Source organism: uncultured Paraglaciecola sp., assembly GCF_913020055.1.
Taxonomy (GTDB): Bacteria; Pseudomonadota; Gammaproteobacteria; order Enterobacterales; family Alteromonadaceae; genus Paraglaciecola.
The window spans coordinates 1-40,946 of sequence record NZ_CAJWCF010000034.1 but is presented as its reverse complement, the minus strand read 5'-3'; the positions used below and the strand labels follow the sequence as shown (position 1 = coordinate 40,946).

General features: G+C 39.5%; 42 protein-coding genes and 1 pseudogene. 17 read left to right on the top strand and 26 right to left on the bottom strand.

Features of this window, described 5'->3' with window-relative positions; translation table 11 throughout:
• Positions 1-353: 353 nt before the first annotated feature.
• A complete protein-coding gene (locus QZ488_RS09410; RefSeq protein ID WP_293747932.1) occupies positions 354-1,043 on the bottom strand; it encodes a PEP-CTERM sorting domain-containing protein in 690 nt (229 codons plus the stop codon).
• A 552-nt stretch (positions 1,044-1,595) separates the two neighbouring features.
• Between QZ488_RS09410 and QZ488_RS09405 the strand changes: the two are divergent.
• Together QZ488_RS09405 and QZ488_RS09400 are read left to right on the top strand one after the other, a co-directional pair.
• Positions 1,596-1,847, top strand: a pseudogene (locus QZ488_RS09405) (endonuclease III); the annotation flags it as partial.
• An 8-nt stretch (positions 1,848-1,855) separates the two neighbouring features.
• Positions 1,856-2,050, top strand: a complete 195-nt coding sequence (locus QZ488_RS09400; protein WP_293747930.1) for a YwbE family protein — start codon at positions 1,856-1,858, stop codon at positions 2,048-2,050.
• A gap of 11 nt (positions 2,051-2,061) precedes the next feature.
• Here the strand turns inward: QZ488_RS09400 and QZ488_RS09395 are convergent, their stop codons facing one another.
• The 9 genes from QZ488_RS09395 to QZ488_RS09355 all read right to left on the bottom strand — a co-directional run bounded on the left by QZ488_RS09395 (position 2,062) and on the right by QZ488_RS09355 (position 11,780).
• Complete coding sequence (locus tag QZ488_RS09395) at positions 2,062-2,541, bottom strand: type IV pilin protein (RefSeq protein ID WP_293747928.1); 480 nt, start codon at positions 2,539-2,541, stop codon at positions 2,062-2,064.
• Positions 2,538-6,620, bottom strand: a complete 4,083-nt coding sequence (locus QZ488_RS09390) for a PilC/PilY family type IV pilus protein (protein ID WP_293747926.1) — start codon at positions 6,618-6,620, stop codon at positions 2,538-2,540. Before QZ488_RS09390 ends, QZ488_RS09395 begins: the two co-directional genes overlap by 4 nt.
• Positions 6,621-6,631: 11 nt before the next feature.
• On the bottom strand, positions 6,632-7,213 hold the full coding sequence (locus QZ488_RS09385) for a PilX N-terminal domain-containing pilus assembly protein (protein ID WP_293747924.1): 582 nt from the start codon (positions 7,211-7,213) through the stop codon (positions 6,632-6,634).
• On the bottom strand, positions 7,210-8,067 hold the full coding sequence (locus QZ488_RS09380) for a PilW family protein (protein WP_293747922.1): 858 nt from the start codon (positions 8,065-8,067) through the stop codon (positions 7,210-7,212). Before QZ488_RS09380 ends, QZ488_RS09385 begins: the two co-directional genes overlap by 4 nt.
• A complete protein-coding gene (locus QZ488_RS09375) occupies positions 8,064-8,696 on the bottom strand; it encodes a prepilin-type N-terminal cleavage/methylation domain-containing protein (protein ID WP_293747920.1) in 633 nt (210 codons plus the stop codon). The genes QZ488_RS09380 and QZ488_RS09375 overlap by 4 nt, the downstream gene beginning before the upstream one ends.
• Before the next feature lie 238 nt (positions 8,697-8,934).
• The gene (locus QZ488_RS09370; protein ID WP_293747918.1) at positions 8,935-9,504 is read right to left on the bottom strand and encodes a prepilin-type N-terminal cleavage/methylation domain-containing protein; all 570 of its coding nucleotides are present in this window, start codon (positions 9,502-9,504) and stop codon (positions 8,935-8,937) included.
• Between the two features lie 14 nt (positions 9,505-9,518).
• Positions 9,519-10,646: a hypothetical protein gene (locus QZ488_RS09365; RefSeq protein ID WP_293747916.1), complete on the bottom strand. Its 1,128-nt coding sequence runs from the start codon at positions 10,644-10,646 to the stop codon at positions 9,519-9,521.
• The gene (locus tag QZ488_RS09360; RefSeq protein ID WP_293747914.1) at positions 10,639-11,268 is read right to left on the bottom strand and encodes a prepilin peptidase dependent protein B; all 630 of its coding nucleotides are present in this window, start codon (positions 11,266-11,268) and stop codon (positions 10,639-10,641) included. The genes QZ488_RS09365 and QZ488_RS09360 overlap by 8 nt, the downstream gene beginning before the upstream one ends.
• Positions 11,262-11,780: a GspH/FimT family pseudopilin gene (locus QZ488_RS09355; RefSeq protein WP_293747912.1), complete on the bottom strand. Its 519-nt coding sequence runs from the start codon at positions 11,778-11,780 to the stop codon at positions 11,262-11,264. The genes QZ488_RS09360 and QZ488_RS09355 overlap by 7 nt, the downstream gene beginning before the upstream one ends.
• A 103-nt stretch (positions 11,781-11,883) precedes the next feature.
• Between QZ488_RS09355 and QZ488_RS09350 the strand changes: the two genes are divergently transcribed.
• The gene (locus QZ488_RS09350; protein WP_293747910.1) at positions 11,884-12,300 is read left to right on the top strand and encodes a type IV pilin protein; all 417 of its coding nucleotides are present in this window, start codon (positions 11,884-11,886) and stop codon (positions 12,298-12,300) included.
• Positions 12,301-12,497: 197 nt separating this feature from the next.
• Here QZ488_RS09350 and ispH read toward each other — a convergent pair whose 3' ends face one another.
• The 6 genes from ispH to murJ form a co-directional block, all read right to left on the bottom strand.
• A complete protein-coding gene (gene ispH / locus QZ488_RS09345; RefSeq protein WP_293747908.1) occupies positions 12,498-13,442 on the bottom strand; it encodes a 4-hydroxy-3-methylbut-2-enyl diphosphate reductase in 945 nt (314 codons plus the stop codon).
• A gap of 20 nt (positions 13,443-13,462) precedes the next feature.
• Positions 13,463-13,909, bottom strand: a complete 447-nt coding sequence (fkpB, locus tag QZ488_RS09340) for an FKBP-type peptidyl-prolyl cis-trans isomerase (protein WP_293747906.1) — start codon at positions 13,907-13,909, stop codon at positions 13,463-13,465.
• A complete protein-coding gene (gene lspA / locus QZ488_RS09335; protein WP_293747904.1) occupies positions 13,902-14,396 on the bottom strand; it encodes a signal peptidase II in 495 nt (164 codons plus the stop codon). The genes fkpB and lspA overlap by 8 nt, the downstream gene beginning before the upstream one ends.
• On the bottom strand, positions 14,389-17,205 hold the full coding sequence (gene ileS / locus QZ488_RS09330) for an isoleucine--tRNA ligase (protein ID WP_293747902.1): 2,817 nt from the start codon (positions 17,203-17,205) through the stop codon (positions 14,389-14,391). Before ileS ends, lspA begins: the two co-directional genes overlap by 8 nt.
• Positions 17,206-17,246: 41 nt before the next feature.
• On the bottom strand, positions 17,247-18,173 hold the full coding sequence (gene ribF, locus QZ488_RS09325; protein WP_293747900.1) for a bifunctional riboflavin kinase/FAD synthetase: 927 nt from the start codon (positions 18,171-18,173) through the stop codon (positions 17,247-17,249).
• Between the two features lie 144 nt (positions 18,174-18,317).
• Positions 18,318-19,889 carry a murein biosynthesis integral membrane protein MurJ gene (gene murJ, locus QZ488_RS09320; protein WP_293747898.1) on the bottom strand — a complete coding sequence of 524 codons (1,572 nt, stop codon included), beginning with the start codon at positions 19,887-19,889 and terminating at the stop codon, positions 18,318-18,320.
• A 234-nt stretch (positions 19,890-20,123) separates the two neighbouring features.
• On the opposite strand from murJ, the gene rpsT reads away from it, so the two are divergent.
• On the top strand, positions 20,124-20,387 hold the full coding sequence (gene rpsT / locus QZ488_RS09315) for a 30S ribosomal protein S20 (RefSeq protein WP_293747896.1): 264 nt from the start codon (positions 20,124-20,126) through the stop codon (positions 20,385-20,387).
• A gap of 59 nt (positions 20,388-20,446) precedes the next feature.
• On the opposite strand, the gene QZ488_RS09310 is transcribed toward rpsT, so the two are convergent.
• From QZ488_RS09310 to QZ488_RS09300, 3 genes are read right to left on the bottom strand one after another with little or no spacing between them, the layout of a single operon-like run.
• The gene (locus QZ488_RS09310; RefSeq protein ID WP_293747894.1) at positions 20,447-20,893 is read right to left on the bottom strand and encodes a flavodoxin domain-containing protein; all 447 of its coding nucleotides are present in this window, start codon (positions 20,891-20,893) and stop codon (positions 20,447-20,449) included.
• Between the two features lie 39 nt (positions 20,894-20,932).
• Complete coding sequence (gene truC / locus QZ488_RS09305) at positions 20,933-21,679, bottom strand: tRNA pseudouridine(65) synthase TruC (protein ID WP_293747892.1); 747 nt, start codon at positions 21,677-21,679, stop codon at positions 20,933-20,935.
• A 1-nt stretch (position 21,680) separates the two neighbouring features.
• Complete coding sequence (locus tag QZ488_RS09300; RefSeq protein WP_293747890.1) at positions 21,681-21,938, bottom strand: YqcC family protein; 258 nt, start codon at positions 21,936-21,938, stop codon at positions 21,681-21,683.
• A 137-nt stretch (positions 21,939-22,075) separates the two neighbouring features.
• Here QZ488_RS09300 and QZ488_RS09295 point away from each other — a divergent pair, with 137 nt between their 5' ends.
• Together QZ488_RS09295 and QZ488_RS09290 are read left to right on the top strand one after the other, a co-directional pair.
• Positions 22,076-23,101, top strand: coding sequence for a DUF3549 family protein (locus QZ488_RS09295; RefSeq protein ID WP_293747888.1), 1,026 nt, complete (start codon positions 22,076-22,078; stop codon positions 23,099-23,101).
• Complete coding sequence (locus QZ488_RS09290) at positions 23,098-23,403, top strand: DUF3301 domain-containing protein (protein ID WP_293747886.1); 306 nt, start codon at positions 23,098-23,100, stop codon at positions 23,401-23,403. Before QZ488_RS09295 ends, QZ488_RS09290 begins: the two co-directional genes overlap by 4 nt.
• Positions 23,404-23,471: 68 nt before the next feature.
• Here QZ488_RS09290 and QZ488_RS09285 read toward each other — a convergent pair whose 3' ends face one another.
• From QZ488_RS09285 to QZ488_RS09275, 3 genes are all read right to left on the bottom strand, one after another.
• Positions 23,472-23,633 (bottom strand): hypothetical protein, encoded by a 162-nt coding sequence (locus tag QZ488_RS09285; protein WP_293747884.1) that lies wholly within the window; start codon positions 23,631-23,633, stop codon positions 23,472-23,474.
• 526 nt (positions 23,634-24,159) lie between these two features.
• Positions 24,160-24,810: a GNAT family N-acetyltransferase gene (locus QZ488_RS09280; protein ID WP_293747882.1), complete on the bottom strand. Its 651-nt coding sequence runs from the start codon at positions 24,808-24,810 to the stop codon at positions 24,160-24,162.
• A 165-nt stretch (positions 24,811-24,975) separates the two neighbouring features.
• A complete protein-coding gene (locus QZ488_RS09275; RefSeq protein ID WP_293747880.1) occupies positions 24,976-25,344 on the bottom strand; it encodes a DUF3192 domain-containing protein in 369 nt (122 codons plus the stop codon).
• 196 nt (positions 25,345-25,540) lie between these two features.
• Here QZ488_RS09275 and QZ488_RS09270 point away from each other — a divergent pair, with 196 nt between their 5' ends.
• Positions 25,541-25,837 carry a hypothetical protein gene (locus QZ488_RS09270; protein WP_293747878.1) on the top strand — a complete coding sequence of 99 codons (297 nt, stop codon included), beginning with the start codon at positions 25,541-25,543 and terminating at the stop codon, positions 25,835-25,837.
• Here the strand turns inward: QZ488_RS09270 and syd are convergent.
• Entirely contained in the window at positions 25,834-26,391 is a 558-nt protein-coding gene (syd, locus tag QZ488_RS09265) for a SecY-interacting protein (RefSeq protein WP_293747876.1), read from the bottom strand. The two genes, QZ488_RS09270 and syd, sit on opposite strands and share 4 nt — an antisense overlap.
• A gap of 137 nt (positions 26,392-26,528) precedes the next feature.
• Here syd and queF point away from each other — a divergent pair, with 137 nt between their 5' ends.
• The 5 genes from queF to QZ488_RS09240 all read left to right on the top strand — a co-directional run bounded on the left by queF (position 26,529) and on the right by QZ488_RS09240 (position 31,612).
• Positions 26,529-27,368 (top strand): NADPH-dependent 7-cyano-7-deazaguanine reductase QueF, encoded by an 840-nt coding sequence (gene queF / locus QZ488_RS09260; protein ID WP_293747874.1) that lies wholly within the window; start codon positions 26,529-26,531, stop codon positions 27,366-27,368.
• Between the two features lie 44 nt (positions 27,369-27,412).
• Positions 27,413-28,771 (top strand): nucleotide 5'-monophosphate nucleosidase PpnN, encoded by a 1,359-nt coding sequence (gene ppnN, locus QZ488_RS09255; protein ID WP_293747872.1) that lies wholly within the window; start codon positions 27,413-27,415, stop codon positions 28,769-28,771.
• A gap of 110 nt (positions 28,772-28,881) precedes the next feature.
• Positions 28,882-29,256 carry a DUF3192 domain-containing protein gene (locus QZ488_RS09250; protein WP_293747870.1) on the top strand — a complete coding sequence of 125 codons (375 nt, stop codon included), beginning with the start codon at positions 28,882-28,884 and terminating at the stop codon, positions 29,254-29,256.
• Positions 29,257-29,347: 91 nt separating this feature from the next.
• Positions 29,348-31,150, top strand: a complete 1,803-nt coding sequence (locus QZ488_RS09245) for an HDOD domain-containing protein (RefSeq protein ID WP_293747868.1) — start codon at positions 29,348-29,350, stop codon at positions 31,148-31,150.
• Between the two features lie 159 nt (positions 31,151-31,309).
• On the top strand, positions 31,310-31,612 hold the full coding sequence (locus QZ488_RS09240; protein ID WP_293747866.1) for a helix-hairpin-helix domain-containing protein: 303 nt from the start codon (positions 31,310-31,312) through the stop codon (positions 31,610-31,612).
• 51 nt (positions 31,613-31,663) lie between these two features.
• On the opposite strand, the gene galU is transcribed toward QZ488_RS09240, so the two are convergent.
• Both galU and QZ488_RS09230 read right to left on the bottom strand, forming a co-directional pair.
• Positions 31,664-32,557 (bottom strand): UTP--glucose-1-phosphate uridylyltransferase GalU, encoded by an 894-nt coding sequence (galU, locus tag QZ488_RS09235; protein WP_293747864.1) that lies wholly within the window; start codon positions 32,555-32,557, stop codon positions 31,664-31,666.
• 1 nt (position 32,558) lies between these two features.
• Entirely contained in the window at positions 32,559-33,899 is a 1,341-nt protein-coding gene (locus QZ488_RS09230) for a UDP-glucose/GDP-mannose dehydrogenase family protein (protein ID WP_293747862.1), read from the bottom strand.
• A gap of 361 nt (positions 33,900-34,260) precedes the next feature.
• On the opposite strand from QZ488_RS09230, the gene QZ488_RS09225 reads away from it, so the two are divergent.
• The 4 genes from QZ488_RS09225 (at position 34,261) to QZ488_RS09210 (ending at position 38,350) form a co-directional block, all read left to right on the top strand.
• On the top strand, positions 34,261-34,692 hold the full coding sequence (locus QZ488_RS09225) for a hypothetical protein (protein ID WP_293747860.1): 432 nt from the start codon (positions 34,261-34,263) through the stop codon (positions 34,690-34,692).
• An 86-nt stretch (positions 34,693-34,778) separates the two neighbouring features.
• Positions 34,779-35,465: a YjbF family lipoprotein gene (locus tag QZ488_RS09220; protein WP_293747858.1), complete on the top strand. Its 687-nt coding sequence runs from the start codon at positions 34,779-34,781 to the stop codon at positions 35,463-35,465.
• Between the two features lie 78 nt (positions 35,466-35,543).
• Positions 35,544-36,224, top strand: a complete 681-nt coding sequence (locus QZ488_RS09215) for a capsule biosynthesis GfcC family protein (RefSeq protein WP_293747856.1) — start codon at positions 35,544-35,546, stop codon at positions 36,222-36,224.
• A 29-nt stretch (positions 36,225-36,253) separates the two neighbouring features.
• The gene (locus tag QZ488_RS09210; RefSeq protein WP_293747854.1) at positions 36,254-38,350 is read left to right on the top strand and encodes a YjbH domain-containing protein; all 2,097 of its coding nucleotides are present in this window, start codon (positions 36,254-36,256) and stop codon (positions 38,348-38,350) included.
• Positions 38,351-38,725: 375 nt separating this feature from the next.
• Here the strand turns inward: QZ488_RS09210 and wecA are convergent, their stop codons facing one another.
• Positions 38,726-39,775 (bottom strand): UDP-N-acetylglucosamine--undecaprenyl-phosphate N-acetylglucosaminephosphotransferase, encoded by a 1,050-nt coding sequence (gene wecA, locus QZ488_RS09205; protein ID WP_293747852.1) that lies wholly within the window; start codon positions 39,773-39,775, stop codon positions 38,726-38,728.
• Positions 39,776-40,136: 361 nt separating this feature from the next.
• Here wecA and QZ488_RS09200 point away from each other — a divergent pair.
• On the top strand, positions 40,137-40,946 hold an 810-nt coding region (locus tag QZ488_RS09200; RefSeq protein WP_293747850.1), incomplete at its 3' end, for a Wzz/FepE/Etk N-terminal domain-containing protein.

Genomic DNA, 40,946 nt, shown 5'->3' with positions numbered 1-40,946 from the left:
TGATGAGAAACTGCCTCACTACTTTGCCATTACGTTTTTAGTTTGGGAAGGGAGGCGACCATTCCATTAGCCTGTCGAATAACCTGACTGGCAAAAATGCCACCAAAGCGGTCGTTAAAGTAATCTTATAGGTATGACTTCTTAGTGCTAAACTCGGTCGTTCAGACTACTCAAACCAAGTTGCAATCATGGGCTGCTGTGCCACCATTGCGGTCATAGAGATTTTAAATCAAAGCGAATATTTTCAGACTTTTACCACTAAATATGGCTAATTTTAATTGTTAAGGCACCAGAAACAAAAGAACACCAATCATTACAATTGATGTTCTTAGAGCCAAATATTAGAAACATAATTAAGCTTGTTTCTTAAATCTACGTGCAGTTAAACCCATCATGCCTAGTGCAAAAATAGCAAGAGTAGTTGGTTCTGGAACTTCTGTAGTGTATTTAAAGTTAGCAGCACCAAAATGATAAGGTTGTGTGCTTAAAGCGTTTCCGGCTGTAGTAGGAAGGGTTCCGAAAGCACCACTCCATCTAGCACTTCCTGTTGCTGGAGCTGTTAATCCTATTGTGTTATAACCGACATCTAATGGGTTTCCAGTAAAATATGTATTAAAATTGAGATCAGTAGTATCGAATCCATAGGCCGCTACGCTATACACCGTATTGGCGTCCAACTTAATTGATTGATCCAAGTCCAACCAAGCGTAGTTACTTTCGATACCTGAGCCTATAGATCTTGTCCCTGTAGCAGCAATAGTTGTACTGTATAGCAGCTTTCCAGACGATACATCGAACAACTCCCAATACAATTCACCAAATGTTCCATTACCTAAATGATCAAATGCTCCAACACTATTTATCCATATATCTTGATTTACGGTAAAATCATCTCCTAGCTGTCCTGTATAAGATTGGTTACCAGAAACAGGCGTTACATCTTGTTGATTAAGACTAGTAACTAACATAAGGCCTGCATTAGCAAAACAACTTGTAGCCAATATTAGACTAGCTAAAATTGTTTTTAAAATTTTTATTTTCATTTGATATTCCTTTTTAATCCCTTTTCATAACAGTTGGTAGGTAATCATTAAAATAGTAATTATTAATCATAATACTTTAACATAACAAAAATCATGCCAAAAAATAAAAACCCTTTAATTTCAACCTGTTGTACTTTTTTTCAGGATTAACAAAATCATTCTGTAAAAAAAACTGACAATAAATGACTTGTCACCAGTTGGTTTTATTGAGTTATTTAAGGTTTTATGAATTTACATAAGCTTTGAGCAAAAGTGGATTAAGATAGCATAATTTATAAGGTTTAGCATATAAATGCCTTAAGTTTTCGGCAGTTGTGATAGCCCACAAAACAAGCCTTTATGTTGATAAATGAGTAGAACATATCTTACTTGATTTAGTTATCAACAGCTAAAATGGAGAGGCGGCTTTGAGCTTAAACCCACACCACAAATGAGCAAGATATTTCAGTTAGTATTGCCGTAAATATGAGCAAGGATGAACAAAAGCTAAGGTCGGCTATGGCTAAATAGCAGACCGAAAAATTGAGTCAGCCACAATGTCTACTTTAATTATCTTTTGGCTGGCCGACAATAGCCGTAGACACTCATATTTTTAGAGTCTCAAACAGAACTAAACTAGCCATGGGCAAAAACGTTGATCTGGTAGAACAAAAGCTGTTAAAAGTGGTACCTGCGGAATTTAAAGTCGATGTACACCATTGGTTAATTTTGCATGGTAGATATACTTGTATTGCCAGAAAGCCAAGATGTGGCTCGTGTATTATTGAAGATTTATGTGAATTTAAAGATAAGACTGAAGATTAGGGGTGATTATGGAAGGTACAAAACGAGCAAATATTAAAATCGGTGCCCAAGTGTCTATCGTACTTAAACAAGATCAAAGAACGGGTGATTTAACGGTCGGTGTGGTCGAAAAAATCCTCACCAATTCACCCAATCATCCCCATGGTATCAAAGTAAGATTAGACAGCGGTGAAGTTGGAAGAGTTAAACACATTCATCAGTAAAAAATGATGGTCTAACAACTCCAACAAAACTCAGTGGTGCTATAGGTGCCATTATTGTTCGCATCCCATGCCCTTCTCCCATCACTATAAAAGGCAACGTTACCGTCTCCTGCTTGAGGTATGCCGGTTACAGGCTTAGCCTCAATAAGATAAGCACTGCCACTAGCCTCACTAATAAACAAATCATATTTACGCTTAGCGTAAAGCTCTGCAGATGGCGAATGTTGATGAAAAATGGCAGGTTTTCCTGTATCGGCCGCCGAATCAGCCGCCGCTTTATAACTAAAACTTGCGGCTTTATGTCGCTCCATAGCCGCCGCTAGGCTCATCAAATCAGCTTGGGCAGCACCTCGATTGGTGCTAACAATAAACCCTTGATAAGTCGGATAAGCGATACTGGTAAGAATGCCAATGATTGCAACAGCTACCATTAATTCAATTAATGAAAACCCTTTCTGTCTTATACGTTGTTCATTGTTAGTTATTTTCATGGTCTCTCTGTCTCTGTTTTCCAACTGCTTTTTTGCACCCGTTCAAAATAGCTGTGAATATTTTCAGCTAAACACTCAAAAGCTGAACCACAGGCAACCTTGTTGCCGTCTTCATCAACATCGATGACAGTCGACGCACACTCAGTACCCAAACAAATAATAGGCTTTATAATATCTTCAATCAAAATTTTAGTATCTGGCGCGATACCCGTTTGTTTTAATTGTGCATAACGATCCTCATGCAATTGTGTACCATCATCATTTAGGTCTGTTACAGAGTTACCGTTAATTAATTCCACTAGATACGCGCGACTGTTTCCAGTTGGTGGTGCACACTCACTATCACTAGCCGTTGCAGGCAAATAGGTAGTAAATATTACTTGGTAATCCAAGATCAGTGGAGAGGCAAGTACCTTTTCCCCCCCGGTATTGAGACTAATGTACCAGCCTTGTGAATCTGCAAATTGCTCTATTGCCAATTCTTGTGCTGCTGAATTTGGAGAAGTCAGTAAATGGTCAGTCGCATCATACAAATCAGTTAACACTAAGGGACTGCTAGGAATACCAAAATTTCCGTCTGCATCAATTGCAAATACACCTTCATCCTTAATCATATAGAACTGGTCATTAATAGCTGTATTTAATGGATGTGCTCGGAACCCAGAACCCAGTACTACAGCATAGTAGTGATCGCTACCCAAGCTAATCTCAGATATATCCGGACCATAATAGAACCGGCGGTTATCTGCTTCAATATCGCCGCCAAAATTAGCAAGAAGGCCACCAGATACTAAATCCACTACCGACTCGCCATTGTGAATATCCAATCTAAACAATTGACCGCCCATATCAGCCACATACATATGGTCTGCAAACCCATCATTTTCACGATCAATGACTGAAATTCTAGCCGGAATACTGTATCCCATATCAGGTAGGATTAAGTCAGCGTCAGCGCTACTAGCCGACCAAATTAATTCGCCAGTGTCAGCATCGACAATAAACACTGAGTTACCAATAGTATCAGTACTTCTTAACAATTTACTGTCTTGATCTTCGTCATAACCACCACCAAATATCAGCACATTTTTACTGGCAGCGCCTACTCTAATTTTTGTCACTGTAGGCTTAGACCAAGTTTGTCCCAAATTGGCAAAATCTCCAGAACCGCCATCAATTTTAAACATCAATCTAGGATTGGTTTTATTGGTAATATCAAACGCATAATAGTTATTACCTCCGCGGCGCATACCAACATACAAATAAATATTACTACCCACTGTCCTAAGCACCATGTCTCCATCTAATCCGTAAATATGGGAAAAAGTAGAAGAGTCGAGGTATAAATCATATAAATTATCCATTAGATCTTTTGGCATAATCGCAAAATTTTCTTCACCCGTTGATGGATCGAACGAATGTAAAAAGCCATGATTGGTTGCCACAAACACCGCACTGTCTGTTAGAGAATAATTAACAATTACCGGTTGAGAGTGAATGGGATCGCCCATAGTTTGTCTGGCATCCGATGTACTGCCATCAGCATCATCATCTTTCACATCAACACCACGCGCCCATTTTATGACTGCTTCACGGGCAGCTGTTGGGTCGGCCAAAGCGCCAACAGCTAAGTCTGCAATGGTTAAACTGACATTGTCTTCATGCAACAAGTTGTCTGTTTTGATTATGGTACCCACACCATCGAAAGCATAAGCTTCACGAGGCAAGCCCATTTTCCCCGCGGTTCCCCCCTCTCGCACGTCATTTCCATCTGCCAATAAAGACCAAAAACTGTGCGCACTGTCGTTAAAGAAGCCGGTGACACTATCCACAGCATTCAAGCCATTTTTATCCAGAATATCTGAACCATCCAACCTATATCTTTTGACATTACCCGGCCAAATAGTGCCTTCTGCAGGTTTAAACAAAGCAAAATACAATTCGTCGTTATGCGTGAGTCGATTGAGTTGATTAACAGCCACACCTGGCGAGACAAAAGTAGCATTAACATCTTTTACAGTTTTTAATATGGACTGAAACACACCAACTAAATCGTCTGTATTATCTGCGGTATAAAAATCACCGTTACCGTTAATTGCCAAGTCGTTAAGAAAGGCATTAGCAGATGATCCTGCGGAAAAACCAATTGTGTGCGTAAAAACCCGGGTATCGATCTTAGAGTCGTCACCATCACCAATGTTTTTGGCTAGGTCTACACCACACTTTTCTCCACCAGAGCCGGTACATGACTTCCCTAGTAACGTCTCAATCTCTGTCACACTGTGATTATTATTAGCTGAACCATCAGATAATAGAACGATGTGATTGTTAGTTTGACAGACTTTATCTGTCACTGGGCTGATATAGGTAGCACCATCAGGGATGCTTTCATTCATACAGTACGAGCTGCCCAAGTTATCTACAGTACAACCTGAAGGTAACACTGAGTCACTTCCAACATAAGACAATCTATGGCTCACTCTGGTGTTACGTCGTACGGTACTTGAAACAGAAGATTGACCTCGCGTTTTACCATAATCGACGGCTAGTCCACCATAATAACTGGCGGCCTCGTACATGGTATCCACTATGGGTGTATACCCGCTTGCACTTAATGCATCAACTTGACTGACTAGATGTTCACGTACTGTTGAGGTGCTGCCTGGTGTAGCACTACCTTCATACTCGACCACCAAACTTACAGTCCCTGATGGTTTCCCGTTGTAAGTGTAGGCGCCTCGAATACCCACAAAATCAGAAAACACAAACATCATTTCGTTACCCAACTCCCAACCAGGACGTCCCACAATTTGCTCAACTATCGTTTTCACAGACGGACTTTGATAAGTGTAGTTTTTATACCATCTAGGAATGCCTACCCATGGCACTGAAACTGTTTTTGGCTTGTCCCTTAGCAAATACCGTGGATAAGACCTAAAACTATTAGGATCATCTTGGTCGACTCCAGCAATATTAAAGCTGGCGCTTGAGCTAGTACTATTTTGATAGGCAGTAAACTCTAAATAGGCATTGAGTATACTTGCACCTTGCGGAAGGGCTATGTTTCTAAATCTGACACCAATATACTTGTTTGAGCTGTCTCGAAAGGTTAACTCACTGCCTGTTGATTGATATCCATCACCACGCTCTTCAGCATTATTTTTTTGCGAGTCCACCTGATAGCTTAACTTACCCTTTACGCAACCTGTGGCTGTTGTGTCGTCATACACCACTACAAGTTGAGGGCCTAATCCTTCACCGTCTTCAAATGCTGGGGATACGCGCGCACTACTGGTACTGATACCTAAACCATCAACAATTATGTTTAAAGAGTTTCCACCACACCATCCAGATTGGTCGACAATTTCTTGTACAACGCTACTCAGATCTGGGGACACTAAGGTTTCACCCGATACCGGCCAGTCATTATCTGTATCCCACAGCACTGAGCTAGCCGTTTTCGTTCTGCCTGATATATTGTTACTCGTATTGCTAAAAGTAATGGAGTCTGCAATTAACTCTCCACTAAAGGTTAAGTTTGTCGCTCCACTATTAAATCCGTTTGAACTGAAACGAATATACGCATTAGTAATAACCGCGCCACGAGGAATGTTTAAATCTTGATAACGAAGACCTAAAGTCACCGCATTTGTATTTTCAGATAGTTTCAATGTAGTACTAGAAGTATTTACACTTGATGCAATTTCATAAGCATCATCTGTAGCCGCGGAGATTGAAGTGATTATTTCAGGAGAAACAGCATCATCAATCGGCCTAACAGGATATAAAATGGGCCCACCAAAATCTGAAAAACGCATCAACCCAGCATTAATGTTAGTAACTGAATTAAGCGTTTCCTTAAGCGCATTTTGCACCCTTAACATTCTCGATTCAGTACCACCATCTTTACCTGTCATACTGCCTGACGTATCCATAATAAACAGCACATTTGGGTTATAGGTGACTTCACTGCCGGCTACTCCAAGATATATTTCTAAGTCATCTGCACTAGATACACTACTGAAAAGCGTCAAACTGACCGCCAGCCATATTCCTGTAAATTTGTTGATATATTTCATGAAAACACCACTTATTGAGTTGCAGGCGCAAAAACTGAGGCATTGACGGAGTTAGCCACTGCGTAATTACTATCGTCTAATTGCCCACATCCCTTTACTATAAAGACATGACAACTAATATTACTACCACCGATAACGTTGCTTGAGCCGACACAAGGTTGTTCTCGTACAAACGCCGCTCGAGACCAGCTTTTCACTATAGGTTTATCGGTATAATTGCCGGCAGTTGTATGTTGGGTTCCAGTGCTTAAGCCAGCTTTAGTCAGCACTCTATTGGTCCATGTGACATTCTCAAAGCAACTCAAGTTTTGAACAGCTAAGTCTAATTGCGTACCACCTCGGGCGGCAGACAAAGGGTCATCCAAAGCTACGTTGCTTAGTAGTGCTTCATCTTCGGATTCAAACATCACAGCAGCGATTGCAGATTCTGCTGCGTCAAATGAAAGAGAACGCTTCTCCATAGATGTCGCCATTTTGCTTTGCATTAAACTACTGGATACTGATGACACACCTAAAATGGTAAGACTCATTAGTATCAGCAAGGCAAATACCATGACCATTCCTGAATTTCTTTGTTTTGATAGATAGTTCATATATTTCTACTTCGAGCGAAATTTTTGCTATTACGCAAAGTGATAGTGGTTTCAAACTGCTTATACAACCTTTTTTCAGAGGGTGTGATTGGCTCCTCATTAAGCAGTTTAAACTTAGGAACGGGACTGATTACAATGTCAGAGTCAGCTTTCAGTAATAATGCAATTCTAATCGCTACGACAAGTGCGCCAGCGGCTTTCTCTGCACCTAATGTATCAGCATCAATAAATTTTACTGGTCTAGCCGAATTGTCTTTTGAGGCAATATTATCTGTGATGCCGTATTGAACTTGAAAACTAACAACATCGTCCAATAAAGTGTAAGCACTATCGTTATCAACCACGGCCTTTAAACCGCGCAGGACTCTGCCATCAAACCCTCGGCATTTAAGAGAAGTGCCATCCAAAAAATATTCATTCACCACCATAAACTCTTCGCCGACATAACCATGAGTCGCGCCCCTGCAATCTTTACTTGCCTGTAGCGCAACCATCAAAGTATCGCTGGTTGTACCCGCCCCTTCTATTGCGCCTTTAGTTAACCCATTACTATAATCACCCACCACTGGAATAGGGTTATTCTGCACAAAAGCGGCCTCAACCACGATATCAACGTCTGTATTCAGATCTGGTTGCAACATATCGTAGCGTCCCGTCATGATTAAATCGTTGCGCAGCCTAGCTATGATAAAACGGCCGTTTTCTTGAGCGGATGCAATTGACCGATTTAGTCGTTCGGTTGAATTATTACTGATCATCACTTGAACAACTGCGGCAGAAATAATCAGTCCAAGAGCAAGGGAAATCATCAACTCGATAAGACTAAAGCCACCTTGTTTCCTGTAAGCGTTCATAAAGTCACGTCCACAGACACACAATCGTGAGGTTTTGTTTCGCCAACATTGCAACCTGCATTCAATGTGCGTTCAATGTTTTGCCAGTTTTCTACTGGCCAACTTAAAATAACGATATGTTTAGAGCCTACGCTACATGCGTCTGTATCAGCCGCATTATTATCTAATTCACAGGTTAAACTAATTTCTATTTCAGGATTGGCAGCTACTGCTGAGCATGAAACTTCATAGGCATCAAATGCAGCTAGTTGAGCAGCAGTACAGACATTATCATTACAGTTAGGAATTACCGTTGGTCGTTCTAAACAATAACAAGCATGTGGTAGTCCGGAGGCGCATGTCATGCCGGAAAAGTTATACAAATCTTCATCAAAATAATCATTATGCACAACCAAACCTTTACCGAGTGGCGAAAATACAGCGCTTGCTCTTAAACGCTCTGTTAATTGTTGAGCGACCAACACGGATTGAGAACGGCTTAAGGCTTCAGAATTTGTGAATGAACCAACAATTTGTAAATATGCCACACCAAGTAACCCTACAGAAACAATAAACAAAGTGACTAGCACTTCAATCATGCCAACACCTTGTTGATAATTTGTATAAAATTTTTCGGATTTGCTATTCACGCTTTTTCTCACTCAATTTGGAAAACATAGATATTCGACCAACAACCAAGATAAATCTATGACTAGTATGTTAGCTAAAAATACAAAGTATTAGGTTATTAGTAAGGGGGTAAAGGTATATATTTTGATTTAATAAACAATGAATAATTCAATAAAAGCTTTAAAAACAATAAACTATAACTTAATTTAATTGCTTACAGTTTAGTATATGTTGGATAAATAAATGTATTTTTGAAACCTAAGGCATCGCTTTAGAACTGGGTGAGCGATATTTAGCATGGAAACTTTGGCTTTGCGCAATTGGGGCAATATTGCCAAACATTTTGAGTTGTTTACTTTCACCATTAATATCAATCCAAGTGACTACAATAATAACGTTTTTAAGATCGACATTTCGTGGTAAATCAACTGGGAAAAAGGGATCTCCGGCTTTCACCCAGCTATCAGCAACGCCATCAAAACCAGTATCTACATAATATAAATTTTCAACTTGCCATTGAGTATCATAGGTTTGTAAATTGGATTCAGAAGACAATTTTATGTCTCGTTCTCCAGCTACAATACTGCCTCCTAAATTGGTTGCTATATTTTGGTAAGACTGCATCCCATCTACATGGCTTAGCTGCTGAAAAAAAGCTAAATCGGTTAGTTTTTCTTGTGCCAATTGCAGTGCTAAACCGCGTAAATTAATTTTTGCATCTGCGACCACATATTCACTTTGCAAGGTCACATAGCCAGTCACGCCCAACATAATGATAAGAGAAGCGACTGACACCTCAATTAGCGTAAATCCATTTATTTTATTCATCTATGTGTCCTCAGCTAAAAGTCATGCCAACTACCAGGTACTCTAGCCACTCTCTGCAATCTCTTACTGTCTTGTAATTTTTGTATGACATCAGCCAGAAACACAACTCTTGTTAATCCACTTTTTGTTCCTAATTGATGGTTTGAAATGACCGCACCATACACCAGACTATCAGTATGCATGTCTATATCTAACACTTTGATTGAATCGACTGGTTTATATGAAAACAGAAGACCATACATAACAACATCATCATGAAATTCCACGTTGCCATCAAAAATAACTAATATAATAGGCTCAGAGTCACTACCTATTTGCGTGCTGGCACTCACTTCGCAGTCACCATCAATCCATATAACCCCCCATGAACCATTATCTAACGCATCACAATCGGTTAATACAAAGTCAGATTGTTGCTCTAATTGAGTCCACTCAGAGGACGGTGTGTTAAATAGATAACTGACTAAATCGGTTGGAAATGAAGCTGAACCATCTGTTATATCAATCAATTTTTCACTGTGATCAGAATAAGTATTAATACTGCAGTTACCTTCGTTAAACTCACTTAAAATACAACTATGATGATTGGTTCCTGATAGAGAGACAATCGTATCTGACCACAATGATAGGGGTGACGCGAGACCTAATCCATTTGGGTTAGGAACCACTTCAAACTCACCAGCGCTACTAAATCCATGTTTGATGATTAAGGGTGCCGGTGGCTGATTGAGCAGTAATGGATAAACTAATGCCTGCTCAATCACGGTAGCTTTAGCTAGATTATCTGCCGATTTACCGATAGCTTTGATAGTGACAAGTGTGCGACTGCCAGGTAAATATTCACTGTTAGCAGAAAGAGTAAAAGTACTGTTGTCTTCTAAATTTCCAAGGACTTCCTCATCAGGCCAAACTTTATTTACACTAAGCATAGCTAAACCTCGATTTACCCCGGCTTTTGCTGATGTTTGGGCCCATTCCTGATTTTGTGTATTCACTAAAATCTGATGTTCAAATAATTGAATTTTGCCTGTATAAAGCGTGACGAGTGTCACCATAATTAACAACAGAACTACGGTTAACAATATTGCTGCGCCCTTTTTATTTTGCAGACCAAAAGAATTAATGGTCAGCCGCTTATTCATAATTTTCAATCAAAATACTAGTGTTGATGCTCCGTGAAATATCTGGATGTTTTTTTAAACGTGCTTGCAACGCAATATTGACCCGAGTTTGTTTAACTTGCTGCACTGTGTTTTTTTCAATTGTAAATTTAAGAGCCGTTACCTGAACAATTTTCGGATCAGTTAAATCATGCCAACCGGATTGATTGCAAGCAGCGCCATCCAAACGAATTTCAACTGCATAATCCCTCAAACGAAAGCCATAATTTTCGTTTGAAGTAGAACTGTCAAACACGCCATTTTTATTACGATCGTAAGCAAAATTGATACAGCTATTCGCCAACTCGCCTAAATAGGACGAAACACTCAAACTGTCATCAAAAGGGTTGGAGGAAGTAATAGGGGTTTTAACAATATCACTAGTAAGAGCATAGAACCCTGCTCGCTTAAGGTCGTGACTGACAACAGCGACTACAGCGTTTATTTCTTCATCTAACCTAGACTTAGCGAGTAGGCTAGAGTTTAACGCGATACCATGACCCACAAGAGACGCCATGGCAGTAATGGACGCGAGTCCAAGAGCCATAGAAATCATCAACTCTACCAAACTATTGCCATGCTGCTTTATAGACGAAACTAACATGTCTCGAATCCACCGATATTACTGTCGATTGAGCAAAGCCTAACTCGACCCATATTACTTAAAATTAATTTAAGTTGTTTCTCACCATCGGAGAAAACAATTGAGCCTGCATGACCGATTGCTAAACCTCTATTCGCATCAAATACAGCAACACTGTCTGCACCAAAAGTAACTTTGTCTATTTCAACAAAACGATAGTCAACAAAATCAACCTTATATTCTGCCCCATCCAAGGTACATTCAGATTCAACAGCGCAATCACATACACCGTTGTCACTCAAAGCAGCACACCAACTTTTACCGGAACGAATCGCTACAGTCACATCAATATTTTTAGTGATCGCTGCTACTCGAGCCTGCTGAAATGCAAAATAGCTGCTTTGCGCTGCTCCTCTTAATTGCATGTTTTTTTGAATTGAGTTGATTGCAGGTGAGCCTAACGTCACCACAAGCACCAAAATTGAGATTGTAATGAGTAACTCTAGAAGTGTCAGTCCAGAAAGATTATGCATCTTAGTATCCTTACTTAGCGCCAATTTAAAAAACGCCTATAATCAAATCCATAAGTTAAAATATAGTTCAATTTGTTTAAAACGCATAAAAAAGGGAATGGCTATGCTAGTTAAAGTGAGGGAAACAAATATTCGATATAACGCTGAACTTTACGCAGAGTTTGGTATGACGCTCATTGAGCTTATGGTGGTTGTTATCATAATAGGAGTACTGGCAACACTGGTATTTCCGTCGTTTGAACAACAAATTTTAAACTCTAGACGAGGAGATGGCATTACTCACTTACTGCGACTAAAACTACAACAAGAGGCGTACCGTATTGAGAACATTAGCTACGCAAAAACTGAACAGCTCAGCCTGCCACCTAACGAGTATTATATTTTTATTGTTACGGATGTATCCGCTACAACTTATACCCTTACCGCCAAAGCAAAAGGTAGCCAGACGTCCGACGACACATGTTTAGCAATACATATTGATCAGTCGATGAATAAAACACCCGCTCATTGCTTTTTCTAAATAGTAGAGTTTTGATATTACTTAAGCTGTTGAACACAACCGTTAATTTATCAGTATGATAGTTTGGCTACACTGCAAGCCTTACACAAGTTTCGATGAAACTGTATACAAGGTGCAGCGACCCTATTATGGAAGGTTACTTGACAGCGATCCTACTGCCCGAACAACCAATATCTAACGTTAATTAGATTTGCACGTTAAGAAAGATTCCTAACCCGTAATTCTTTCGGTACGGCGAATTCAATATTCTCTTCCCGGCCAGCTCGTTCAACAGCGTTAGTGGCGCCCCACTCTTTCAATCGACTAACCACACCTTGCACCAAAACCTCTGGTGCAGATGCACCGGCTGTGACACCAATATTTTTTGCGTTTTTAAGCCATACTTGTTGAATACAATCGGCATCCGCTATCAAATAAGCGGTGGCGCCAATTTTTTCAGCAAGTTCTCTAAGTCGATTAGAATTGGAGCTATTCTGGGCACCTACCACTAACAATAAATCGCAATCAGCAGACAGCTCTCTGACTGAGTCTTGGCGATTTTGCGTGGCATAACAAATATCATCTTTGCGCGGCCCTTCAATGGCAGGAAATTGTAGCCTTAAGGCATCAATCACATCAGCAGTATCATCGACAGATAAGGTGGTTTGGCTACAGTAATAAAGTTGAGAGGGATCTTTGACCGATAGCTTGGCTACGTCTTCAACTGACTCCACCAAATATATACCGCCATTGGCATTGTTGTATTGGCCCATAGTACCTTCTACTTCAGGATGCCCATTGTGACCAATTAAGATACATTCGGTACCTTTTTTGCTGGCACGCATCACTTCCATATGCACTTTGGTGACTAAAGGACAGGTTGCATCAAACACTTTTAAACCACGGGAATCAGCTTCCTTTCGAACAGCTTGCGAAACTCCGTGTGCGGAAAATATGACAATACTGTCGTCAGGCACTTCTGATAATTCATCAACAAATACCGCGCCGCGCTCTTTGAGTCCGTCGACTACAAATTTATTATGTACGACTTCATGGCGCACAAAAATAGGCGCAGGAAACATTTCTAAAGCACGCTCAACAATAGTAATCGCACGGTCTACACCAGCACAAAAACCTCGTGGATTAGCAAGATGGATCTGCATATTTGTTCCTCACAACCTATCTAGTTAACTGACAATATTTCTACGTCAAAGGTAATCACTTGTCCGGCTAATGGATGATTAAAATCCACGGTAACAGAATCACCCGTCACTTCCCGTACAATACCTGGCAGCTCTGTGCCATCAGGTTGAGTAAAGGCAATAATCATACCTTCTTCGGCGGGCGTTTCTGCGTTAAATTTACTACGTTCAAGATGATGTAAATTATCAGGATTGGGCATACCAAAAGCGTCGTTAGCTTCCAAGGTAAATGACTTTTTATCACCTGTTTTTAGACCTAATAAACAATCTTCAAAGTTAAGGGTTAAGCTACCATCGCCAATCACTAATTTTGCTGGTTTGTTATTCACTCTAGTACTGTCTGCGGCAGAACCATCGGCTAACTTTAAGTCAAAATGTAATACTACTTCGCTACCTTGTTTAATCAAGCTTTGCTCCACCTCAGGCATCTGTACCCTCTTTATTTTTAAACATATCAACTATTAATAAAACCGCGCCTATACATATGGCGCTATCGGCCACATTAAAAGCAGGCCAATACCAGTCTTGGTAATACAACACTAAAAAATCTATTACGTAACCATGCACTAATCGATCATAAGCATTGCCTATGGCGCCACCAATAATCAGACTAAACGCAATCGGTAACATTATTTGTTGTTTAGTGGTTTGTTTTAACCACCACAGCACTAAGGCACTGACTGTAAAAGCAATAATAGTAAAAAACCAGCGTTGCCAACCACCTGCGTCATGTAAAAAACTAAACGCTGCGCCATAGTTATAAACATGAGTCAGATTAAAAAACGGCAATATTTGGATGGCTTGATAAAGCTCAATATTCTCCAGCACTAAGGCTTTTGTGTATTGATCAGCCACTAACACCAATATAGAAATCCATAAAAAGCGCCATCCCGTTTGCGTGAAAGTTTTAAGCATAGGCGCGTTTTTCGCCCTCACCTTCTACATTATCCACACAACGGTCACACAGTTCAGGATGCGCAGGTGTATTCCCCACATCTTTACGATGATGCCAACAACGACTGCACTTTTCCTCTGTTGAAACAGACACGGCTACTGCTAGCCCTTGTACTTCCGTCACAACGGCGTCAGCCGGTACATCATTGCTTTCAATAACGTTTGCTGCAGAGGTGATCAAGACAAAACGTAATTCATCTTCAAGTTTGCTAAGTAAGGTAAATAAATCACTGTTTACATACAAAGTGACTTCTGCCTGCAATGATCCTTTGATTTTTCCTTCTTTGCGAGTCAATTCAATACAGCGGTTCACTTCATTTTTGACCGCTAATACTTGTTGCCAAAAGTCGTTGTTAAAATCATCGGAAAGCGTCACTTCACCTAAACCGTCATACCATTTACCAGTAAAAACAAATTCATCTTGTTGCCATGGCATTTCTTGCCATAACTCTTGAGCAGTAAAACTGGTTATGGGCGCCATCCAGCGCACTAATGCTTCGATAATATGATACAGCGCACTTTGACAAGAACGACGAGCAAGGCTGTCTCCTTTGGCGGTATATTGCCTATCTTTAACGATATCCAAATAAAAGCTGCCTAACTCAATCGAACAGAATTGCATCAACTTTTGGGATACCACTAACATGTCGTATTTTTCGTACGCTTCAATGATTTCTTGTTGAATGCTATGAGCACGCCCCATGACCCATTGGTCTAATTCCACCATATCGTCGATGGCAACTAAATCTTTGCTAGGATCAAAACCATTTAAGTTGGCTAATAAAAAACGCGCGGTATTACGAATACGTCGATATGCATCGGCAGAACGATTCAGGATTTCATCTGATACTGCAATTTCACTGCGATAGTCGGTAGAAGCGACCCAAAGGCGTAAAATATCCGCACCAAGTTTGCCAGTAACATGCTGAGGAGCAATAGTGTTACCTAAGGATTTAGACATTTTTTTACCTTCACCATCTACCGTAAAACCATGGGTCAGGACTTGTTTGTAAGGTGCATGCCCTTTAGTGGCAACAGATGTCATTAATGATGACATAAACCAACCACGGTGTTGATCAGAGCCTTCTAAATACAAATCTGCTGATGCCGGAATATCGTCACGTTGATCAACTACAAAATAATGGCTTACGCCTGAGTCAAACCACACATCCAATGTATCTGGCACTTTAACGAAAGTCTGGGCATCGTCTCCTAGTAGTGTTTCAGGATCAATATCCCACCAAGCTTGAATACCTTTTTGTTCCACCAGCTTGGCCACTTGTTCCAATAATTCATCGGTGCGCGGGTGCAAATCACCAGTGTCTTTATGCACAAATAAAGCGATAGGCACGCCCCATGTGCGCTGGCGTGAAATACACCAATCAGGTCTTCCTGCGACCATAGTTTCAATGCGGCTTTCGCCCCATTCAGGGATCCACTGAGTCTTATGGATTTCTTTTATCGATGCTTCACGTAATCCATTTTTATCCATGCTGATAAACCACTGAGGGGTCGCACGGAAAATAATAGGGGTTTTGTGTCGCCAGCAATGTGGGTAGCTATGGTTATACACATGGTGATGCAACAATGCGCCATGTTCTTTTAACACTTCAACTACATGATCATTGGCTTTAAATACGTGTTCACCTGCGAATAACTCAGTGCCCTCTAAATAAACGCCGTTTGCGCCAACAGGGTTTGCCACTTCTAAACCGTAGTTTTTGCCTACGTTAAAATCGTCAACGCCATGACCAGGTGCAGTATGCACACAGCCAGTACCGGATTCAGTGGTAACATGCTCACCTAAAATTAGTGGCACTTGGAAATCGTAAAACGCATGATGTAACGCTTGGTTTTCTAAGTCTTGGCCTTTACATACACCCAGAGTTTGATAATTTTCAAAACCAAAACGCTGCATACAATCGTCTAACAAGTCGGTAGCTATGACTAAGCACTCTTGACCTTGCTCGCTAGTAACCTGAACCAAACTGTATTCTAAAGTAGGATGAATACATACCGCACGGTTAGCAGGTAAAGTCCAAGGTGTAGTTGTCCAAATAGCCACAGAGATATCACTAGAAACCTCAGCTGAAAAACATGCGGCAACCGCATCGGTATTCACAACTTTAAAACGTACATCAATAGACGGAGAATTTTTGTCTTGATATTCCACTTCAGCTTCAGCTAATGCTGAACCACAATCCGTACACCAATGCACAGGTTTAAAACCTTTTTCAAGGTGACCAGAGCGAACAACAAGGCCCAATTCACGGATGATATTGGCTTCCGATTTAAAATCCATAGTTTTGTATGGATTGTCCCATTCACCCAAAACGCCTAAACGTATAAAGTCTGCTTTCTGACCCGCAATTTGTTTTTCGGCATACTCGCGGCATTTCTGTCTAAATTCCGCAGCCGTAACTTTTTTACCGGGTTTTCCGACTTTTTTCTCAACCATCAATTCAATCGGCAGTCCGTGGCAATCCCAACCAGGCACATAAGGCGCATCAAAGTCAGATAAGGTTTTAGACTTTACAATGATATCTTTAAGAATTTTGTTAACCGCATGACCAATATGAATATCACCATTAGCATAAGGAGGACCATCATGCAGAATAAAAGGCGTATTGCCTTTTTTGGCTTCACGAATTTGCTGATAGAGTTTTTTCTCTGTCCACTGTGTAAGCATTTTGGGCTCACGTTGCGCTAAGTTTCCGCGCATCGGGAAATCAGTTTCAGGCAAATTCAAGGTATGTTTATAATCACTCATTGCTGGTTAAATCCAAATTGGTCAATGGTTACAGTAAAATATTAAGAGGCTGTTAGCAGCGTTTTTGCCACTAGTGCATCTTTTTGTATTTGTTGATGAAGTAACTCAAAAGAATCAAACTTCATTTCTTCTCTGATTTTGCTGACTATGGCCACTGATATAAATTGGCCATATAAATCACTGCTAAAATCAAACAGATGAACTTCTAATTGCGAACGCTGACCGTTCACCGTGGGCCTATGGCCAATATTCGCGACACCTGAATAACTGCTGCCCGCCACAATAACTGTGACTGCAAACACACCATTTACTGGCGCCTTACATCGCTTCAATAAAACATTAGCGGTAGGGAAACCAATCGTTCGCCCTCTTTTATCACCATGCAATACCTTGCCAGCAATGGTAAAGGGTCTGCCTAACATCTGTTGGGCAAGTGCAAAATCATTATCGCTAAGGGCATCGCGAACCGCGGTTGAGCTAATACGACAATTTTTCAAACGAAAACTCTGAGTGCTTACCACCTCAAAACAACATTTTTCACCCTCTTCAACTAGGGTTGAAAAATCACCCACCCTGCCTTTACCAAAACGAAAGTCATCGCCTACTACCAAAAATTTAATACCCAGTTTATCGACTAACAACCCTTCAACAAAATCAGTGGCACTAAAATCAGCAAACCGACGATCAAATGTCACGCACAATAAACGGTCAACACCTAAGGCTTTCAATTGAGTATATTTATCGCGAAGTAAACTTAATCGAGCAGGCGCTTGCTCGGGGGAAAACAATTCTTCAGGTTGTGGCTCGAACACCATTACCGTAGAAGGCAGCCCCAATTCCTTAGCTTTTTCAACGACTTGACTAAGTACAGCTTGGTGACCTAAATGCACCCCGTCAAACTTGCCAATTGTTAAAACACAACCTCGATGTTTATCACGAAGATTATGTAGGCCACGTATTAGTTCCACTGCACTCTCTTTAAACGCCAAAAAGGCTTGCTAAAAATCAATCAAAGGCGCGGATTATAACTAACTACAGAGCGATTGAAAGCAGTAACCTTAAGGAATCTGATTATTTAAAACTAAGGCGCGCCCTAAATGTATTCATGCATACTATTTTGCTACAGTTTTCGCTGCTGAAAAAGTACTCTTTCTCACGCCTAACACCAAGAGGCTAATAACAAACACCGCTGCCCCTATTAAAATTAATTTAGCCAGTTCAAAAATTTTAACGACTAGATGCAAATCAATCCATGTAGCTGCTTTCGGATTAAAGACATAAATTACCACTCCCATTAGCGCACTAGAAAATACAATTTTTATAATAAGAGAAACTGTCTGTATTGAAGAGATATACACACCTCGTTTATGCAACCCCCAATAGAGTAGCAATGCATTCATTAGGGCAGAGAGAGAGGTTGCCATAGCCAAACCTACATAATCAAATGGCCAAACTAAAATAAGATTAAACAACATGTTCGCAGCCATACACCAAATGCCAAACTTGACTGGGGTTTTAGTATCTTGTCTAGAATAAAATCCTGGCGCCAATACTTTAACCAACATAAAACTCAATAGACCAAATGAATAGGCCATTAAACTATGAGAAGCATAGGTTGCATCTTGAGGCGAAAATTCGCCGCGCTGGAATATAGTCAATAACATAGGCTCCGCCAACATAAACAGCCCAGTAGCGGCAGGGATGCCAAGTATACAGACCATTTTCACAGCCCAATCAATGTTAGCGCTAAACGCCTTATCATCTTTAGAGACATGATTATGTGACAAAGTGGGTAGAATAACGGTCGCAATAGCAATACCAAATAATCCCAGAGGAAATTCCAATAAACGGTCAGAATAATACAGCCAAGATATCGCCCCTGTACCCAAAAAACTGGCAATAACTGTATCAAACAACAAATTGAGTTGACCAACAGATACGCCAAAAAGCGCGGGGATAATCAAGGTGCGTACTTTGACAATATCAGGATCCGACCATCCCCATTTAGGTTTGACTAATAATCCAGCTTTAAATAAAAACGGCAGCAAAAAAAGCAACTGAAAGAGTCCACCCAAGAATACCCCCCAAGCTAAAGCAAAAGCGGGCTCTTCAAATCTTGGAGCCAAATATATTGCGCAACTAATGATAGCGACATTGAGCAGTACGGGAGTAAAAGCGGCTACAGCAAACTTATTCAGAGTATTCAAGATGGCACCGGCAAGACCGGTCAAAGAGACAAATAATAAATAAGGAAACGTTATTTTTAGCATTAAAGATGCTAGTTCAAACTTTTCTCCTGCTGGCTGATCATTAACATAGTCAACAAACCAGCCCATGCCAAAAAGTGCTGCCAGTATAGGCGAACCAATCACACCAATGATGGTGACTATGGTGACAATCACACCTAAAGTACCACTAATTTTAGCCACAAATTGTTTTAGGTGTTCTTCATCGTTTTCATGTTTGACATCAGCTAGAACAGGTATAAATGCTTGAGCAAACGCGCCTTCTGCAAAAAGACGTCGCAAAAAGTTAGGTATTTTGTTGGCGAACAAAAATACATCGGCATTGGCACCGGCCCCCATTAAGTTGGCAATAACCGCATCTCTTACCAAACCTAAAATTCGGGAGATAAATGTCATGGCGCTAACAATCATGCCTGACTTAAATAACTTTCCTGACACCCATTTCTTCCTAAACAACAAAAAGGTTATTATGCGTGAACAACTGACAAAGAGTCTATCGATTCAATCAGGCTTTGACCGACTAATTTATGCTTACGCAAGATATTGATTTAACGAAAGTAAAAAGAATCCATTATTTGGCCATAAAATCCACGAAACTGATTGACATAAAGCGACTTGATCCTCATAATCCGCACCCTTGAATTTTGACTAGAATTTTTTGGGAGTTCCAACTTGGCTAACATCAAGTCTGCTAAGAAACGTGCCATACAAGCGGAGAAGCGTCGTCAACATAACGCTAGCCGTCGCTCTATGACACGTACATCTTTGAAAAAAGTACTTTCTGCTATCGCCTCTGGTGATAAAGAAGCTGCTCAAGCTGCATACACTGCAACAACACCTCTACTTGACCGTATGGCAACGAAAGGTTTGATACATAAAAACAAGGCAGCTCGTCATAAGAGTCGTCTTGCAGCACAAATTAAAGCTTTAGCTTAAATTTGTACTGATTGAAAAAAAGCGCCCTAGGCGCTTTTTTTATGTCTAAAATTTAAACTTCACATCAAATCAGGCAACAATTTTTCTGCCCAAGCCACTACTTCTAGTTCAGGCTCTAGAGTCTCACAAGCATCAATTTCCAGAAGTACTGTTATTGGTTTGCCTTGTAATTCAGTTAACAGTTCGAAAATTTGTCTTCCAGCACCACAATAGGTTTCTCCGTAACTGCTATCACCAAGACCCGCAACGGCAAAAGGTTTCTGTTCCATTAATGGAAACTGATCGCGCAAATCTTGAATAAAAAATTCTAAATTTGGCGGGATATCACCCTGTCCTGTAGTAGAACTAATAAAGATCATAGAGGAAACCTGTTTAAAGTCGTCCAAAGTAGGATCAGTAAAAACTTGTGATTCTCGCCCTTGGGCACCCAACATCGTTTCAACGTCTTCTGCCACGTGTTGTGCGTTGCCATATACCGATCCAACAAAAATACCAATTTTGCTCATATTTAAAGTCCTAATTAGGTGAAGTGAGGCTCTGCACAGCTACAATTTATTTAACTTATTAAATTGATGGTGATTAACTTGCCATTTTTCTAGTAAATTACTGATATTTTTATCCAATTCACAACGTAAAACTAATGGAGCTTGCGATATTGGATGCGTTAAAAGCATAGATTTGCAAGTCAATGCGAGTTGATTGAAATTAAATTCTTGGCGTAAAAATATATTATGTTTTCCATCACCATGCGCTGTATCCCCAACGATAGGGTGATTGATGTGAGCTAGATGTCTTCTAAGCTGATGTTTACGCCCTGTTTTAGGCGTAAGTTGAACAAGTGAATACCGTGCCGATGGATACCGGCTTACAGCAAAGGGTAACTCAAATTTATCCAATCGATTAAAAAGCGTGACGGCTTCTTGCGCTAGCTTATTTTGTTTAGCCAATTTATCCGCGATTTTGTCGAGTTTTTCCTTAAGTGCATAATCTATTTCTCCTTCATCTACAATATGACCCCGAACAATGGCCAAATAGGTTTTCTGAATTGATTGAGCAAAAAACTGCTCACCTAACTTTCTGGCTATATCAGCAGACAAAGCAAACACTAATACCCCAGAAGTAGGTCTATCTAATCGATGCACAGGAAACACATGCTGGCCAATCTGATCCCGCACTAGCTGCATGGCAAACTGCGTCTCATGTTTATCTAACATGCTCCTATGCACTAATAGCCCAGAAGGCTTATTAATAGCGACCAAATATTCATCTTGATAAATAATAGGAAGTAACATGTTAATAATCCGCAAAAACTAAATCAATTTGTCTAATAAGTTCTATAACTCCTCGATGATGTTCACCAGTGTCTAAGCATTGTTCGGCCATAGGTAGCAACTGAAGATTATTGGGTAAGGCTTTTTGATTACAGACTAAATCAGACATTTTAGGTATAAAAATAAACTGTAACCATTGCTCGAACGGCATTGAATCAAAGGCAAAAGGCACCATACTGAGTAAGGCCTTTGGTGAAGGAGTATGACTCGACCACAACATCGCTTCACGCTTCTAGTTTTGTTATTAGAATTTCGACTTCCTTATGACTACGTGGCATGATCAATAACTGTTTTCCGAGAAAAAAACTAACACGTTTTTTTCTAACCGATTAATATTTAATAAGTTTCCAGAATAACATGAGTCAGATCAATACCATCAGCGAATTTTTACTCCAAGCTGGCACAGATTATAGAGTTTTCGACATGGCTCGTGGCATTAGGCCTCTAGAGTCACAGCTTTTTTTAGAAATTGAAAACGCGACTATTCCTGCCCCCTTTCCCAGACAACAACATGCTTGGTTTGGGGTATTGTTTTTCAACAAAAAAATAAGTAATGAACGCTATATTTGGTTTGTCAAATTACCTTTAGACGAACAAGGCTTAGTGATTGGTGCAGCAAGACAGCAGTTTTTGCAAATAGTCGTAGACGCTTTGGGCCAAACTCTAGAAAAGAAAAGTAATTCTAATAATCAACTGCCTGACAACCCATTTACCTTTGTCCCTAATCAGCAACAATTAGCTGACTTTAATAGTATCGGCCGGGTAGAATTAGAGATCCCACTGTCAGAGCACTTAAATTTGGTTGAGCAATATTTCGCCACTCCTGAGCATCAAGATTGGCGCACTATTCCTATGCAGGGCATCGCAGATTTTGCTGCGTCTATACAGCAAGGCAATCGTAAACAACTCTTATTAAAGCAATTTTTGGCCCTTGCACCAGATATGCAACATGCTTTATGTTCATCGTTAGAAAACCATTCCATAGATGAAGATATCAGCGCGTTACTAATCACCTGGTACCAGCAGGATGTAAAAGATGAAAAAAGGTTACATAGTGTGCTTCGAGGAGTCTGTCAAAGCCAAGCTAAGGCCGCGGTCAACTCACTGATATTTTCAGTTCTCAATTCTAAAAAAGGGCAAACAGGATTAACACTTATGTTAATTGCTGCTCGACATTGGCAATACCTAAAAGAGTCAGCCAACTTGACTCTTTATGTTGAACAATTGGCCGTTTGTAAAGACAACGTATTTATTGGTTTATATTCTGACTTAGTGCAAATACCAGAAATAAGAGAAAGCATGTTAGGGGTATTACGCTGGCCTGAAAAGAGCCCTCAACTCACCTTGGCCATAGGTCAACTATTTGGTCAAAAAACAACATGAATTTATTTGATTTAATTTTACTTATCGGTATTTGTTTAATAGCTGCCATGTTTTGGCGTTTTCGAGCCATATCAGAATCAGTCAAAACACAGATGGATGCCTACTGTGAGCGACAACAATTACAACTGATTAGTATTGCAAGAGTCAAAACCCGTATTGGCAGTTATAGAGGCAAACTAGACTTTCACTCTGATTTTGTGTTTGAGTTTTCTGGCAATGGAGAAGATAGCAATCAAGGTTATGTGAAGATGGTTGGTCTAAAAGTACAGAATATCGACACACCCGCTTATCGAGTTGAGTGATTAGAGTGAAGTTCGAGGGTTAATAATCACCGGTAGGTAGAAATGAAAAAGGCATGACTTGAAATTTATCAAGCCACGCCCTTAAAGAATTTTGAGGGTCCTTCTCTGCTGTCCTTTGCAAAATCTATCCTGAGAATGTCCGTATTACGCCCTTTCCCTCCAATCTCAATCATCCCGATGAGCCACTCTTCCTGAGTGTGTCCTTTATCCTTTTCATCCCACTTATCCAAATGGGGCACCTTCCCGGTGTGTCCTTGTTCCTTTAACTTGCCATTCCTTCGCAAGCCTCACGTCACTGTGTATCCAATTCCCTTTCTTTGTTATCCCAACAAAGTCTCGTCCTGAGCTCCTGTCCTTTATCTCGTATCCTATACGAGGCACCTTCCCTTGTGATCCAAGTCCATAAGCTTTACAGTCCTTGTAAAGCACTCATCCTGAGTTCCAATCCGTTTAATGCAGCAGCCTTGTTGCATTTTCTTCAACCTTGAAGATCTCCAAGTTCATCCTTGATGTCATCCTGACTCGTCGTGTTTCCTTGTGACGGTTATAAAGATAGAGGATCTGAGAAAGTTTGCGAGGGGGTAAAAAAGAAAACAAAACAAATATGATGGATAAAAATTGGCTGCAGAAAATTAACAGTTATAAAACATAAACTTAGGATTCAAGTAGGTATTAAGCATATGGTAATTGAGGACTTCACTTACGCCTTTGTACGAAATCTCTTACACGGAGATGGGGAAATACTTACAGGCAAGTTTATTGTATTTCTCTAGGCCGGAACATTAAATGCCCTTTAATATGCCCGACTTCTAATTCTTCGACTAAGTTGTAGTGGCCGTCCTCAAAAAAAGATAAACATTTTGGTAATGTCACGTACATGCTAATACCTTCACTATTTGGATCTTCTAACATGATACCTTCAATAGCGCTCATCAAAACATGACCTAACCCGTGATCTTGTTGATCAGGGTGCACACCAATTAAAGACAACATATGAAAGTGTTCAGCTGGCACTCTATCACGCACCTTGGTTTCTTTATCGACCATTTGTTTAGTACCAAAATAACCTGCGGTCAAAAGCATTTTCAATCGCCAATGCCAAAATCTATTCGGCCCTAACTCAGCATCTGGACTGACTAAGCAAGCAACGGCAACCAATCGGTCATCATCAAACAACCCAATCATAGGTTGTTTAGCCAACCAAAAGGCGTTTAACTCTTCTCTAATTGCTGAACGTAAACGAGACTCATATCCCTCTTTTTCGTATTGAAATATATCAACAAATAAAGGGTCATCATGATAAGCGAGGTACAAAATTGATGCGGCAATTTTTAGATCTTCGGCTGCCAAATAAACGGCTTTGATGTTATCTACGTCTGCGATTTGTTCTTCTTGCAATTCGGTCATGTTTAGCGCCAGTTATTTTTTCAAACACTCTACCCTATGGATGTTAACTTGTTAATAGTTTGTTACGGATCGAATGTTTAATTATTGCAAATAATTAAACATTCGATAAAACACAGAGTGTGTTGGAATTAATTGCCCACTGAACTAGTCAGTGAGCAAAACTAACTAATGACTGATAGCATTGTAGGCATTTTCGCCCCAACCTACCAAAGCAGAATTTTTAAATACCAGAGGGGTGCATTCGTCTTTTGTAGTGACTCCATCACCGTCGATACGTTGTGTGCGGTAATATAACACCTGGTATGTGTCATTGCCTTTGGTATAAAACTCATTGAACTCTGCTATGCCCATACGACTTATAATTTGTTCATAACCTGTATCTAGCTGTAATTTTGAAATGTGTCTGCGGTTTTTATGTTCTTTATCTTGCCAATCAGATTGATGCCCATAATCACCATCACCGTCTACTGAAATAACACACCCACTCAACCCTAGTGATAATCCAAATAATGCGGCCACTGCTAAATTTTTCATTGATAATTCCTTAATATTTTCATTTTTGGTAACTTGCCTATATATGACTAAAGGTAGTCATTTTGGCATTAAGTATTCAAAATTGAGGCCAACACGCTAACCTTTTGTTTTATATAAATATATGGTGATTACAAGAACAACTGTTTAAAATGACATTAGCTTTTCAGATAACTATTTAGGATTTTTGACCAACAAAATGAGTAATATCGACTACATTATCAATCTGTGTTTTGACATTTCAGAACAGGGAAAAACACCTTCAGTGGCTTTAATCAGAAATTTGTCAAAGCACCCACTGTCAATTCCCGAAGTGATTAAAGGTTTGCAGAATTGGAAGTCTAGCCCAAGCACTCGCCCAAAAACCCCAATCAAACAAATGGGTAGTAGTTCATCGACCAACCAATCGTTACAAAAACGGGTGACTCAATTGGAAGAGCAAGTCGCTTCTATAATGCAAGAATTGGTCAAAATGTCTGCAGAAAAAAACAGTTAAGTTACTGTAGCCAATGGCTGCAAAGACTGGATAAAAGCTGCTAGATTAGGCGCTACGACTTCTTTGGGTATAAGTCCGACTTGCTCAAGCATCACTTCGCCACTGGTATTATTAACCGTAAGAATGAAATCATCTTCATCAGTCAATGCCACAAATAACGTTTCAGGTTGCTTCAACCTTCTCTTCATTAATATGTGACCCACTAAATTTTGCTGTAATCGTTCAAAGTCGTCTTGATTCCATGCCTGTAAAAGTTGTAAATTGCCTTTACTGGTCTGAGCCCCTAAATTATCGCTCCAATATGCAGAATAATAACTAATTAGATCACTATGAATTTTCATGTCTAATGCTTTTTCTAAATCATCAAAATTGGATTTTTTAGGGCGTTTAACAGGTTGCCACGTCACTCTTTCGCCTGAATTACCAATACTTGTGTAACAATCTGAAGGCCAGTCTTGGTCATATTCAACCATTAACATCTCTGGGTTTTCTTTAGCTGTACTCAAATAACTTTGCACAAAGTTATCTAGCGCAGCGGTCACTCGTTCACTCATTAACATTCTCATTCAACAGCACATTTTATCCGCCTAATCTAACATCATTTTGAAAAAATGATATCTCAAGGTTTTGACCAATGGTGTCATGGGGTAGACTGATAAATATATAGTAGTCAGAATTACAAAGAGTCATTGTGAGCGAAAAAATTGATAAACAAGCAACGCTTGACGGATTAAGTTTAGGCAAAGTCACCGAGTACATAGAAATATACACTCCAACTTTGTTACAAGCAGTGCCTAGAAGTATGAACCGAGCAGAACTAAATTTAACTTCTGAATTACCTTTCTATGGGACTGACCGATGGAATGGCTACGAATTATCTTGGCTGAATTCTAAAGGTAAACCACAAGTGGCGATTATGCGCTGTGAAGTGCCCGCCTCCTCGCCAAACTTAGTTGAGTCAAAATCCTTTAAATTGTATTTAAATAGCTTTAATCAAAGTCACTTCGACTCAATCGAGTCAGTCACTGAAGCGCTTACAACTGACTTGTCTCAATGCGCAGGAGAGAAGGTAAAAGTAAAACTATTCAAACCAACTGAGTTTTCTCAAATGCTAATTTCTCAATTAGATGGGGAATCAATCGACGAGTTAGATATTGAAGTGGAAAACTATCAACTTGATACAACTCATTTAATAGCGAGTGGTCAACAGGTTGAAGAAACGCTGACGAGTGACCTGCTAAAATCAAATTGTCTGATTACCAATCAACCTGACTGGGGAAGTGTCTTAATTCGTTATCAAGGTCAAAAAATAAATCACGAAGGGTTACTGCGTTACTTAATTTCATTTAGACAACATAATGAATTTCATGAACAGTGTGTTGAACGTATATTCTGTGACATTATGGCCAATTGTAAACCCAATAAGTTAAGTGTCTATGCCAGATATACCCGACGTGGTGGACTCGATATAAATCCGTTTAGGAGTAACTTCGAACAAATATATTCTGAAGTTAGACTGGCAAGACAGTAAAGCGAGCTATATACACAAAAACAACTCAATAAATTCAGGTGATTATGCACAAAATTCAACTCAATCCTTTAGGCGCAATGAGCCAACTATCGCAACTAGAAGTTAACTTGCTTAGCGAATCTACTGATAGTGACTTATACAAATTGTTTCGAAATTGTTGCTTAGCTGTTTTGTACAGTGGTGCTGAAATAGATGACTGTGAAAATATATTTGCTCCCCACCATGATTTTGCAGTCAATTTGATTAGCCGAGAAAGAGGCGTAAAAGTGGAGTTAGTTAACCCACCAGCTCACGCTTTTGTTGATGGGCAGTTGATAAAAGGTGTACATGAACACATATTTTCTGTGCTGCGAGATTTATTACATATGGGCGCTAAGTATTCAGCTCAGTCTTTACATGTTTTAGCCGACTCTGATTACATCACGCACAGCGTGTTTGACATGCTACGCCATGCGCAAACTATAAAAAACACAGCAGAGTTAAATATGGTGGTGTGTTGGGGTGGTCATTCAATCGGTACAGTAGAATACCAATATACTAAAGAAGTAGGATATCAACTAGGCTTACGAAACCTGAACATATGCACAGGTTGTGGCCCTGGAGCAATGAAAGGTCCAATGAAAGGTGCCACCATAGGGCATGCTAAACAACGTTATAAAAATGGCCGTTACCTAGGTTTAACAGAACCAGGGATCATTGCTGCTGAGCCGCCGAATGCGATAGTTAATGAACTTGTCATAATGCCAGATATTGAAAAACGCTTAGAGGCATTTATTCGGCTATCTCATGCAATTGTCATTTTCCCAGGAGGCGCAGGTACTGCTGAAGAATTGCTTTATTTAATTGGAATCATGTTAGATACACAAAACGAAGAACAAATATTACCTATTATTCTCACTGGACCTGAACAAAGTAAGGCTTACTTTGAGTCCATTGATCAATTTATTGGTGAGGCCTTGGGGCCTGATGCACAGAAGCTTTACGAGATAGTGGTAGGCGATGCAGCAAAAGTTGCGCAAATTATTAAACAGAAACAAAGTTTAGTCAGAGATTATCGCAAGGAAACGGGTGACTCTTATGATTTTAATTGGTCGCTAAAAATTGCCGCAGAATTTCAGAGCCCTTTTATTCCAAATCACTCTAGCATGGCAGAGCTCAACTTACATTTTGACCAACCCAAAACCGAACTTGCTGCAGCATTAAGACAAGTTTTCTCCGGGATAGTAGCCGGTAATGTAAAGTCAGAGGGTGTCGTGTTAATAAAAGAACATGGTCCGTTTCAACTAAAAGGAGATCCTAAACTAATGGAAATGATGGACGGATTGTTAGAATCTTTTGTTCAGCAGCAAAGAATGAAATTGCCAGGAAGCAAATATGTACCTTGCTATCAAATTACTGAATAATTAAAAGATAGAGCTTATTACGCTAAGTTAACTAAAATCCACGTTCAATTCGCTGCAATCGATCAACTATTTTTATATGATTAGATTGGGTCAACACTAGAAAGAAAAACATGAACAAAAAAGTACTAAAGAGAATTGGTATTGGTATTGGTTTATACGCTGTATTTGTTATGGCTGTTATTATGTTGTATCCAGATACCCCACAAAATATGGATTGGAAAGATCGTGAGCAATACAACAAAGTTCAGATATCTAAGCTTGAATTGGGCCTACAGAAAAAACAAATACTTGAGTTGTTAGGTAGCCCAGATATTACTGAAGCCAAACGCAACGATAATATAGAGCTTCAAGTCATGTTTTATCGTACTCAGCACAAAAAAGCCGATGGTATTACTACTGAAGACGAATGTACTGCGCTACTTTTTGAGAATAACGAGCTAATAGCTTGGGGCGACAGTGCCTATCAATCTTTTGTTGATGGTTAAGTAGGCTTGCTAACCTTGAATATGTCGCCGGAATGTTTCTTAAAATGTACTTGTTCAAGGCCAAACATGTGAAGTTTGACTATCCAAATAAATGAATTCAATCTCGACAACAGATGCAAGCTCTTCGGACACTACGGCTGCCATGCCAGCGGAAATAGTTAAGCAGCAGTACATTGCTCTGGTAAAGTTATTCAAAATTTATCGCTGCGGGACATTAGACAGAAATATACTCAAAGCATCCCATGATTTTTGCAAAAAATTGTATGCCACCGCCAAGGCGCAACCCGACTTAATTTTTGCGCAACCACAACTGTATAAACCTCAACTACCCTATGTCGTCAACCTCGCGTTTAATTCAGCAGTACTAACGTGTTTAGTCGCGGTTAGAAACAAATTTGACCCGTCAGTTACAATCCAATTAATGTGCGGTTCGTTAAGTATCTATGCGCTAGAGCAAGCAACATTAGAAAAGTATAACCAAACAGATATCGACCATAAAAAGTCAGTAACCAAAACAATCGGCCAAAAAAACTCAAAGTTTGCTCAATTATTAAAAACTAATCAACAGAATATATGGTTGTCCAATTATCAACTTTGCTCATACATTCATTTAAATACTTACCCTCGAACCAGTCTAACGACTCCCATTTCTGCTTTATCTTTCATTGCCAACAAACTGGCGTTGTTATGTACTCCCAATAAACATAAACAACCTATTAGCTTTGCTCTCGCCATCAAGGATTTAAGCCTAAAGTGCTGTCCTAAATGGTATGCGTTAATTATTCCTTTGTTACGATACCCAAGCGTATCACCACCAGGTAGTTATCTTAGATTGCGAGATGGTTCAATACAGATAGTGTTATCAATAAGTGTTAACGGATTAGTCACTAAACCTTTACCTAGCAAACAGCCTGTTGCAGCCGAATCAGATAAACTGGCTATTCAACTCACTCCTTTTAAACAAGTGATACAGAATTATCCTTGTCAGCAACTAAATAGCTTTAACCGACTTAGTCAATGGTGGCATACCGACTTGAAAGAGTGGTTTTCACATAAAAGTGAGCATCAACAAATAACTGCTTTTGATTCAACATTACCAATGCAGGCGGCTCCTGCATCCTTATTAGTTGTTCAAGATCAACTCAATCATGTTAATGCTAATATTGCTGTAATTGTTAAAGCCATAGAAAATGAGCCGGCCTACGCTCACCAATTGCAAATTTCTGCTTCTGTTAACAACCGGCAAAAACAACCCATTCAAAATAGTAAACAATGTTTAGCCATGTTAGGTTTCGAACGCGCTAATAGTATTTTATTGCAACACTCTTTAATGTCTCGGCTTAACCAACAGTACTTTCCCATACAACAAAGACTGGTAAATTTCAGTCAGTTTTTTGTATTTATTACCAGAACGTTGGCAGACGAAACCAAACTTGTGTCACCTGAACTAGCCAGTACAACGGCCAATTTTGTTGTGTCTAGATTATTTACCCTACCGGCTGTTCGAACCTTGATCCATTGGTCAACTTCCACATCACCTAGTTTTGAGGTGGCAAGCTTAGTTAAAGTAAAAAACACCGACAGTCTAAAAAATGATGCTTTTTTACTTGCGAACGCATGGCAACAAAACGAACAAATATTAGATGTTTTGCAGCACTACGATTTGATTGAGCAAAGTAAAGAAATAAAATATTCTACTCGTCAACTTTGTTATCTAATTGGGTTTGGATTGATTCTCGCCCAAGAACATTACTTTTCAGAAACCACGCGCAGCAAGGAGACGACTTTATACTTTAATGCTGGATTAGTTGAGTTAGGTATAAACCAAGCAGCGTTAATAGATATGATGAATAACATAGCCACACGAACAAACGTTTACTGTGAGCTAGCGTAAATACTAACCACCCGCCAACACTAAGATGACCTGACAAAAACACAAAGAGCTTTCATTCAATAAGACATTCAGTGGATTACTTTACGAACTAAACCGTTTCTACTATGTTTATTTTGATGCATTTGCATCGACATGGAATCAACAAGAAGGAATTTATCTATGAAAAAACTCATCTTTATATTATTACTTTCCAGCGTATTTATGACCACTTATGCCAATAATGCAATTGCTGAAACGGCAAAAAGTAAAATGAGTCAAAAGAAAATGACTATGGTCAACTTGAATACAGCGTCTTTAGAGCAATTAGTTTCTTTGCCGGGTGTTGGCAAGAAAAAAGCTGCCGCCATCATCGAATATCGAAAAAAGAATGGTAAATTTAAATCAGTAGACGATCTGGTAAATGTAAAAGGTATAGGTAAAAAAATGCTTGGTAAACTGAAAGGCCAAGTAAAAGCCAGCTAGAAATCGGTTCAAAATTTAGGCCGCTCACTATTACAGTGAGCGGCCTGTTTATTATAGCTTTAAGCCTGATAGGAATGATTTAAATTCGTCACCTAACTCGGGGTGACGCAAAGCATATTCGACATTTGCAGTCATATAGCCTAATTTGCTGCCACAATCATGGCTTCTACCTTTCATATAATAGGCATCAACTTGTTCTGTTTTCATAAGAGATGATATGGCATCTGTAAGCTGCACTTCGTCACCAGCTCCCGGAGGAGTGAATTCTAGTAAATCCCAAATTTTTCCAGACAACACATAACGGCCCACTACAGCCAAATCAGAAGGAGCATCTTCTAAGTCCGGTTTTTCCACCATTCCGTGAATTTTGCCCGACTCGCCTTGTTTCAACTCCAGGCCTTCTAAATCAACTACGCCATATTTACTCACATCTTCGTGAGGAACTTGCTCAACCATAATCTGGCTAACGCGGCTAGTATTAAACTTAGCCACCATATCCGCTAAATTGTCTTTTTTAAGGTTACTAGTGTATTCATCGATAATCACATCCGGTAGCACCACCGCAAAGGGTGCATCACCTACCATAGGACGAGCACACAACACGGCATGGCCTAAGCCTTTTGCTACGCCTTGACGTACATGCATAATCGTCACGTCTTTAGGACAAATAGCTTGTACGGCCTCTAATAATTGACGCTTAACCCTTTTCTCCAATGTGGCTTCAAGTTCAAAACTTGTATCAAAATGGTTTTCGATACTGTTTTTACTCGCATGGGTAACCAATATGATTTCTTTGATCCCCGCTGCAACACACTCAGCCACTACATATTGGATAAGAGGTTTATCCACCACTGGTAGCATTTCTTTAGGAATAGCCTTAGTGGCTGGAAGCATTCTTGTTCCCAATCCTGCTACGGGGATAACTGCTTTTTTTACTTGACTCATATTAGTGTTCCTTTACTGATAAACCGCGACCTATAGCGTAATAATGCAATCCGTATTCCATCATCAGTTTAGGTTCGAACAAATTACGCCCGTCAAACAGCAGAGGCATAGACAACTTCTGCTTTATCAATTCAAAATCTGGCGCTCTAAAAGCTTGCCATTCAGTACATATTACCAAAAAGTCTGCGCCTTCTAATGCAGCCTCTTTAGTGCCCATTAGCGTTAGGTCATCACGACCACCGTAAATACGTTGGGTCTCTTCCATCGCCTCAGGATCGTATGCTTTAACACTGGCTCCTGCAGCCCACAATTTTTCCATAAGAACCCGGCTCGATGCTTCACGCATGTCATCTGTGTTGGGCTTAAATGATAATCCCCACAATGCCACTGTCTTACCTTTTAAATCGCTAGAAAAGTGACGAGAAATATACTCAAATAACTTTTCCTTTTGCGCATAATTCACTTCCTCAACGGCTTCCAATACTCTAGCGGTATAACCCGCAGCGGTTGCACTACGAGCAAGCGCTTGCACATCTTTAGGGAAACATGAGCCACCATAACCACAGCCAGGATAGATGAACTGGTAACCTATGCGCGGATCAGAACCGATGCCGCGACGCACATTTTCAATATCCGCACCAAATACTTCTGCAAGGTTAGCCATTTCGTTCATAAAACTAATTTTGGTGGCCAACATACAATTAGCCGCATACTTAGTTAGTTCGGCACTACGGATATCCATGACAATAATTTTGTCATGGTTACGATTAAAAGGTGAATACAACTCACGAAGCTTTTTCTCAGCCGTTTCGCTGTCGGTACCTAAAATTATTCGGTCAGGGCGCATACAGTCATTCACCGCTGCCCCTTCTTTTAAAAACTCAGGGTTAGATACCACATCATAAGTAACAGATTTACCTGTGTTAGATAAAGTACTGTTTATTTTAGCTTTTACCTTATCTGCAGTGCCAACTGGCACAGTAGACTTGTTAATAACAATTTTGTGCGACTGCATGTGGGTTGCTATGGTCTCAGCCACTGCTAATACATATTTGAGATCAGCTGAACCATCTTCATCAGGAGGGGTGCCCACAGCAATAAAGATCACTTCACCATGTTCGATACCAAGAGCCGCATCGGTAGAAAAATCGACTCGACCTGCTTCATAGTTTGACTGAACTAGAGGAGTTAAACCTGGCTCATAAATAGGGATATGCCCTTCTTTCAAGCGGTCAACTTTATTTTGATCAATATCAATACACACAACATCGTGACCCACTTCAGCCATCACTGCTGCTTGCACTAATCCCACATATCCAATCCCAAATACTGTTACTTTCATCTAACTAAGATCCCTTAATTTAATTTTCAGCATATTATGCTTAAATTTATATAAAAAATGGAAGCAATAAGAGCAAAAATAGGCTCTAAACGCAAGTAATGACTCGAGTGTATGTGCTTAAATGATTTATTAGGCTTTAGCGTCAAGTTAACTACTCTATTTCAGGAACTTCTTGTAGTTATGGTCACACAATTTAGCTTACAGATGAGATAATCCCAGTAAACACGCAAAATTCGCTAAGATATTGAGAATATTCTTCTAATTTAACTGCCAATTTACGAATAACTATTGAGCTGGCTAGGGTATTCAATTAAACTACGCTCATGTGTGAAATAAATAAATTTATATCCAAGGAAGTATTATGAAAAAAATTCTTATGGCAGCAACTGCAGCTTTATGTCTAATAGGTTCTGCATTTGCTCAGGAAAATCCAGGCGGAAGTTCTGCGTCTAGCTCTGCATCTGGCGATATGAAAAAAGAAAAGATTGTTGTTGGCGTTATTGGTGCTGGGGTGTTAGCCGCTATGGTGATGAATAATCGAGGGAATGTGACCCCTGAACCTGTTGGTCCTATCGATCCTGTTTGTGGAACTGGAGAAGTATTGGTTGACGGCGTGTGTGTTCCTGACACCGTCGTGCCAGTTTGTGAAGCTGGTGAAGAATTGGTAGACGGGGAATGTGTTCCAGTCACCACTACCACCACAGTAACAACAACAGTAACCAGCACAGTAACGAACACTGTAACTAATACTATGACTCCTCCTGTAACAGTTACAGCTACGACTACATTGTAGGAATTTAGATATTCAGAAAGCCGCCATGAGGCGGCTTTTTTTATTGATATTTTTTAGTCCCCCTTCCCCCGGACGCAAAACCGAACATGAAAGTAAAAACGTTACTGTTCAGTGCATTAATTGCAACATTAATAAGCAGTTGCAGCGGCACTTACAAGGCATATTATCAAACATTACAAATTGCATTTGCAGAACAAGTTGATGCACAAAAAACACTTGATGAAGTGCAACAATCAGAAGTTGATATTATTTCAGTCAAACGCGGAGATCGAGCAGCCGCTATAATGGCGTTAGCCTACATAGAAAACGGACAACATAAGTGGGTGTCAACTGATAACGCCATGCTCATTATGCATAAGGGTCGTTTAATACGTACTATAGGCTTTAGTGACAATCTGCTGTATTTATCAAATATAGAAAATGACCCACTCAAATTATTAGCGGATGATTCACAAAGTAGTCAACTGCCAGACTCATGGTTACGTATAGCAGACCGAACAGGTGATGAATACGGCTATCCGATAAAATCAATTTTCAGCCAAGCTAAACAAGATACCTTGCAAGCCTTAAACCTCAACTTAGATACAATGTACTATGTTGAAACTGTATATTATGACGCCCCCTCTGATTACGTTCGTTTAGTCAGCAGTTGGGAAAATCATTTTTGGTTTACCAAAAATGGGGGGCTAATAAAAAGTATACAGAAGATATCCCCAGTATCTGAATCACTTAAAATCACTTATCTAAGTAGAATAGCGCGTTTAAATCAATAGTCATCGGATAAAACAATAATGAAAAACCCGTTAATAATATGCTTATTATTGTTAAGCAACTTTACAATGGTAACCTCAATGGCTGCGGTAACTGTGACTGTAGATCAGGAACAATATGAATTTACTAACGAACCACGTTTAGTTGAAGTTTTAGCCCCCTTTGCAAATACGCAGAGTTGGTATTGGCCGAGTGCGGCCTTGTTTCAAGTAGACAATAATGAACTTGAAAAAACACGTCAGTTATTAATTAATAATCTTTCTGTTGTCATCAAACGATACCAAGCTGAAAATCCAAATCTAGTAGCATCGTTAGAGCAACTAAAAAAAACGATAACCAATTGGCGTTTAGCGCAAAGACTGCCTATTAAAATAGATTACGAATTAGCTCGCATCTCAGCTGTGGCAAACCCTTTACTTCCTCAAGGAAAATATTTTTTAGAACTTACTGAAAGAAAGAATACTGTACAACTGTTTGGCGCAATCAATAAAACCAGGCTTACCCCCCATTTAGGTCATACCGATGTCAGTCATTATATTACTGACCAAATTAGAACTGACTTGGCCAATCAAGACTACGCAATACTTATTCAGGCAGACGGTCGAAAAATGGAAGCTACTGTCGCTTATTGGAATAAAGCCCATCAAGAGGTCATGCCTGGTAGCCAACTATTTGTTCCCTTTAAGCAATCTTTGTTTCAGCCAGAATTCACTACTATCAACCAACAAATAATAACATTAGCCCTAAATAGGTTGCAGTAATGAGCTCTAAGAAGACAAACAACAAACTTATGAAATTGTATTTATTCTTTATCACCGCATTTATGTTTTCTGCATCAATACAAGCTCAAGAGCCTAACGAAGCCTGGAATCTCTCACCAATGGGAAGCTCTTTGATGGTGCACGGTGGAACTGGCCTTATACAAACCCCAACATCACGTATGTTGGCAGAAGGTGACTTACATGTAAGTTATACCGATAACGATGAGTACCGCTTCTGGTCAGCAACCTTACAGTTATTCCCATGGTTACAATCAACAGTGCGTTACACTGATGTACGCACTCGTTTATATAGTCCATTCCCAGGCTTTAGCGGTGACCAGACTCTAAAAGATAAAGGCATTGACGTAAAGTTCAGATTAATAGAGGAAAGTTATTACCTTCCGGAGCTGTCCGTAGGTTTTAGAGATTTTGGTGGAACGGGTTTTTTTGAAAGTGAGTTTGTAGGACTAAGTAAAAAATATGGTGACTTCGACTTCCATCTCAATATGGGTTGGGGATATTTAGGTACTACAGATAATACCTCCAACCCATTATGTGATCTCAGAGATAGCTTTTGTAAAAGGCCGGGAGGATTTTCTGGTCTTGGTGGAAAAATAGATTATCAGCGTTTTTTCAAAGGACCTGCCTCAATATTTGGAGGGTTAGAGTATCAAACTCCGTGGGCGCCATTACGAATAAAATTGGAGTACGAGGGTAATAACTACATAAATGACAGAGCGGGTGAGTTAAAACAAGAAAGCCGCTGGAATATAGGTGCAGCCTATAGTTGGAAAAACTTTGACTTCAGCATCAATTATCAAAGAGGAAATACTATAGGTTTTGGTGTCAATTATAATTTTAATTTACATACTCTTCGCCAAGTTAAGGTTGATAATCAACCTCGGCAACTTAAAGTTAAAGCCAATAACTTTCCAATAACACAAACAAACCGTAATCGCCTCATTGAAGATCTATATTATCAAGCGGGTTTTGCGTTAGATGACTCTCGCTTCGAAGAAGATTCACTTACAGTTTACGGCCAACAGATTAGTTACCGAAATAAAAATGAAGCCATAGAGCGCATGGGCCGCATTATGGCGTTTGAACTACCAGAGACTGTAAAAACCTATCAAATTGTCAGTACAGCAGGGTCTATTCCTTTAGTTGAAACAGTAATTGATGCTGACGCGTTTAAGAAACAAGCCAAGTATCAGACTCTTGAACCCAACATGGCGAGTACATACCGACGTCAAGATCTCAGCCAAGTATCCGTTGACAATTATACTCCGTTAAACACCGCTGGCTTTTTCAGCGGCATCGAAGCTTTCTGGATCCAAACTTTTGGTAACCCAGAAGATTTCTATCTATACCAAGCTGGTGTCTTAATAAACGGTGGATATAGTTTTAATGGTAAAAGCAGTATAGCGGGTACGATTAAAGCCAATTTATTTGAAAATTTTGAAAAATTTACTTTCACTACAGATCGCGCCAAAAGCAGTTTACCTAGAGTGCGAAGCAATGCTCGAGAATATGTATCTAACCGTGAAGTCACCATGGAGAATCTATTTTTACATTGGAATGGCCGAATTGCTCCTAACCTATATGCGCAAGTTTACGGTGGGTATCTGGAAACCATGTTCGGAGGTGCCGGTGCCGAACTACTTTATCGCCCAGTTGATAGCAATCTGTCGTTTGGTTTTGATATCAATTATGTACAGCAGCGTTCCTACGAAAACGACTTTGATTTTTTTGACTACAAAGTTTTGACTGGCCACGCTAATATATATTGGCAACCATCATTTTTACCCAAAACCCAAATCACCTTTAATATCGGGCAATACTTGGCTAAAGACAAAGGTGTAACTGTCGATTTTGCAAAACGTTTTGACAGTGGAATAGTAGTTGGCGCATATGCTGCATTTACTAACGTCAGTTCAGAAGAGTATGGCGAAGGAAGCTTTACTAAAGGCTTTTACTTATCCATTCCTTTCGACTTATTCTCACTTAAACCATCAAAAGGCCAAGGTCGATTACCTTGGATACCCATAGCGCGTGATGGAGGTCAGGCATTGATACGACCAATTACACTATATAACACCACAGAAGCTCGCTCGCTTTTCAATTAATTGAATACTTACGCTTTGATTTAAGTTGTAGCAACGTTTGCGTAAGTTTTTGACAATGGATACCACATAATTCGGACACTTTGACAATCAACGAGTAGCTAATACAATCTGTGGCCTGAAGGCTACTATAACCCGCCAACAAATACGCTCAAAAACAGCCTTATTAAAATAATTTAGTCTGGGATTTCAACCAAGAGAGGCTAAATTTTGGAAATTTCAGATAACCTTAAAACGTCCCCAAACAAACTAATACTTTTCAATTTTTCAATCTAATAAGTACATAAAAGAACAATAATTAATGTGAGTGGAAAGCGGGAAAAAATTTCGATTAGAGATATCTAGCAAAAGCTTCGTTCAATAATTTAATCAAGGATTTTACTTTCTAAACCAACGGGAAATTTTCCATATATGAATAAACGAATAATCATATACAATAAAAATAAAAACAAAAAACAACAACATTAACCCTTCAGGAATTTCATAATATTCACCAGCTAATCCAAAACATGCCATAGTTATCGAAAGCATACTGATAGCCAACAACGCACTTTTTGACGAGAAACCAAAGCGCATAAATATATGATGTAAGTGGTCTCGATCCGCAGACAACGGTGATTTTCCTTTTTTAACCCTTCTATGCATCACGGCAAACATATCCATCAAAGGAATAGCAATTATCCAAAGTGCAGTAACGGGCCGGAAACTTACCTCTCCATTTTGAGTTCCTAAAACCAGCAACCAAATAACACTTAAACCTATCATCATACTGCCTGCGTCACCCATGAATATCTTTCCAAAGATTCGTCGCAAACCACCTAAGTTAAATAATAGAAAAGCAGATAATGCAGCTACAAAGATTGCCGAAATAGTAAATAGCTCTACATTATTGGCCCAATAAAAAAGAACACACAAACTAGTAAATGTTACAAAACCAAGCACTCCGACTAAGCCATCTATACCATCTGTCATATTAAAGGCATTAATCGCAGTAGCAACAGCCAGCAACGTAACTGGCAAAGCAAATATACCTAAGTGCACATTACCAAACCCCAAAAGGTTTCCCATATCATACAGAGCATGCCCTGCTCCGAGCACTAGAATTGAAGCGATAAGTAATTGTGCAACTAGGCGAATTTTAGCACTTACATCATAGAAATCATCTAAACCTCCAATTAACACCATGAAAGAACAGGAAATTAAATAAAGGTTTATCAATTGAGATTTAGGCAAAAATAATTGTGATGCAACTAAGAGAGTAAAATAAATAGCTATGCCGCCGATAAGAGGCACGTGACCAAGATGACGTTTCCGTGCATTTGGCCTATCAACTAAACCTATATTAGCCGCAATAGGCCTAAGCCCAACAATCGCCAAACAAGCAATGGCAAATGCCCAAGCAAATATAGTATTAGATATTAATTCCATTAAATATCCCAGCTCCTAAAATACAATAATCAATGTGAGCATACCTTTCAACGTAAAGCATGTTGTTCTTACGTATACTATAGCAACTTCTTAGAAGCAAAACCGTAACAAATTTCAACTCATTAATATTTAAATAAACTCCTTACAAAATTCGCTACATTTACCAGTATTTTACTAATCGCACACAATATGTTGTGCATTGCAAAAATCAGATAAACTAGAAATGGCAATATTGAACAAAATATACACCAACCTATTAAAAGTTGCGTGTCAGAGAATATTAACCAAGTGTTTAAACAACTGATGATGGTATAATTTCAATCTACTGTTTATCCATAGTAAAAGTATTTAGGTGTTATAAATGTCGACAAAACATGCAGATGAAATATCTTTAACCCAAGTTTGGGATGAAGTCTTTAAGAAAAAATTAATAATAATTATTACGGGCTCAATATTCTGCATTGTTTCAGTAATTATCGCAATTAAATTGCCAAACCTATACACAGCTAAAGTATTAACTGTCGCAAATCAAGATGAACAAGGTGATTTAGGCTCATTAGCTAAAAATTTGGGAGGATTAGCTAGTATTGCGGGTATTAATGTAGGTAAATCGCAAGGACCAGACAAAGCAGCCATCGCACTTGAAGTAATCAAATCACAACGCTTTATCAACGATTTTGTTTTCAATCACAATTTAGTTATTCCACTTATGGCTGCAAAGAGCAGCGAACCAATAACATATAAATTAATTATTGATGAAGATATATATGACGAAAAAAACGATAAGTGGTTGCGAGAGCCGGAACCACCTCGGTCAAACGCGCCTTCACCGCAAGAAATATATGAAGCATTTCTAGAAATAATGGAAGTCAATAAAGATCCTAAAAGTGGTTTCATATCTATTTCGATTGAGTTTTATTCACCTCACATGTCGGTGAGATGGTTAAATTTATTGTTGAAAGATATTAATGAAGAATTAAGGAACGAAGACAAGAATGAAGCGAAAACAAGTATCGATTATTTGCAAAAAGCAATAGGTCAAACAAAAAATATAAATATGCATGAAACCTTTTATCAATTAATTGAGGAACAAACCAAAGTATTGATGTTGGCTGAATCAAGAGAAGAGTATGTTTTTAAAACTATTGCGCCCGCAGTTGTGCCCGAAAAG

What these genes read in the sequence shown, in the direction of transcription:
- QZ488_RS09410 (WP_293747932.1), bottom strand. Translation starts at nt 1,043, where the DNA reads ATGAAAATAAAAATTTTAAAAACAATTTTAGCTAGTCTAATATTGGCT.
- QZ488_RS09400 (WP_293747930.1), top strand. Translation starts at nt 1,856, where the DNA reads ATGGAAGGTACAAAACGAGCAAATATTAAAATCGGTGCCCAAGTGTCT.
- QZ488_RS09395 (WP_293747928.1), bottom strand. Translation starts at nt 2,541, where the DNA reads ATGAAAATAACTAACAATGAACAACGTATAAGACAGAAAGGGTTTTCA.
- QZ488_RS09390 (WP_293747926.1), bottom strand. Translation starts at nt 6,620, where the DNA reads ATGAAATATATCAACAAATTTACAGGAATATGGCTGGCGGTCAGTTTG.
- QZ488_RS09385 (WP_293747924.1), bottom strand. Translation starts at nt 7,213, where the DNA reads ATGAACTATCTATCAAAACAAAGAAATTCAGGAATGGTCATGGTATTT.
- QZ488_RS09380 (WP_293747922.1), bottom strand. Translation starts at nt 8,067, where the DNA reads ATGAACGCTTACAGGAAACAAGGTGGCTTTAGTCTTATCGAGTTGATG.
- QZ488_RS09370 (WP_293747918.1), bottom strand. Translation starts at nt 9,504, where the DNA reads ATGAATAAAATAAATGGATTTACGCTAATTGAGGTGTCAGTCGCTTCT.
- QZ488_RS09365 (WP_293747916.1), bottom strand. Translation starts at nt 10,646, where the DNA reads ATGAATAAGCGGCTGACCATTAATTCTTTTGGTCTGCAAAATAAAAAG.
- QZ488_RS09360 (WP_293747914.1), bottom strand. Translation starts at nt 11,268, where the DNA reads ATGTTAGTTTCGTCTATAAAGCAGCATGGCAATAGTTTGGTAGAGTTG.
- QZ488_RS09355 (WP_293747912.1), bottom strand. Translation starts at nt 11,780, where the DNA reads ATGCATAATCTTTCTGGACTGACACTTCTAGAGTTACTCATTACAATC.
- QZ488_RS09350 (WP_293747910.1), top strand. Translation starts at nt 11,884, where the DNA reads ATGCTAGTTAAAGTGAGGGAAACAAATATTCGATATAACGCTGAACTT.
- ispH (WP_293747908.1), bottom strand. Translation starts at nt 13,442, where the DNA reads ATGCAGATCCATCTTGCTAATCCACGAGGTTTTTGTGCTGGTGTAGAC.
- fkpB (WP_293747906.1), bottom strand. Translation starts at nt 13,909, where the DNA reads ATGCCTGAGGTGGAGCAAAGCTTGATTAAACAAGGTAGCGAAGTAGTA.
- lspA (WP_293747904.1), bottom strand. Translation starts at nt 14,396, where the DNA reads ATGCTTAAAACTTTCACGCAAACGGGATGGCGCTTTTTATGGATTTCT.
- ileS (WP_293747902.1), bottom strand. Translation starts at nt 17,205, where the DNA reads ATGAGTGATTATAAACATACCTTGAATTTGCCTGAAACTGATTTCCCG.
- QZ488_RS09310 (WP_293747894.1), bottom strand. Translation starts at nt 20,893, where the DNA reads ATGAGCAAAATTGGTATTTTTGTTGGATCGGTATATGGCAACGCACAA.
- truC (WP_293747892.1), bottom strand. Translation starts at nt 21,679, where the DNA reads ATGTTACTTCCTATTATTTATCAAGATGAATATTTGGTCGCTATTAAT.
- QZ488_RS09300 (WP_293747890.1), bottom strand. Translation starts at nt 21,938, where the DNA reads ATGTTGTGGTCGAGTCATACTCCTTCACCAAAGGCCTTACTCAGTATG.
- QZ488_RS09295 (WP_293747888.1), top strand. Translation starts at nt 22,076, where the DNA reads ATGAGTCAGATCAATACCATCAGCGAATTTTTACTCCAAGCTGGCACA.
- QZ488_RS09290 (WP_293747886.1), top strand. Translation starts at nt 23,098, where the DNA reads ATGAATTTATTTGATTTAATTTTACTTATCGGTATTTGTTTAATAGCT.
- QZ488_RS09280 (WP_293747882.1), bottom strand. Translation starts at nt 24,810, where the DNA reads ATGACCGAATTGCAAGAAGAACAAATCGCAGACGTAGATAACATCAAA.
- QZ488_RS09275 (WP_293747880.1), bottom strand. Translation starts at nt 25,344, where the DNA reads ATGAAAAATTTAGCAGTGGCCGCATTATTTGGATTATCACTAGGGTTG.
- QZ488_RS09270 (WP_293747878.1), top strand. Translation starts at nt 25,541, where the DNA reads ATGAGTAATATCGACTACATTATCAATCTGTGTTTTGACATTTCAGAA.
- syd (WP_293747876.1), bottom strand. Translation starts at nt 26,391, where the DNA reads ATGAGTGAACGAGTGACCGCTGCGCTAGATAACTTTGTGCAAAGTTAT.
- ppnN (WP_293747872.1), top strand. Translation starts at nt 27,413, where the DNA reads ATGCACAAAATTCAACTCAATCCTTTAGGCGCAATGAGCCAACTATCG.
- QZ488_RS09250 (WP_293747870.1), top strand. Translation starts at nt 28,882, where the DNA reads ATGAACAAAAAAGTACTAAAGAGAATTGGTATTGGTATTGGTTTATAC.
- QZ488_RS09245 (WP_293747868.1), top strand. Translation starts at nt 29,348, where the DNA reads ATGAATTCAATCTCGACAACAGATGCAAGCTCTTCGGACACTACGGCT.
- QZ488_RS09240 (WP_293747866.1), top strand. Translation starts at nt 31,310, where the DNA reads ATGAAAAAACTCATCTTTATATTATTACTTTCCAGCGTATTTATGACC.
- galU (WP_293747864.1), bottom strand. Translation starts at nt 32,557, where the DNA reads ATGAGTCAAGTAAAAAAAGCAGTTATCCCCGTAGCAGGATTGGGAACA.
- QZ488_RS09230 (WP_293747862.1), bottom strand. Translation starts at nt 33,899, where the DNA reads ATGAAAGTAACAGTATTTGGGATTGGATATGTGGGATTAGTGCAAGCA.
- QZ488_RS09225 (WP_293747860.1), top strand. Translation starts at nt 34,261, where the DNA reads ATGAAAAAAATTCTTATGGCAGCAACTGCAGCTTTATGTCTAATAGGT.
- QZ488_RS09220 (WP_293747858.1), top strand. Translation starts at nt 34,779, where the DNA reads ATGAAAGTAAAAACGTTACTGTTCAGTGCATTAATTGCAACATTAATA.
- QZ488_RS09215 (WP_293747856.1), top strand. Translation starts at nt 35,544, where the DNA reads ATGGCTGCGGTAACTGTGACTGTAGATCAGGAACAATATGAATTTACT.
- QZ488_RS09210 (WP_293747854.1), top strand. Translation starts at nt 36,254, where the DNA reads ATGAAATTGTATTTATTCTTTATCACCGCATTTATGTTTTCTGCATCA.
- wecA (WP_293747852.1), bottom strand. Translation starts at nt 39,775, where the DNA reads ATGGAATTAATATCTAATACTATATTTGCTTGGGCATTTGCCATTGCT.